Here is a 47,136-nt window from a genome sequence, read left to right on the forward strand (position 1 = left end):
GCCTATGGCTGGGCCGACCTGGTGGTCTGCCGCTCTGGTGCGCTGACTGTCAGTGAATTGGCTGCCGCCGGTCTGCCGTCGTTGCTGGTGCCTTTGCCCCACGCCATCGATGATCACCAGACCCGCAACGCCGAATATTTGGCCGGGGAGGGCGCTGCCTTCCTGCTGCCGCAAAGAACGACTGGCGCCGCCGATTTGGCCGCACGCCTGACCGAGGTTTTGATGCAACCGGAACGACTCAACAGCATGGCGAGCACCGCAAGCCGCCTGGCCAAACCTGACGCAACCCGCACCGTGGTCGATATCTGCCTGGAGGTGGCCCATGGTTGAGAATCAGAAAGCCATGCCACAACCGGAAATGCGCCGTATCCGTCGCATCCACTTCGTCGGTATCGGCGGCGTGGGCATGTGCGGTATCGCCGAGGTGTTGCTGAACCTGGGTTACCAGGTATCCGGTTCGGACTTGAAAGAGTCGCCGGTCACCGACCGCCTGAAGTCCTTCGGTGCGCAGATCTTTATTGGCCACCGTGCCGAAAACGCTGCCGAGGCTGACGTATTGGTGGTTTCCAGTGCCGTGAACACCTCCAACCCGGAAGTGGCCACTGCCCTTGAACGCCGTATTCCAGTGGTGCCACGCGCCGAGATGCTGGCCGAGCTGATGCGCTATCGCCACGGCATCGCCGTTGCCGGTACTCATGGCAAGACCACCACCACCAGCCTGATCGCCTCGGTGTTCGCCGCTGGTGGCCTGGACCCGACTTTCGTGATTGGTGGCCGACTGAATGCAGCCGGCACCAATGCACAGCTCGGCACCAGCCGTTACCTGATCGCCGAAGCCGACGAAAGTGATGCCAGCTTCCTGCACCTGCAGCCACTGGTCGCTGTAGTGACCAACATCGATGCGGATCACATGGCGACCTACGATGGCGACTTCAACAAATTGAAGAAGACCTTCGTTGAGTTCCTGCACAACCTGCCGTTCTACGGCTTGGCCGTGGTGTGCCTCGACGATCCGGTGGTGCGTGAAATCCTGCCGCTGGTCAAGCGTCCGACCGTGACCTACGGCTTCAGCGAAGACGCTGACGTACGTGCCATCAATGTACGCCAGGAAGGCATGCAAACCTTCTTCACCGTACTGCGTCCCGACCGTGAGCCGTTGGATGTGTCGGTGAACATGCCGGGCAACCACAACGTGTTGAACTCCCTGGCGACCATCTGCATCGCCACTGACGAGGGCGTCAGCGATGAGGCCATCGTTGAAGGCTTGTCGCGTTTTGCCGGTGTGGGCCGTCGCTTCCAGGTCTACGGCCAACTGCCGGTAGACGGTGGTGACGTGATGCTGGTGGACGACTACGGTCACCACCCGACCGAGGTCGCTGCCGTGATCAAGGCCGTACGTGGTGGCTGGCCTACGCGCCGCCTGGTGATGGTCTACCAGCCACACCGCTACAGCCGCACCCGCGACCTGTACGACGATTTCGTCAATGTATTGGCCGATGCCAACGTGTTGCTGTTGATGGAGGTCTACCCGGCCGGTGAAGAACCGATCCCGGGCGCTGACAGCCGCAAGCTGTGCAACAGCATCCGCCAACGTGGCCAGTTGGACCCGATCTACATCGAGCGCGGTGTGGACCTGGCGCCGATCGTCAAGCCGCTGCTGCGTGCGGGTGACATTTTGCTGTGCCAGGGCGCCGGTGACATTGGTGGCCTTGCCCCTAAATTGTTGGCGAGCCCGCTGTTTGCTGCCGCGAAGGGGAAGTCGAAATGATCAACGACTACGGTTCCCTGTTCTCGACAATCACACCGGCCGACTTCGGTCGCGTAGCTGTACTGTTCGGCGGTAAAAGCGCTGAGCGCGAAGTGTCGCTCAAGTCCGGCAACGCTGTGCTTGAAGCGCTGCAAAGCGCAGGTGTGAATGCCTTCGGCATCGATGTGGGCGATGATTTCCTCGCCCGCCTGCAGGCCGAGAAAATCGACCGCGCCTTCATCATCCTCCACGGCCGTGGCGGTGAAGACGGCAGCATGCAGGGCTTGCTGGAGTGCGTCGGCATTCCTTACACCGGCAGTGGCATCCTCGCGTCGGCATTGGCCATGGACAAGTTGCGCACCAAGCAGGTGTGGCACAGCCTGGGTATTCCAACCCCGCGTCACAGTGTTCTGTGCAGCGAAGACGATTGTATTTCCGCAGCCAAGGAACTGGGCCTGCCTTTGATCGTCAAACCTGCCCATGAAGGCTCCAGTATCGGCATGGCCAAAGTGAACTCGGCCGCCGAATTGATCGACGCATGGAAAGCGGCAAGTACCTACGATTCGCAAGTGTTGGTGGAACAGTGGATCCAGGGTCCCGAGTACACCATCGCCACCCTGCGTGGCCAGGTATTGCCGCCTATCGCATTGGGCACGCCCCACACCTTTTATGACTACGACGCCAAGTACCTGGCATCCGATACTCAGTACCGGATCCCATGTGGCCTCGACGCAGCCAAGGAACAGGAATTGATGGACCTCACGGCGAAAGCCTGTGAGGCACTGGGTATCGCGGGTTGGGCGCGGGCAGACGTGATGCAGGATGACCAAGGGAACTTCTGGTTCCTGGAAGTCAACACCGCTCCCGGCATGACCGATCACAGCCTGGTACCTATGGCAGCCCGTGCTGCCGGTCTGGATTTCCAGCAGTTGGTGCTGGCGATTCTGGCCGCAAGCATTGAGCCAAGAGGCTAAGAACATGAAAGGCGCATCGCTTCGTCATCAGCCCCCACCAGTACCGAGCCGCAAGCCGGTGCCACGGGGTGCCAGCCGAATGGTGGCTAAAGAGCCGATGTCGGTGCGTTTGCCGAAAGCCAATTTTGGTTTCCTCAAGGCGCTGTTCTGGCCGGTACTGCTGGTGGTATTGGGCTTCGGTACCTACGAGGGCGCCCAGCGCCTGTTGCCGTATGCCGACCGACCGATCACCAAGATCAGTGTGCAGGGCGACTTGAGCTACATCAGCCAGCAAGCGGTACAGCAGCGCATCGGCCCGTACCTGGCGGCGAGCTTCTTTACCATCGACCTGGCCGGTATGCGCTCGGAGCTGGAACAGATGCCGTGGATCGCCCACGCCGAAGTCCGCCGTGTATGGCCGGACCAGGTGACGATCCGCCTGGAAGAACAACTGCCCGTGGCCCGCTGGGGCGATGGCGCCCTGTTGAACAACCAGGGCCAGGCGTTCGCGCCGCGTGAAGTGGCCAACTATGAGCACCTGCCGCAGTTGTTCGGACCGCAGCGGGCACAGCAGCAAGTGATGCAGCAGTACCAGGCATTGAGCCAGATGCTGCGGCCACTGGGCTTCTCCATCGCACGCCTGGAATTGCGTGAGCGGGGCAGCTGGTTTTTGACGACCGGGGCAGGCAGTTCCGGCCCGGGCATCGAGTTGTTGCTGGGACGCGACCGCTTGGTGGAAAAGATGCGCCGCTTTATTGCCATCTATGACAAAACCTTGAAAGAACAGATTACGAACATTGCGAGCGTCGACCTGCGTTACGCCAACGGCCTGGCCGTCGGCTGGCGTGAACCAGCTGCGCCGACGACAGCCAAACCCGCTGTCGCGAAGAATTAAGAAGAGGCAGGACCCATGGCAAACGTGCAAAGCGGCAAAATGATCGTCGGTCTCGATATCGGCACCTCCAAAGTGGTGGCGCTGGTGGGCGAGGTCGGGGAAGACGGCGTTATCGAGATCGTCGGTATTGGCACGCATCCGTCCCGGGGCCTGAAGAAGGGCGTGGTGGTGAACATCGAGTCCACCGTGCAATCGATCCAGCGCGCCATCGAAGAAGCGCAGTTGATGGCCGGTTGCCGGATCCACTCGGCGTTCGTCGGCGTGGCCGGCAACCATATTCGCAGCCTGAACTCCCACGGCATCGTGGCGATCCGCGATCGCGAAGTCAGCTCGGCCGACCTTGAGCGCGTCCTCGACGCCGCCCAGGCCGTGGCGATCCCGGCTGACCAGCGCGTGCTGCACACCCTGCCGCAGGACTATGTGATCGACAACCAGGAAGGCGTTCGCGAGCCCCTGGGTATGTCGGGCGTACGTCTGGAAGCCAAGGTCCATGTGGTGACCTGCGCCGTCAACGCCGCACAGAACATTGAAAAGTGCGTGCGCCGCTGCGGCCTGGAAATCGACGACATCATTCTTGAGCAACTGGCTTCGGCCTACTCGGTACTGACCGACGACGAAAAAGAACTGGGCGTGTGCCTGGTGGACATCGGCGGCGGTACCACTGATATCGCGATCTTCACCGAGGGTGCGATCCGTCACACCGCCGTGATCCCGATTGCCGGCGACCAGGTGACCAACGACATCGCCATGGCGTTGCGCACACCCACCCAGTACGCCGAAGAAATCAAGATCCGCTACGCCTGCGCCTTGGCCAAGCTGGCCGGTGCCGGTGAAACCATCAAGGTGCCGAGCGTGGGCGACCGTCCACCGCGCGAACTGTCGCGCCAGGCCCTGGCTGAAGTGGTCGAGCCACGCTACGACGAGCTGTTCACGTTGATCCAGGCTGAACTGCGTCGCAGCGGTTATGAAGATTTGATCCCGGCCGGCATCGTGCTGACCGGTGGCACCTCGAAGATGGAAGGCGCGGTCGAACTGGCCGAGGAAATCTTCCACATGCCGGTGCGCCTGGGCGTGCCCCATGGCGTCAAGGGCCTGGGCGACGTCGTGCGCAACCCGATTTATTCCACTGGCGTGGGCTTGCTGTTGTACGGGCTGCAGAAGCAGACCGACGGCATTTCCCTGTCGGGCCCGAGCATTCGTGACAGCTACCGCAGCGATGATGATGAGAAAGCGCCGTTGCTGGATCGGATCAAAAGCTGGGTACAGGGCAATTTCTAACGATTTACCGCAACACCGACACACCGCAACACCGTTGTAAGCAGTAGGCGAAAAAACTAGAGAAATGAAAGGAGAGGGAACATGTTCGAACTCGTAGACAACATCCCCGCAAGCCCGGTCATCAAAGTGATCGGTGTCGGCGGTGGCGGCGGCAACGCTGTCAACCATATGGTCAAGAGCAACATTGAAGGCGTTGAATTCATCTGCGCCAACACTGATGCCCAGGCGCTGAAAAGCATTGGCGCGCGGACCATCCTGCAACTGGGCACAGCCGTGACCAAGGGCCTCGGCGCTGGCGCCAACCCGGAGGTCGGCCGTCAAGCCGCCCTGGAAGACCGCGAGCGTATCGCTGAAGTGCTGCAAGGCACCAACATGGTCTTCATCACGACCGGCATGGGCGGTGGTACCGGTACCGGTGCTGCGCCGATCATCGCCGAAGTGGCCAAGGAAATGGGCATTCTGACGGTCGCTGTCGTGACCCGTCCGTTCCCGTTCGAAGGTCGCAAGCGCATGCAGATCGCCGACGAAGGCATCCGTCTGCTGTCTGAAAGCGTCGACTCGTTGATCACCATTCCCAACGAGAAGCTGCTGACCATCCTGGGCAAGGACGCAAGCCTGCTGTCCGCTTTTGCCAAGGCTGACGATGTACTGGCCGGTGCCGTTCGCGGTATCTCCGACATCATCAAGCGTCCAGGCATGATCAACGTCGACTTTGCCGACGTGCGTACCGTGATGAGCGAAATGGGCATGGCGATGATGGGCACTGGCTGCGCCAGCGGTCCGAACCGTGCACGTGAAGCCACTGAAGCGGCGATCCGCAACCCGTTGCTGGAAGACGTGAACCTGCAAGGCGCACGCGGCATCCTGGTGAACATCACCGCCGGTCCTGACCTGTCCCTGGGTGAGTACTCCGACGTGGGTAGCATCATCGAAGCCTTCGCCTCCGAGCACGCCATGGTCAAAGTCGGTACCGTGATCGATCCGGACATGCGTGATGAACTGCACGTGACCGTGGTTGCTACCGGCCTGGGTGCGAAAATCGAGAAGCCTGTGAAGGTGATCGACAACACCCTGCACAACAGCCAGGCCAGCCAGGCGGCCGCCGCTCCAGCACCTGCTCGCCAGGAACTGCCGTCGGTGAACTACCGTGATCTGGACCGTCCGACCGTGATGCGCAACCAGGCCCAGGCCGGTGCTGCGGCGTCCCGTAGCCTGAATCCGCAAGATGATCTGGACTACCTGGACATCCCGGCATTCTTGCGTCGTCAGGCCGATTAATGGAATGTATCAGGGCTATGAAGGTGATTGGTGTTCAGCAAAGGTCTGGTCTGCTATTATCGCCAGCCTTTGTTGATACCAGTTCGCAATTTGCGCTGAAGCGGTCCAAGCCATGATTAAACAACGCACCCTGAAGAATATTATTCGTGCCACAGGTGTAGGTCTGCACTCCGGGGAGAAGGTATACCTGACCCTCAAGCCTGCACCTGTCGACACCGGCATCGTGTTTGTGCGTGCCGACCTGGACCCTGTGGTGCAGATTCCTGCTCGCGCGGAAAACGTTGGCGAAACCACCATGTCGACCACATTGGTCAACGGTGACGTCAAAGTGGACACGGTGGAGCACTTGCTCTCGGCCATGGCTGGCCTGGGCATCGATAACGCCTACGTCGAGCTCTCCGCGTCCGAAGTCCCTATCATGGATGGCAGCGCTGGACCCTTCGTATTCTTGATTCAATCTGCCGGCCTGGAAGAACAGGACGCAGCCAAGAAGTTCATTCGCATTCTGCGGGAAGTGACAGTAGAAGACGGCGACAAGCGCGCCACCTTCGTCCCGTTCGAAGGCTTTAAAGTGAGCTTTGAGATCGATTTCGATCACCCGGTATTCCGTGACCGCACCCAAAGTGCAAGCGTGGATTTTTCCAGCACTTCGTTCGTAAAAGAAGTCAGCCGCGCCCGTACCTTTGGTTTCATGAGTGACATCGAGTACCTGCGCAAGCACAACCTCGCACTCGGCGGTAGCGTGGAAAACGCCATTGTGGTCGACGCGGATGGTGTACTGAACGAAGACGGCCTTCGCTATGAAGACGAATTCGTGAAGCACAAGATCCTCGATGCAATCGGTGACCTCTACCTGCTGGGCAATAGCCTGATAGGTGAGTTCAAAGGCTTCAAGTCGGGCCACGCCCTTAACAACCAGCTGCTGCGCAAGTTGATTGAGCAGACAGACGCTTGGGAAGTCGTGACCTTCGAAGATGCCAGCACCGCACCGATCTCTTACATGCGTCCCGTTGCGGCGGTGTAAGTAACAACTCTCTTTCTTTAGTTTTGAAAGGCCACCTTCGGGTGGCCTTTTTTTATGCCGGCTCTCATTTTAAATGCAGTCCCACATTCAAAGAGTCGTGGCATCCACAATTCGATTGCGCCCCGTATGCTTGGCCTCATACAACGCCTGATCCGCACTGAGCAACAACCCCTCCAGCGACAAACGACTGCGTTTTTCCCAAGTGCTCATGCCGATGCTAACGGTGATCGGCTGCTCGGCACCCGCCACCCGTGGCAAATGCTCGACACTGCTGCGGATATGCTCGGCAATCACCCAGGCGCCCTTGGCATCGGTATGCGGTAATACCACCGCAAACTCCTCTCCGCCATAGCGGGCCGCCAGGTCGGCAGGTCGGCGGATGTTGTCTTCAATCACCTGAGCGACCGTGCGCAGTGCCTCGTCACCACCGTGGTGGCCATGGCGGTCGTTGAAGGCTTTGAAGTGGTCGACATCAATCATCAGCAACGTCAGCGGTTCGGTGGTGCGTTGCGCGCGGTCCCACTCCAGGCGCAGGCGTTCGTCCAGGGTGCGACGGTTGGCCACGCCGGTCAGGGCGTCGGTAGCTGCCAGTTCTGACAGCACCCGTTCGGCGTGATGGCGGCGGCGCAGTTCCTTGCTGAGCATCCAGGTCAGCCACAGCAGACCGATGCACAGCAACCCCGTGGCGAGGCTGATCAGCACGGCCGCACGTTTCCATTGGGCGAAGACTTCGTCGGTAGACAAAGCCACCGCCACGATCAGCGGCAAGTTGCCGACCGTGGAGAAGGTATAGAGCCGCTCCTGATGGTCGACACTGGAGATGCCACGAAAGCTGCCGTCCCGCTCCTTGAGCATGCGCGCCACGTTCGGGCGTTGGCTCAGGTCTTTGTCGACTATGTCCATCTCCAGCATCGGTTGCTGCGCGAGCAAGATGCCTTGGTGGTTGATCAGGTTGATGGTGCTGTTACTGCCGATATTCAGGCTGCTGAACAATTGATGGAAATACGACAGGCGCATGGAGGCGACCGCGACGCCCTGGAAGCTGCCGTCCGGCGCGGAAAGGCGGCGGCTGAACGCGATGCGCCATTGGTCGTCGCACACGCAGCGCGCGGAAAACGGGCGGCTGATATACAAGCCAAGATCGGGGTTGGCGCGATGCACCTGGAAATAGTCGCGGTCGGCGAAGTTGCCGGTCTTGGGGATGAGCAACGAGGAGTCGGCAATGACCCCTCCATCAGCGTCCAGCAGCAGAATGTCGCCCTTGTACGGCGCCGCGGCCGAGCGGTCGAACAGCACCAGGTGGCGGATGCTCGCTGAAACGCCCTGCAAGTCATTGCGTTGGGCGGCGGCGATCAGGCCGTTGAGTGCCGTGTCGTAAAGCTCGACGTTACGCAGTACATCAGCCTCGATCAGTTGAGTGATGTTGTTCGCCGTGCGTGTTGCAGCCTGCTGGGTGTTGCCGTGCTCTCGAATCAGCAAGGCGGCGACGATCGCCACGATCAACATGACCGTGAAGACGCTGCCCAGGATCAGCAAACGTTCCGGGCGACGTGTAGGGCGTGAGAGGCTCGGGCTCATCGGGCTTACTTCTGATTCCTGGATGCCAATAGCGTAGTACTTGTAGGGCTTGGCAGGGTACAGGTTGCTGATGGGTGATCAAGGTCAGAGTACGGCGGCGTCCACAATCCGATTGCGCCCGGTGTTCTTGGCTTCGTAAAGCGCCTGATCCGCACCCAGCAACAATGCTTCCAGCGAGAGACGGTGGCCTTTATCCCAGGTGCTCATGCCGATACTCACGGTAATCGGCTGCTCGGCGCCTGCCACCCGTGGCAGGTGCTCGACACTGCTGCGGATATGTTCAGCAATGACCCAGGCGCCTTTGACGTCGGTATGCGGCAGCACCACCGCAAACTCTTCTCCACCGTAGCGTGCCGCCAGGTCGGCCGGGCGCCGGATGTTGCCGCCGATCACCTGGGCAACCGTGCGCAGCGCCTCGTCACCACCGTGATGGCCATGGCGGTCGTTGAAGTCCTTGAAGTGGTCGACGTCGATCATCAGCAGGGTGAGCGGCTCGGTGGAGCGCTGCGCACGGTCCCATTCCAGGCGCAGGCGCTGGTCCAGGGTGCGACGGTTGGCCAGGCCGGTCAGGGCATCGGTGGCGGCCAGTTCCGACAGCACCTGTTCGGCGCGATAGCGACGGCGCAGTTCCCGGCGCAGCATCCAGGTCAGCCATAACAAACCGATGCACAGTACACCGGTGGCGCCACTGGTCAGCAGTGCGGCACGTTTCCAAGGGGCAAACACATCCTCGCTGGACAGGGCCACCACCACGATCAGCGGCAAATCACCCACAGCGGTAAACGTGTACAAGCGCTCCGTGCCGGTGACGGCGGAAATGGCCTGGAAGCTGCCTTCGCCTTGGCCCAGTATGCGCTTGAAATTCGGGCGGTCGCTCAGGTCCTTGTTGATCATGTCGCTTTCCAGCAGCGGCTGCTGGGCCAGGAGAATGCCCCGGGTGTTCATCAGGTTGACGCTGCTGCTATTGCCGATGGTGAGGCGATTGAATAGCTGATCGAAATACGCCAGGCGCATGGTCGCCACCGCCACGCCGGCAAACTCGCCATTGGGTCCCGGGACACGTCGGCTGAATGCAATGCGCCACACTTGATCGCAGTCGCAGCGGATCTTGAAGGGGCAGCTGATAAACAGCCCCGCTTGAGGGTTCTGTTTCTGTGCCAGGAAGTAATCGCGATCGGCAAAGTTACGCGGCGTCGGCCGCAGTGTCGAGGAGTCGGCAAATACCGTGCCTTCGGCATCCAGCAACAGCACTTCGCCCTTGAAGGGGGCCGCGTTGGATTGATCAAACTGCACAAGGTGCTGAATATCAGCAGGCATCTGCGTCAGTTCCTTGCGCGAGGTAGCCGCGATCAAACCCTGCAATGCCAGATCGTAAAGCTCGACGTTGCGCAGCGCATCGGCATTAATCAATTGGGTGATATTGGTGGTCATGCGCTTGGCCGCCTGCAACGTGCTGGCGTGTTCGCGGCTTAGCAACGCCGCGACGATGACCACGATCAGGATGACGGTGAGACCACTGCCCATCATCAGCAGCAGCTCTGGACGTGCGGGCAGGGTACGAATGCGGGGTTGGCTCATCGCGCAGCCTTCAACAAGGAGAATGCTGGCAGTTTAGTTCTACGCGATGAAAATTAAATGATTGGTTAACAAGAAAGATCAGCGAGTTAGAACACGTTGATCGGGTAATCCACGATCACGCGGTATTCATCCACATCCCGATCGACCGCCGAGTAGCCGTTGCCACCGCGGTTGGTTGCCCATTGCAGACGCACGGCCAGGTTCTTGGCCTTGCCGCCCTGCACCACGTATTTGAGGTCGATGTCCCGTTCCCAGTGCTTGGCGTCTTTACCGTCGGCGCTGTACCAGGCGCTGTAGCCACGGCTGTTGGGATCGACCTTGGTCAGGTCGGTCTTGCCGCTGATATACGACACGGCCGAAGTCAGGCCGGGCAGGCCCCAGCCCGCGAAATCATAGGCGTACTTGAGTTTCCACGAACGCTCGTTGGGCCCGTTGAAGTCCGAGTACTGCTGGGAGTTGTCCAGGTAAATGCTGTCGCCCTGGGTGATGTAGTCGAACGGCGTGTTGCCGTTGACCCGCTGGTAGGCGGCGGTGACGCTGTGGTGGCCGATGCCCACGGTGAAATGCAGGCTGTAGGTGTTGTTGTCGATGTTGCCCAGCAACGCCTGTCCGGTGTCCTGGGTGTGGTAGTAGTGCAGGCCCGGGTTGAGGCTGACCAGGTCGTTCAGCGCGTAGGTGTAGTCCAGGTCGTAGTAGTACTGGTGCCAAACGTCTTTGAGTTCGGAGGCGTACAGGTTGCTGGTCAGGCCCTGAATACCGCTGAACGACACACCGGCCCAGTTCAGGTGCTGGCTGTCGGCGTGACTCGGCAGGGTACCGTAGCTGGTGCCGATACGGCGGTGTCCGCTCTGGTTATAGAGCTTGGTGAAACTGGCCTGGCCGCCTTCAAGCATCCAGCCGTCGACGCTGTGGTTGGTCAGGCTCACGCCACGGAAGGTCTGCGGCAACATGCGGGTCATGCCGCCGGCGATCACCGGGTTATTGAGGAACAAATCGCCGGCTTTCAGCTCGGTGTCGAACGCCCGCATTTTCAAGGTGCCGCCCGCAGTGGAGAACGAGCCCGGCGCTTTGCCGTTGCCGCTGCCGTAAGGCAGGATGCTGGAGCCGTCGGTGCCGCCGCCCCCGTCGAGTTTGAGGCCGAGCATGGCATTGAGGTCCAGGCCAAAACCGACCGTGCCCTGGGTGTAGCCGGACTCGAACGTGCCGATAAAACCCTGGCCCCATTCCTTGCTGTCATCGGTGTGAATGTCGCGACGGTCGCGGTTCATGTAGTAGTTGCGGGTGTTGATGTTGAGGTGTGAGCCCTCAACGAAACCGTCGGTGGGGGTGGTGTCTGCTGCTTGGGCGAGAGGGACGATCGTTGCTGCGATGGCGAGGAATAACGGGGTGAACGTCAGCGAGGTTTTCACCGGTGGAGCTCCTTTGGTCAATCATTAACGGCCAATGTCGTGGGTGTGTGCCTGGCCTTTTTTACGGCAAAAAAAAGCCGCTGAAGTCAGCGGCTTTAAGACAGATTCCCAGTGTAGAGCCCTGGAAAAAAGTCGAGGGAAATTCGGGTGAGCGGGAAGCTGTCTTTGCCGTCGCGCTCATCGGTGCGTCAAAGTAACGCAGGTGAGCGGTGCGATATAGAGTGTAACAAGATAATGACTGTTGCCCAAATCGCAACAGTATGAGGTTTGGCTGCTGCACATTTGCTGGCGGTGTTCTTAAGATTCAGACGGGCAGGGTGATGCCAAAGGTATTGCCGCCGCCCTCGCTGCGCACGAACACATCGCCACCGTGCATCAGCGCAATCGCCTTGACGATGGCCAGCCCCAACCCATGATTGGCCCCGCTGTTACTGCGTGACGCGTCCACTCGATAAAAGCGTTCGAACAAGCGTGGCAAGTGCTCGCTGGCAATTTCATCGCCAGGGTTGGTTACCCCAATCGTTACCTGATGCGCCTGCTGTTCAATATTCACCTCGATGACCTGCCCCGGCGCGGTGTGTTGTACCGCATTGCCCAGCAGGTTGATCAGCGCACGGCGCAGGTGGGCCTTTTCGATATGCACCAGGGCATCGCCACGGACCTGCACCTTGACCTGGGCGTCTTCGAGGATGAAGTCCAGGTAATCGAGGGTGGTCGCGACCTCATCGGCCAATGAGCTTTCAATCAGCTTGGTCGCCTTGCTGCCTTGGTCGGCGCTGGCCAGGAACAGCATGTCGTTAATGATCGAGCGCAGGCGTTCGAGCTCTTCAAGGTTGGACTGCAGCACCTCGAAGTAATGCTCCGCCGAACGCCCCCGCGTGAGCGCGACTTGGGTTTGGCCGATCAGGTTGGTCAACGGCGAGCGCAGTTCGTGGGCCACGTCGGCGTTAAACGACTCCAGGCGCGAGTAGGCTTGCTCCACACGGTCGAGGGTGGAGTTGAACGAGTTGACGAACTGGCTCAGTTCCGGCGGCAGCGGTGACAATTGCAGGCGCCCGGACAATTTTGGCGGCGCGAGCTTCTGCGCTTCATCCGACAGTTTGCCCAAGGGCTTGAGCCCGATGCGCGATACCCAGAATCCCAGCAACGCCGCCAAAGCCACGCCGACAAAGGCCAGGCCGATCAGGGCAATCAACAACTGATGTTGGGTGGCGCGGAAGTTTTCGGTGTCGATGGCAATCATGAAGCGCAAAGGCGGACGTTGCTCTTTAGCCGGGAACTGGCTCACCAGTACTTTGAACGGGTATTCATGCCCCGGCAGCCGCAGGTCACGCTTGCCGGTGGGGCCGGCGGCGAAGGCGCGAATCTGTGCATCCGGTTGACCGTATTCATAATTGGGATCGCTGCTGACCACCCAAAAACGAATGCGTTTGTCTTCTTCACCCAACAGCTTGAGTTTGGCGGTGATCTTCGCCCAATGGTCCGGCGTGCCGAAGCGTGTCACCGAGGATTCCAGCACACTGTAGCGCGCGTCCAGCTCGGCGCCGGGCAGCAAGCCCAGGCCACGGTCGACTTGCTGGTACAGCGCGCCGCCGATCAGCATGAAGATCAGCAGCGCCACCAGGGTGAACATGCCGCTCAGGCGCAAGGCGATGGAATTAGCCGCCACTTTGGCTCTCCAGGGCGCGACTCTCCAGCACATACCCCATGCCGCGAATGGTATGTAGCAGCTTCTGTTCGAATGGCCCGTCGAGCTTGGCCCGCAGGCGTTTGATCGCCACTTCCACCACGTTGGCGTCGCTGTCGAAATTGATGTCCCAGACCATTTCCGCAATCGCGGTCTTGGACAGGATTTCCCCCTGGCGCCGCGCCAATACACTGAGCAATGAAAACTCTTTGGCCGTCAGGTCCAGGCGCAGGCCGTTGCGACTGGCCTTGCGGCTGATCAGGTCGATCCACAGGTCGGCGACGGTGACCTGTACCGGCTCATGCCCGCCACTCCGGCGGGTCAACGCTTGCAGGCGCGCCACTAGTTCCAGGAACGAAAACGGCTTGCCCAAATAATCATCGGCACCTTCGCGCAGGCCACGGATGCGGTCTTCCACGCGCTCGCGGGCGGTGAGCATGATCACCGGCGTCTGCTTGCGCGCGCGCAAGGCACGCAATACGCCGAAGCCATCAAGGCCGGGCAACATCACGTCGAGGATGATCACGGCGTAGTCGTTCTCCAGCGCGAGGTGCAAACCCTCGACGCCTTCGCGTGCCACATCGACGGTGTAGCCTTGCTCCGTCAGGCCACGGTGCAGGTAGTCTGCGGTTTTTTCTTCATCTTCAATAATCAGAACGCGCATGAGCCTTTTGCTCCAGGGCGGGGCCTCAGCCTCAATGTGTGGTCGCCAGCTCAAGCGCTGGTTTGGGCCGGTGGAAAAACTTTTCAAGGTACAAGTATATGACTGGCGTGGTGAACAGCGTCAGCGCCTGGCTCACCAGCAAGCCGCCGACCACTGCTATGCCCAGCGGCTGACGCAGTTCCGCACCCGGGCCGGAGCCCAGCATCAACGGCACTGCACCGAGCAACGCGGCGAGGGTGGTCATGATGATCGGCCGGAACCGCGTGACGCACGCTTCATAGATCGCCTCTTGCGGTGGCAGCCCGCGCACGCGTTGTGCTTCCAGGGCGAAATCGATCATCAGGATGCCGTTCTTCTTGACGATACCGATCAGCAACACCAGGCCGATCAACGCCATGATCGAAAAGTCCTGGCCCAACAGCCACAGCATGATCAACGCGCCCAGGCCCGCCGAAGGCAAGGTGGAGATGATCGTCAGCGGGTGTACGAAACTCTCATACAGCACACCCAGGATAATGTAGACCGCCACCAGCGCCGCGAGGATCAGCCACGGTTGGCTGGCCAGCGAGCTCTGGAAGGCCTGGGCCGCGCCCTGGAAGGTGCCGATCAGCGTGGAGGGCATGCCGATTTCATTCTTGGCCTGATTGAGCATGATCACCGCATCACCCAAGGCCACGCCGGGCGCCAGGTTGAACGACAGGTTGGCGGCCGGGAACATGCCGTCATGGCTGATGGACAACGGCCCGACGCTGGGCGCGTCGACTTTGGCCAGCGCCGACAGCGGCACCATCTCGTTGGTCAGCGGCGAGCGCAGATAGAAGTAGTTCAGGCTCTCGGCCTTGCCGCGTTGTTGGGTGTCCAGTTCCAGCACCACTTGGTACTGGTTGATCTCGGTCTGGAACTCGTTGATCTGGCGCTGGCCGAAGGCGTCGTACAGCGCCTGGTCGACATCGGTGGCGGTCAGGCCAAAGCGGGCGGCGGCCTGGCGGTCGATACTGATGTGGGTGATGCTGCCGCCCAGTTGCAGGTCGTTGGACAGGTCGCGGAAGGCCGGGTTGGCGCGCAGTTTTTCGGTGAGGCGCTGGGTCCAGGTGTTCAGCGTCGGGCCGTCGTTGCTTTTGAGCACATATTGGTACTGGGCGCGGCTGGGGCCGGAACTGAGGTTGATGTCTTGGCCGGCGCGCAGGTACAGCACGATACCCGGCACTTTCGCCAGTTTCGGGCGGATGCGGTCGATGAACTGGCTGGCGGACACATCGCGATCACCCCGGTCTTTCAAGGCAATCCAGAAGCGGCCGTTGGCGATGGTCTGGTTGCTGCCGGTCACACCCACCGAATGAGAAAACGCTTCCACCGCTGGGTCGGCCTTGACGATCTCGGCCAGGGCCTTGTGCTTGGCGACCATGTCCGGGTACGACACATCGGCCGCCGCCTCACTGGTACCGAGCACAAAGCCGGTGTCCTGGACCGGGAAGAAACCCTTGGGGATAAATACATAGCCGACTACGGCCAGGGCCAAGGTCACCACGAAGATCGTCGCCATGCTGCGCTGATGAGCCAGGGCGCGGCGCAGGTTGCGCGCATAGCCGGCCAGCAATCGTTCGCTGAAGCCCGGCTTGTCGTGGGCGTGGTGGGTCGGTGCGCGCATGAACAGTGCGGCCAGGGTCGGCGCCAAGGTCAGTGACACCACCACCGAAATCAGGATGGTGGAGGTGGCTGTCAGCGCAAACTCCTTGAACAGCCGCCCGACCACTCCGCCCATGAACAACAGCGGAATAAACGCCGCCACCAGCGAGAAGCTGATGGACACGACGGTAAAGCCTATCTCGCCGGAACCCTTGATTGCGGCTTCGCGCTTGTCGAGACCTGCTTCAAGGTGACGGTGGATGTTCTCCACCACCACGATGGCATCGTCCACCACAAAGCCCACGGCAATCACGATCGCCACCAGGGTGAGGTTGTTCAGGCTGAACCCCAGTACATACATCAACGCGAAACTGGCGATCAGCGACACGCCGAGCACGCTGGACACAATCAGCGTCGCCGACAACTGCCGCAGGAACAGCGCCATGACCGCCACCACCAAGAGGATGGCGATCAGCAGGGTCACTTCCACTTCATGCAGTGACGCACGGATGGTCTTGGTACGGTCGGTCAAGACGCTGACCTTGACCGAAGCCGGCAGCATGCCTTCCAGGCGCGGCAGTTCGGCCTGGATACGGTCCACGGTCTCGACGATGTTAGCGCCGGGCTGGCGCGAAATCACCAGGTTGACCCCTGGCGTATCGCCCGACCAGGCTTGCACGTAGGCGTTTTCCGAGCCGTTGATGACTTTGGCGATGTCACGCAGTTGAACCGGTGCGCCGTTCTTGTAGGAAACGATCAGTTGGCCGTATTCGTCCGGGTGAAACAGCTGGTCGTTGGTCGACAGGGTCGACACGCTGTTCTCGCCGTAGATTGCGCCCTTGGCCAGGTTCAGGCTCGACTGCTGGATGGCCAGGCGTACGTCGGCGAGGGTCAGGCCGATGGCGGCGAGTTTGTCTGGCGAGGCTTGAACGCGAATCGCCGGGCGCTGCTGGCCGGTGATGTTGATCTGGCCGACGCCATCGATCTGGCTGATCTGGCGGGCCAGCAAGGTTTCCACATAGTCGCTCAGCTCGGTGCTGGGCATGCTGTCGGAACTGACGCTGAGGATCAGCACCGGGCTGTCCGCCGGGTTGACCTTTCTCCAGGTCGGCAGGCTTGGCATATCGCTGGGCAGTTTGCCGGATGCGGTGTTGATCGCCGCCTGTACCTCTTGCGCGGCGGTATCGATACTTTTATTCAGGGTGAATTGCAGGGTCAGGAGGCTTGAGCCCAAGGCGCTGCTGGAAGTCATTTGTGTCATGCCGGGGATGGCGCTGAATTGCACCTCCAAGGGCGTTGCGACCGACGACGCCATGGTGTCCGGGCTGGCGCCGGGCAGGGTGGCGGTGACTTGGATCGTCGGAAACTCCGCTTCCGGCAGTGGGGCAACGGCCAGGCGTGGGAAGGCAATCAGCCCCAGCAGTACCAGGGCGAACGTCAGCAGCAGGGTGGCGACCGGGTGGTCAACACACCACGCCGAAGGTGAACGGCTGCCGCTCATGGCTGCACCTTGACGTCAGTGGGCTGGATCACCTGCGGTGGCTCCTTGAGCACCTCCACCAGGGCCCCCGCCTTGAGTCGTGACTGACCGTCGCTGACCAAAACATCCCCGACCTGCACGCCCTTGATGATGTTGATGTCGCTGTTCTGATAGGCCACTTGCACGGGCACCATGTCCACCTTGTCACCGGCGACCCGGTACACGAAGTGCGAATCCAGGCCGCGTTGCACCACGGTTGGCGGCACCACTAAAGCGTTCTTGTCCACGGCGGTCTGGATCTTGATGGTCACCAGTTGCCCCGGCCACAGCTTCTGAGAGGCGTTGTTGAATTCGGCCTTGGCACGCAGGGTGCCGGTGGTGGAGCTGATCTGGTTATCGATCAGGCTCAAGTGGCCTTCGCCGAGCAGGTCGCCAGTCTGGCCGTCGGTGTCGGCGCCCATGTAGGCATCGACACTGGCCTGGGTTGGCGCGGCGATCAGGCGTTGCAGGGTCGGCAGCATTTGTTGGGGGAGGGAAAATTCAACGGCAATCGGGTCGATCTGGGTGACGGAGAACAGACCTTGAGTGTCGCTCATGCGCAGGAAGTTGCCTTCATCCACGGTGCGAATACCGACGCGGCCACTGACCGGTGAGCGAATCTGCGTGTAGGAGAGTTGTACTTGAGCCGAGTCAATCGCGGCTTGGTTGCCTTGCGCGGTGGCCTTGAGCTGGTTGACCAGGGCTTGTTGCTCGTCATAGGTCTGCTTGGATACACCGTCGTCGACACTCAGTTCCTTGTAGCGCTTGAGGTTGACCAATGCCACTTGCAGCTGGGCCTGGCTTTCCCCCAGTTGGGCCTTGGCCTGGTCCAGGCTGGCGCGGATAGAGCGGTCATCGATGGTTGCCAAGAGGTCTCCGGCCTTGACCAACTGGCCTTCCTTGACCAGCAGTTTGGTAAGGATGCCGTCGATTTGCGGGCGAATCACCACACTGTGCAGCGACAACACCGAGCCGATGCCACTGACAAAGCGCGGTACATCCTGTTGCGCAACGCTCACCACACGCACCGGAATGGCGACCGGCGCGGCCAGTTTGGTCTTGGCTGGCCGGGTCAATGCCCAGGCTGCAACCGCCAGCACCAAAAGGACGCCCACCATCAGGGCTGTGTTTCGTTTTATTTGCATAGGTGAGGCGCCAGGGCAAAGGGTCGGAAGAATGAGAGCTCCTTTATAGCCCGCTGACCGGGTCAGCAAGGTGACCGCTGTCTGACAGGGCTGTCAGTTAAGGTCCGACCATTCGTACGACAGTAGTTAAAGAAAGAGGGGCCGCAGGTATACTGCGCGCCTGTGTGGCCCGCAAGTCGGCCTCCCTCCATTTTTTGCCCGCTCCGGAGCTTCCATGACTTCCCCGACCCAACCCCCAGTTGAAGCGGCCGACCTCGTCGATTCGGCCACCGCCGACGGCGCTGAAAAGGCCGAGATCCCGGCGTTCAAGTTCCCTTTCAAACCGGGTGAACTGGCCGGGGCCAAGCATGCCAGCCAGCCTTGGTACAAGGGCGGCGTCAAGAACGGCCATACCAAGACGCCAGGCATGGCACCGCCAGGGACTCGCCGTTCGATGGGTAAACGTTAAGAGTAAAAATTCGCGAGTAATACCGATCATTGCCTACGGCAATAGATGAAGTTTCGTATTGTAGGCCCGCGGACCTTTCTTGAAAGCTTGCACAGTATCCACGCCACCCCAGCTGTTTTGCTGGGGCGGAGGTGGGATGAGGCAGGCTTTTCTGGAAAGGATATCCCCGGATGCTGAAACAGCTCTGTGCTGCATTTGCCGTGTTACCGCTGTTCGTCATGTTCAGTACTGCAACTGCCAGTGATCAACCCCGACGCGAAATCCGCTTCGCTGTCGCCGCCCATTTTCCTCCTTTTCAAAGCCGCAATCAGCAAGGCCAGTTGGTGGGGCTGAATATTGAACTGGGCAACGCCCTATGCGTGCAGCTCAATGTGCATTGCACCTGGGTTGACCAAGTGGTCATGGAAAACTTCCCCGCTCTCGAGGCCCGACAATTCGACGCAATCATGGGTATGGCACCGACACTGGCCCGGCGCCAGTGGGTGAGCTTCACCGATGACCTCTACCCGATCACTACCCGCCTGGTGGCTCGTAAATCATCGGGCTTGACCCCTGACCGACGGTCGCTCAAGGGTAAGCGTGTCGGCGTATTGGTAAAGAGTAATCGTGAAGCCTTTGCCCTGTCGCAGTGGGCGCCGGCGGGGGTGATCATCGAGAGCTTCTGGCTCAATGACCAACTGGTTCGCAGCCTGGTCGAGGGCGATATTGATGCGACCCTGCAAGGCTCGGCGGAAATTCGCGCAGCACTGCTCGACACGCCTTATGGCCTGGATTTCGATTTTGTCGGCCCCGTTGTCTCAGCGGATCTGTTGGGCAACAGCGTAGCGATTGCGATGCGCAAAACCGATACGGCGTTGCTCAGTGAACTCAATCATGCGCTTGAGCAACTGATGCAGAACGGTGAATACCAACGCATCCTTGCGCCTTACCGTCTTAACGCGCTGCATTCCTGCCCATGATGGCTAATTAATTGCGCGGAACATGAGCTGGATCAATCTTTACCCCATTGGTGCGCTTAGAGTCGACGCCCTGCCGACTCCTCCAATAATTACGAGCGCGCTTATCCATGAAGATCAATCTGCCGGTCACCGGTCGAAATGTGGACTTTGCCCCCGACGCCAACATTCTTTCGACCACCGACCTGACCAGCGCGATTACCTACGCCAACCAAGACTTCATTGACGTCAGCGGCTATAGCCGTGATGAGCTGCTCGGTTCGCCGCACAACCTGCTGCGCCACCCGGATATGCCACCCGCGGCGTTTGCGCATATGTGGCAGACCTTGAAGCGCGGCCGTTCATGGATGGGCATGGTCAAGAACCGCTGCAAGAACGGCGATCACTATTGGGTGAGCGCCTATGTCACCCCGGTCACTCGGGATGGGATCGCCGTGGAGTATCAGTCGGTGCGCACCAAGCCAGATGCGCGCAGTGTGGCGGTGGCGGAGCGTGCCTACACGCAGTTGCGAGCGGGTAAGCGTCAGGCCTTGCCTGCCCTCGGTATGGGCGTAAAACTGTCGGCATGGGTGGCGGGCACTGGCGCGGTGACTGGGGCTTTGTGCCTGGGCCTGGCGACCTACTCGCTGGCATGGCAGTTAATGGGGCTGGTGGGCGGGTGTGCAATCGGCATTGTCGGGGTCAGGACGATCGCTCGTCCGCTGGCGCAGTTGAGTCAGCGCGCCCGCTTGATCGCCGACAACCCTTTGAGCCAGGCGATCTACACCGGTCGCCACGACGAGTGCGGGCAGATCGAGTTTGCCCTGCAAATGCTCGAAGCCCAGGTGGGTGCGGTGGTCGGGCGGATCGGTGATGCGTCACAGCGCCTGTCGGGGCATGCCGCCAGCCTGGTCGAGCAGTTGGACAGCAGCCACGCCAGTACCCTTGGCCAGCAAGCCCAGACCGACCAGGTGGCGGCGGCGATCCACCAGATGGCCGCGAGTGTGGCCGAGGTCGCCAGCCATGCGTTGGAGGCCTTCAGGGCGGCGGACCAGGCCGGCAGCGAAACCCGCGAGGGACATCAACGTGTGGGTGAAAGCCGCGATGCGGTGCTGCGCTTGTCCCAGGAGCTGGCACGCGCCACCGAGGTGATTCATCAGGTGGAAGGCCACAGCGGGGACATCAGCGGTGTGCTGGATGTGATTCGTACGATTGCCGAGCAGACCAACTTGTTGGCCCTTAACGCGGCGATTGAAGCTGCGCGAGCGGGTGAGCAGGGACGTGGTTTTGCCGTGGTCGCCGATGAAGTGCGTGGCCTGGCGCAACGTACCCAGCAATCGACCAATGAAATCCAGCGCATGATCAGCACACTGCAGGGCGGCGCCCGCGATGCGGTGCAGGCCATGAGCCATAGCAGCGAGCATGTCGACGCCAGTGTCGAACACGTGCAGCGGGCAGCGGCAGCGTTGGACGGTATCAGCCAACGGGTCAACCAGATTACGGCCATGAGCCAGCAGATCGCGACGGCTGTGGAGGAACAAAGCGCCGTCAGTGAGGACATCAACCGCAATATCGTCAACATCCGCAACGCTGGTGAAGCCACGGTCAGCGCCGGGCAGCAGAGCCAACTCAGCTCAGGCGATGTGGCGGCGCTGGCGGAAGACCTGCGTCAGTTGGCGCAGGAGTTCTGGGGCCGCCGCAGTCAGGTGGCGCGCAAGGAGATGAAGGCGTAGTTGGCCGGCACTTCGGTTGCGATTTGCGCACCGGCATCCAATACCTGTTCGGCGATATCCATCCCGGACACATGAAACACCCACTCATTGGCCACGGACGGCCGATCAACCGCCAGCTCAAGCGCCTGGGCAAAGGCATTCATGTCCGGCAAGTAGGCGGTAAATCCATCCCCCTTCAGCGCTGTGGTGCGAATGCCGAGCAAGGCACACACCGCCTCTTTGGTCTGCACGTCATCGCGGTCGGCCTGGCGCGAGCGGCGGATCAATTCGACCAACTCCGGGTCCATCAGCTCACCCCCGACGATCAGGGCCGGCCCTTGTTCCCAGGATTGCGGCGGACAATCCTTGGCGGCCGGGTTCAACGGAATATGCGGGTTGATCTCCATCGGGTAGATACGACACACCAGCGGCCGGCGCTCGTAGATGCGGCAACGGTTGTCTTCGTCAAGATTCCGGCAGCGCCCGGCGTTGTAGGCGGCGAAGGTGATTGCCACAAAGGCCTCGACATTGCCGCTGGGCACCACCACCGAACGGCGCTCGGCGTGTTCGCGTTGCTGCAGTGGCAAACCCAGGCCGCTGGCCAGGAAACCTTCGACGAGAACGATGACATGACCGCCGTCCGCCGCCCATTGTCGGGCTTCGTCGAGGGTCAAGGGGACGTGATGGTCGCTGCAGCATTTGCCGCAACCTACGCAGGAAAAGTGAGTGTTCATGGCGGATCTGTCACCAGGCAAGGTCAGAGGGCACACGGGAACGGTGACGGGTTTTTACCTCTATCCAGCGTTCGGGCTCTCTTGAAGCAAGTTGCACGCCAGTGCCTGTCAGTCCTCGGGTACTGCATCGCGAAGGACAAATTTCATCCCGGCGCTTTCATACAACTGCCGGGCGCGCAGGTTGCTCTCCAGCACCTTGAGATCCACACAGGGTTCGCCGCGCTGCTTGAACACTTGGAAGGCATGCAGCAACAGGGCTCGGCCCAGCCCCTGGCCTTGGGCGCAGGGATGAATAGAGAGATTCTTGATAAAGGCGCTGGTCCAACATTGCGCCACACCAAGCACGCCCTCTCTGTTACTGACCACCAGGCACAGTGTCGGGTCGAATTCGGCATCGGTGATGAACTGCTGTTGCCATTTTTCCAGGCTGGCTACGCGGCCACCGCCCTGATCCTGGGTCAGGCACAACACCGAATGGATGGCTGGGGCCAGTTCGTCGCGATAATGGTCCAGCAGGATTCCCGCCGGCCACTGCGGCGCGGGCAAGCTGCCCGTGAGGTCACGGCGCAACAATTGGAAGAACGCACTCATGGCTCAGAGACCTTTTTGCGCCACGGTCTGGGCGGCGACCACCAGGCATTTGGTCAGCTCGGGCGAGGAAAACTTGGTCAGCACCGCGTCGGCACCGGCCAGGCGTGCTTTCTCACTGTTCATTGCGCTGTCCAGGGAGGTATGCAACAGCACATAAAGCGCCTGGAAGTCAGGGGTTTCACGCAAGGTGCGGGTGAGGGCGTAACCGTCCATTTCGGACATTTCGATGTCCGAGACCACCACGTTGATTTGCTCGACGGTGCCTTGCAGCTCCAGCAAACGGTCAATGGCTTCCTTGGCGCTGCGTGCGGTGTGGCAGGTCAAGCCGAGGTTGCGCAGGGTGTGTACCGACTGCTGCAACGCGACTTGGCTGTCATCCACCACCAGGATGCGCGCATTGCCCAGTACTTCGGCTTCTTCCATGGTCAGGTCGGTCGGTGCTGCCTCAATCGGCGCCGGTGCGATGCCGTGGATGACCTTCTCGATATCCAAAACCTGCACCAGCCCGCCCTCGACCTGGGTGACCCCGGTGATAAACGCACGGTTGCCGCCGGAGCCATAGGGCGGAGGGCGGATATCGGTGGTCAGGCAGTGCACGATCTTGCTCACCGCCTGCACATGCAGGCCCTGTTTGGACCGGCTGACATCGGTGACGATCAGGCAGCCGCCGTCCGGGTCCTGCAACGGCATTTCACCCAAGGCTCGGCTTAGGTCGATCACTGACAGCGAAGCGCCGCGCAGGGTGGCGATGCCTTTGACGTGGGGGTGGGACTCTGGCAGTCGGGTCAGCGGCGGGCAGGGAATGATTTCACTGACTTTCAGCAGGTTGATCGCCATCAGCTTGCCGCTGCGCAAGGTAAAGAGCAGAAGCGAGAGTGAGTCTGCGCGGGCTTTGGTGGTGGACATAAAAACCTTCTGTGGATCAGGGATGACGATCTATACAGAGTTATCGACTTGGGAGAGCCAGGCTTTAACCGGATCTTGTGTTGAACTCGGTCAATGTGGGAGGGGATTTATGTCAGCCCTTCCAGACTTGCGGATTCACCAGATCCTGCGGGCGCTCACCCAGCAATGCGCTACGCAGGTTGTCCAGGGCGCGGTTGGCCATGGCTTCGCGGGTTTCATGGGTCGCCGAGCCGATATGCGGCAGCGTCACGGCATTGCTCAGTTGGAACAGCGGCGATTCAGACAATGGCTCCTGCTCATACACATCGAGGCCTGCACCGCGGATTTGCTGGTTTTGCAGGGCCTCGATCAGTGCCGGTTCATCGACCACGGGACCACGGGAAATATTGATCAGGATCGCGCTGGACTTCATCAGCCCCAACTCCCGCGTGCTGATCAGGTGACGGGTTTTCTCGCTCAACGGCACTACCAGGCACACAAAATCCGCCTCGGCCAGCAGTTCATCCAGGCTGCGGAACTGCGCGCCCAGCTCTTGTTCGAGTGCAGTCTTGCGGCTATTGCCGCTGTACAGGATCGGCATGTTGAAGCCTAGCCGCCCACGTCGGGCCACGGCCGCGCCGATATTGCCCATGCCGACGATACCCAGGGTCTTGCCGTGTACGTCGCAACCAAACAACGGTGCGCCGACACTGGCTTTCCACTGACCGGCCTTGGTCCAGGCGTCCAGCTCGGCCACACGGCGCGCGCTGCTCATCAGCAGGGCGAAAGCCAGGTCGGCGGTGCTTTCGGTGAGCACATCGGGGGTGTTGGTGAGCATGATCCCGCGTTCGTTGAAGTACGGCACGTCGTAGTTGTCGTAGCCCACCGAGACACTGGACACCACTTCCAACTTGCTCGCGCCTTCGAGCTGCGCACGGCCCAGCTTGCGGCCCACACCGATCAGACCGTGGGCGTGGGGCAGGGCTTCATTGAATTGAGCGTTGATGTCCCCACGCTTGGGGTCGGGCACGATCACCTCGAACTCTTGCTGCAGGCGTTCGATCATGGGCGCAGTGATACGGCTGAAGGCGAGGACAGTCTTTTTCATTGCAGGCGGGCTCATCGACTACGGGAGAATGCCAAGCACGCTAACATTCCTGGGTACGATTGTCAGGACACCACAGAATCAATGTGTACACAGTTCAAAAGGTGGGAGGGGGCTTGCTCCCGATGGCGGTGTATCAGTCACCAGATATATTGACTGACCCACTGCTATCGGGGGCAAGCCCCCTCCCACATTTGAAAGATCAATTCACCAGACGAGCCGTGCCCAGGCCACCTGTCAGCTCATACGCCGCGAGCTCTGCCTGATGCGCCGCCAGAATCTCCGGCAGCGAGCCGCGCAGGTATTCCACCCAGGTCTTGATCTTCGCATCCAGGTATTGGCGCGAAGGGTAGATGGCGTACAGGTTCAGCTCTTGCGAGCGGTAGGTCGGCATCACCCGCACCAACGTGCCGTTGCGCAGGCCTTCGATGGCGGCGTACACCGGCAGCAGGCCGACGCCCATGCCGCTGGTGATTGCGGTTTTCATCGCATCGGCCGAGTTCACCAGGAACGGCGAGGTGTTGATCGCCACGCTCTCCTGGCCTTCGGGGCCGTTGAAAGTCCATTTATCCAGTTGAACCACCGGGCTGACCAGGCGCAGGCACGCATGGTTGAGCAAATCCTGTGGACGCTGCGCGCAACCCTTGGCCTTGACGTAATCCGGCGAGGCGCACGCGATGCTGTAGGTGATGCCCAGGCGTTGGGACACGAAACCCGAATCCGGCAGCTCGCTGGCCAGCACGATCGACACGTCATAACCCTCATCGAGCAAGTCCGGCACACGGTTGGCCAGAGTCAGGTCGAAGGTTACGTCGGGGTGGGTACGGCGGTAGCGGGCAATCGCATCAATCACGAAATGCTGGCCGATGCCGGTCATGGTGTGCACTTTCAGCTGCCCGGCGGGACGCGCGTGGGCGTCACTGGCTTCGGCCTCGGCTTCCTCGACATACGCGAGGATTTGCTCGCAGCGCAGCAAATAGCGCTTGCCGGCCTCGGTCAGTGCGATGCGGCGGGTGGTGCGGTTCAACAAGCGGGTTTGCAGATGGGCCTCAAGGTTGGAGACCGCGCGCGAGACGTTGGCAGTGGTCGTGTCCAGTTGCACGGCGGCGGCGGTGAAGCTGCCGGCTTCGGCCACACAACTGAAGGCGCGCATGTTTTGCAAAGTGTCCATGGAGTGTTCTCAAGGGAGATAACAAATTGTGACAGAAAGTTACGCCGTCCAGTGATCCCTACCAACGGATTATCGCCTGAACGGTAACAAAGATTCACAGGAATGCCAGCTTATCGTTGCCCATGCCGCCGCCTAGAATTGCGCCACTTTCCCCGCTCCACCCTCTCAGGAATTCGCTTGCCGTGCCGCTTTGCATCAGCAGAGAGCTGAAGACTCTCATTAACAGAGGGCTGAAGGCTCTCAGTGTTTGTGCCTTATCGTTAGCAATCAGCGGCTGCATCGGAACCGGAGGAATCGCCCCACAAGGCCAGGCCCTCGACGCCAATACCCTAGCCACCGACGAAGCCATCCAGAGCGCCGCCCAGGACGCCCACTGGCCCACAGCCCATTGGTGGCAGGCCTACGGCGATCCGCAACTGAATCGCTGGGTCGAACTCGCCACGCAAAACAGCCCAAGCATGGCCATGGCCGCCGCACGGGTGCGTGAAGCGCGGGCCATGGCGGGGGTTGCCGAGTCGGCCGAGTCGTTGCAGATCAACAGCGACACCACCCTCAAACGTCACAACTGGCCCAAGGATCAGTTCTACGGCCCGGGAGAATTGAGCGGCGCGAACACCTGGGACAACAATTCCACCCTGGGCCTGAGCTATGCCCTCGACCTGTGGGGCCGCGAAAGCAACGCCACCGAACGGGCCGTCGACCTGGCCCACATGAGCGTCGCCGAAGCGCGCCAAGCCCAGCTCGAATTGCAGAACAACGTGGTGCGCGCCTATATCCAGCTGTCGCTGCACTACGCCAGCCGCGATATCGTCGCCGCCACCCTGGCCCAGCAACAGCAGATCCTCGACCTGGCCAACAAACGCCTGGACGCCGGGATCGGCACGCATTTCGACGTCAGCCAGGCCGAGACCCCATTGCCGGAAACCCACCGCCAATTGGACGCCCTCGACGAAGAAATCGCCCTGAGCCGCAACCAGTTGGCGGCATTGGCGGGCAAAGGCCCGGGGGAAGGCGCGACGTTGCAGCGCCCGACGCTGTCCCTCGCCGCTGCGCTGAAGCTGCCTTCCAGCCTGCCTGCGCAATTGCTCGGCCAGCGCCCCGACGTGGTCGCCAGCCGTTGGCAGGTGGCGGCCCAGGCCCGTGGTATCGATGTGGCCCATGCCGGCTTCTACCCCAATGTCGACCTGGTCGGCAGCCTCGGCTATATGGCTACCGGCGGCACTATGCTCGGTTTTCTCAGCGGCCAGAAATTCAACTACAACGTCGGCCCGGCGATCAACTTGCCGATCTTCGACGGTGGCCGGCTGCGGGGGCAATTGGGCGAGGCGAGTGCCGGGTATGACATCGCCGTGGCCAAGTACAACCAGACCCTGGTCAACGCGCTCAAGGGCATCAGCGACCAACTGATCCGCCGCGAGTCCATGGACAAGCAGTCGGCCTTCGCCGCGCAGTCGGTGGCTTCGGCACAGAAAACCTATGACATCGCGATGATCGCCTATCAACGCGGCCTCACCGATTACCTCAACGTGCTGAACGCCCAGACCCTGCTGTTCCGCCAGGAACAGGTCGAGCAGCAGGTGCAGGCCGCACGCTTGAGCGCCCACGCCGAGCTGGTGACGGCCCTGGGTGGCGGCATCCAGGCCGGCGACGATGTGCCACAAGCGGCCAAGACCCTCCCGAGCAAGACCCCGGCGGCACTCGCCGTGTTTGATCACTGAGTAGGATTTGATGACTCCCTTGCCTGCACCGCTGCGCTGGCTGCATTCCCTTGAGTGGCGCCGTGGCTTTTTCGACTGGTCACGCAGTGACGGCGTGACCTGGGTCTACATCTTCAAGGTGCTGATCGCCGCGTTCCTCACGTTATGGCTGGCCATGCGCCTGGAATTGCCACAACCGCGTACGGCGATGATCACGGTGTTCATCGTGATGCAACCGCAAAGCGGCCAGGTGTTTGCCAAGAGCTTCTACCGTTTCCTCGGCACCCTGGCGGGCTCGGCGGTGATGGTGTTCCTGATCGCCCTGTTTGCGCAGAACACCGAGCTGTTCCTCGGTGCCCTGGCGATCTGGGTCGGTATTTGCACCGCTGGCGCGACCCGTAACCGCAACTTCCGCGCCTATGGTTTTGTGCTGGCCGGCTACACGGCGGCGATGGTCGGTTTGCCCGCGCTGGCCCATCCGGACGGTGCCTTCATGGCGGCGGTGTGGCGCGTGCTGGAAATCTCCCTGGGGATTCTGTGCTCCACGCTGGTCAGCGCGGCGATCCTGCCGCAGACCTCCAGTGCAGCCATGCGCAACGCGCTGTACCAACGCTTTGGCGTGTTCGCGCTGTTCGTCACCGATGGCCTGCGTGGGCGCAGCCAGCGCGAAGGTTTCGAGGCCAGCAACGTGCGTTTCATCGCCGAAGCCGTGGGCCTGGAAGGCTTGCGCAGCGTCACCGTGTTCGAAGACCCGCATATGCGGCGGCGCAATGGCCGGCTCAGTCGCCTCAACAGCGAGTTCATGAGCATCACCACGCGCTTCAATGCCTTGCATCAATTGCTGGAGCGACTGCGCACGGATGAAGCGGATCACGTCGTCGCGGCGATCAAACCCGGGCTGCAGGATCTTGCCGAAGTGCTCGACGGTTTCTCCGGTCGTGCCCTCACCAGTCCTGATGCGGCGCGGCTGGTGAGTCAACTCAGCGCCTACAAAGACAGCTTGCCCGCCAAGGTGCGCGCCTTGCGAGCAGTCTTTCAGGAGGAAGACCCAAGCGACGCCGAGCAGTTGGATTTCCACACCGCCTACGAGTTGCTGTATCGCTTCGTCGACGACTTGCACAACTACGCGCTGACCCACGCTTCCCTGGCAGACCATAGTCACGCACGGGAAGACTGGGACGAGCCCTACACGCCGAAAACCAACTGGCTGGCCTGCGCCGCCTCGGGGATTCGCGCGTCGTTCATCCTGATCGTGCTGGGCAGTTACTGGGTGGCCACTGCCTGGCCCAGCGGTGCGACGATGACCCTGATCGCCGCTGCCACCGTTGGCCTGTCTGCCGCCACGCCCAACCCGAAACGCATGGCCTTTCAAATGGCTTGCGGCACCTTGATCGGCGCGTTGGTGGGCTTCGTCGAGATGTTTTTCGTGTTCCCATGGATCGACGGGTTCCCGCTGTTATGCGTGATGCTCGCGCCGGTGATCATCTTCGGTGCGTTCCTCGCTTCACGCCCGCAGTACGCTGGTGTCGGCGTGGGTTTGCTGATCTTCTTCAGCACCGGTTCGGTGCCGGACAACCTGACGATCTACAACCCCTACACCTTTATCAACGACTACATCGCCATGGTCATCGGCATGCTGGTCTGCGCGGCGGCGGGGGCGATTATCCTGCCGCCCAACAGCCGCTGGCTGTGGCGCCGCCTGGAGCAGGACCTGCGCGAGCAGGTGGTGTATGCCATCAGTGGCAAGCTCAAGGGCTTGGCGTCGAGCTTTGAAAGCCGCACCCGTGATTTACTGCACCAAGCCTACGGCCTGGCCGCAGGCCAGCCGCAAGTACAGCGCGACCTGCTGCGCTGGATGTTCGTGGTACTGGAAGTCGGCCACGCGATCATCGAACTGCGCAAGGAACAGGCGATCTTGCCGGTGCACCCGGCGTACGCCGAATCCCAACCGTGGCGCCAAGCGATCCGCGTGATGGGGCGCTCGCTGGTGCGGTTGTTCCTGCAACCCAGCGCGAGCAACCTGGAGCGCGGCCTGATCGCCGTCGACCATGCCATCAGCCGCGTGCAGGCCACCGACGAACCCTTCGCCCCGCACTTCGACACCTCGGCCCTGCGCCGGGTGAAAAGCTACCTGCACTTTATCCGCACTTCGTTGCTGGACCCGCAATCGCCACTCGCTGCCTTCAAAGGAGCTGCGCATGCCCCGTGAAATCGCGTTCCACGGCATCTACATGCCGACCATGACCCTGATGTTTCTGATCGCGGCGGGGCTGGCCTGGGGCGTGGACCGCTTCCTGGCCGGGTTCGACCTGTACCGTTTTTTCTGGCACCCGGCGTTGCTGCGCCTGAGCCTGTTCGTTTGCCTGTTCGGCGCCCTGGCGCTGACCGTCTACCGTTGAGAATGCCCCGATGAAAAAGTTTTTCAGCCTGCTCGCCACCTTGTTGGTACTGGCCTTGGCGATCTGGATTGGCCGCACGTTGTGGGTGCATTACATGGAAACCCCGTGGACCCGCGACGGGCGCGTGCGCGCCGATATCATCAACGTCGCCGCCGACGTGACCGGGGAAGTGGTCGACGTGCCGGTGCGTGACAACCAGTTGGTTAAAAAGGGCGACCTGCTGATGCAGATCGACCCCGAGCACTACCGCATTGCGGTCAAGCAGGCGCAATCGCTGGTGGCTTCACGCAAAGCCACCTGGGAGATGCGCAAGGTCAACGCCCATCGCCGGGCTGACCTGGATGCGCTGGTGATCTCCAAGGAAAACCGTGACGACGCCAGCAACATCGCCGACTCGGCGTTGGCGGATTACCAACACGCGCTGGCGCAATTGGAAGCGGCTGAACTGAATCTGAAACGCACGCAAGTGGTCGCGGCGGTCGACGGTTATGTCACCAACCTCAATGTGCATCGCGGCGACTACGCACGCATCGGCGAAGCCAAGATGGCCGTGGTGGATATGAACTCGTTCTGGGTATATGGCTTCTTCGAAGAAACCAAGCTGCCCCACGTCAAAGTCGGTGACAAAGCCGATATGCAGTTGATGAGTGGCGAGACGCTCAAGGGCCACGTGGAAAGCATCTCGCGGGGCATCTATGACCGTGACAACCCCGAAAGTCGCGAGTTGATTGCCGATGTGAATCCGACCTTCAACTGGGTGCGTTTGGCCCAGCGGGTGCCGGTGCGGATTCATATCGATGAAGTGCCGGAGGGGGTGTTGCTGGCAGCGGGGATTACTTGCACGGTAATCGTCAGTGCAGCGCAAAAATGAAGAGGTGGGTCTAAGTAAATAGTGCTTTAAACCTGATTTTACGTCGGCGCTTTAGCCTAAGCATGCTGGTATAGCGGCGGTGGTTCTTTGAGTTGAGGACCAGGATGTAAAGCAGGGATGTGAACAAAGGGAATAAGTTGAACAGCGTCGCCGGGTGACTGGCCAGGTAGCCAATCGCGAGCAAGGTATTAACGATGGCGACGGGTATGAGTATTCGAAAGGCGTGACGGAAGCCTTCAAATAACATTATCTGACCTGCGTAAAAAATCAGACAAAGTGCCATACCGGTTCCGAAAGAAAACTCAGTCGGTAAATGATTGGCCTTTGTGTAATACGACAAGCTAAGTGTCATGTTGATAGCAATGTTGTTCAGGCTCAGCAGCAGAGCACTGCCCCATGACGGTAAGAATCGATAGGCGTAACGGCGCCAAATTCGATATTCACGGAAGGGGTCGACGCTATAAATCATATTCGGAAAACTCCTCATACAGACCAATGACTATGTGATTGATATTTCCGGAATAGGTGCTGCCTCCAACGGCCAAGGTCGCTCCAACCTGGTCTTTTATTTGAGTGAGAATACCCAAACGCAATTGGGGGTTGCTGTAGCGTTTGGGTAGCTGCCCCGTCAGTTGCTTCAGGCGAATCATTTCGCGGGGATGACGAGGGTTCTGCAGTCGCAGTACTTCGGTCGTTAACTTTGCACGCTCCTGGCGACTCATGTGCCTCAAGATATCTGTCGAGTTACGCCCAGTCGCATGCTTGATGGCCATTACTGTTTTGACAGTAGCGAAGGTGGTGGTACCCGCCCCGACCAATGAAATGCCATCCAGGGCGACGGTCATTGCCTGATACCAGCTTAGGTTGTCGTAATAGTTGTTTTTGGCGGGATTGGTCAAATCGTTGGCGACTCTCCATGAACCATTGACACACTGGAGGGCACTGGCAGTCGCAGCGCTATAGGCAACGTAGCTCAGTGCAAGACTGGCACCAGCGCTGAAAGGTACTGCTGCGACTCCTGATTTCGCAATGATGTAGCCTATTACTGCCCCTCCACAGGAGGCAGCCATTCCCGACGCGTCCCGCCACAGCTGGGATTCACGAGGCGAGCTTGCCGCCAGCTCCGCGTACTGATCGGCAGTCACCACCGGCCCCGTCAACTCCCGTAAAATCACGCGCTTGGGCTCGATGCTGCATAGCGGTACAAACTCACGCAGAACCGTCACCCTGTAATCACTGCCGACATGCACCACGCCCGCGCCGACGATGGCGGGGTCGGCGTCAATGGTTCGATAGAGTTTGGGCAGGTCCAGCAGACTGGTCAGTCGCTGGCGAGTCGTGGTGTGCGCATCTGGCACACCGCTTCGCAGGAAATCGCTCGGCATCCTTTCACCTGTGAGTAAACAGAAGTGAAAGAGCCTGAGGATTAGTTTCTTGTGTTGATGTCAGGTAATTCGCTATTTTTTGTAGGAGTCGGCCTGTCGGTTATTTCATTGTGCGAGAAAAGTCTCGTGCAGATGGCGCCACAGCTATGCGCACATCGGCGAAGCGAAAGTGGTCGTGGTGGATATGAGCCTATGGCTTCTTCAAGGAAACCAAACACGCCTGCGCGTGCAAGTCACGCTGCCCGCTTATGAAAAATACCTACGGCCCGAACCGCACCAGCATGCGTTGACCCACCCGCAGTGACTCCGGCGGTGGTTGATCGAAAGCCAATATGCATTCAACTGTGCGCATGTTGGCCCTGACCAATGCATCCTCTTCAAGGGTGCTGTTGCCCAATACCGAGCTGATGCGCACAACGTGGCCCGACAGAGGGGCTGAACCATTGCCGCTGTCATCCGTAATTTCGGCCTTCATTCCAGGGAGTACCGCGCCGGTGAACGACTCATTCAGCTCGGCCCGCACGATACGTGCCTGGTTCGGCAGCAAGACAAAGGCCGGCCCGGACTGTGAAGAGACCATGGCGCCAGGTTGGATCAGGCGACGGACCACCTCGGCGTCTATCGGCGCACGCAGGCTGCGCTTCGCCAGTTCGTAGCGTGCAGCCGTCAGTTTTCTCGCTGCAACGTCGGCCTCTCCTTTATTTCTTTCAATATCGTCGCGTAACCGTTCGGCGATTTCATGAGCCTCATCGGCACTTTGCCTGTCGCCTGCGCCCGCGGTGGCTGCCGTTGTCAGGCGACTGGCCTTCTGCTCGGCAAACTTAAGCTGTCTTGCGAGTTGTTTGGCTTGAACCAGAACCTGTTGTTGCTCGGTCTGTGCGGCGCTGACGGCCAGCTGCGCCAGTTCGCTGTCCAGGGTGGCGAGCAGTTGGCCCTTTTTGACATGCTCGCCTTCACTGACTTTGATCTCGGCAACGACGCCGTCGCGAGTGACGCCGAGCTTGAGCAAGCCGCCTTCCACATCAATACGGCCGCGAGCCACCGCCAGGTAAGTCGGGGTCGATGCCGCCGGCTTCGAAGGTGGATCTTCACGGGAGCAGCCGGTCAGCAGCAAAAGTGCGGTACTTAGAACCAGCCATGGGCGAAGCGAACGCGCGTTCATACGGAGTGTTCCTGGGCTCCGGCCGCAGTGGCCGGTTGGAAGGGGATGGGGTGATCGCTCAAGATGCGGCCGTCTTCTATGGTCAATACCCGGTCGGAGTTGCTGATCAGGCGGGGGTCGTGACTGACACACAGCACCGTGGTCCCACGCGTGCGTGCGATCCTGTGCAAAATGTCGATCACGATTTGGCCGTTAGCGGCATCGAGGGCACTGGTGGGTTCGTCAGCGAATAACAACTGGGGGGCCTTGGCCACGGCGCGGGCAATGGCGACGCGCTGTTTTTCGCCGCCGGATAACTCGGCCGGGCGCAGTTTCATGCGTGGGCCCAGCCCGACGTCTTCCAGGGCTTCGATGGCGCGTTGTCGTATTTGCCTTGCCGGTAGCCCGAGGTAGCTCAACGGCAACTCGACCTGTTGCAGCGCAGTCAAGGCTGGAAACAGGTTGAAGCCTTGGAATACGAAGCCGGTGTGCTGCAGGCGAAAGTGTTCCAGCGCCCGAGTATCCAGGCTTGCCAGGTCTTGCCCAAGCGCTGTCGCGCTTCCCTGGTCCGGCCGCTGCAAGCCGCTGAGAATGGCCAACAGTGTACTTTTACCGCAGCCGGACGGACCTGAGATCAGGGTGAGTTCGCCGGGATGTATCGTCAGGCTAATATCATGCAGCACGGGGGTTACGACTCGACCTGAGGTAAACGATTTGCTGATACCGCTGGCTTGAAGCGTGACGGGTGTGGCTGAAGTCAGGAGGCTCATGGGCGGTCTATCTCAAAAGGCTTGCCGGGTCGGCGTGGCGTAAGGTACGGATGGCCGCCAGGCCCGACACAAGTGCCAGGATCATGCTCAGGAACAGGCAAGCCAGGGCCGCGACGGGCGAGAGTTCCACCGGCACGTTGTAGTGCCCCGCCAGTACGAAGAAGAGGCCGGCCAGGACCGAACTGCCAAGCAGCCCCAGTGCCCCGACCCAGAACGCCTGCTCCATCACCACTTTGCGCAAGGCATTCACGCCGACGCCAAGGGCGTTCAAGGTTGCGTATTCGCGGATTGAACCCACGATGGCGGCGACCAGCGTCTGACTGGTAATCACGGCGCCCACCAGGAAGACAATCGCCGCCAGAAATAGCACGCCGGCGCCTGCACCCGTGTCGAACATCCAATACATCTGCGAGCGCTGGGCGAACTCTTTTGCTGTCCATACGGCGTAGCTGCCGAACGCGGAACTGGTGCCCAGGCGCGTGGCAACCGCATCCGCCTGGGCGGGATCGCGCAGCTTCGCCACCAGGTAGGTAATGCCGTCAGTCGTGGCCGTGGTGTCGAGTTGCCGAGCGGTGGACAGTGACGCCAGCACATTCACCCCGCCCAGCGCACGCAAGCCGCTGGTGACGCCGACCACGCGGACACGATGACCGTTGATGGTCGCGGTATCCCCCAGGTTGACGCCCAGGCTGTCCAGGTCGGCCCGATCAACGATCACCGCACCGGGTTCGTCCAGGCGGGCACGCAGCTCCGGCGCCAGTACGCGACCAAACATCATGCCGTGTGGCCCGGCATCGATACCGGAGACAAAGACCGACACACCACCGGTGTCTCGTGTACCGCGCCAGTCGGCGTCTACCCAGCGGTACGATTCCACCTTGAGTATGTCGGCATCCATGCGCAAGCGCATTTCTACCCCGGGGTCGATCGGCCTCCCGAGGTTGACACTTTGGGTGCCGGGATAGCCGACCCAAAGGTCAGCCGTAGAACCGGTGATATAGAGGCTGGCACTGCCGAAGATCCCCAGTACCAGGGCGGCCTGCAGCAACTGCAGCAAACCTGCGAAACCCACCGCAATCATCGCGGGTAGGAAGCGGCGCCACTCATGGATCAGTGTCAGGCGGGCAAGCGCTACCATCAGTCAGCATCCTTCAACGTCGTCGCCGGCAATGGCGCTCCGCCGAGCGCCTTGTAGAGCGCTATATAGGCGATACCTCGTTCAGTACTCGCGCTGTCGGCCTGTTGCATGGCATGCAGCGCTTCCACCCGGGCAGTCGCCAGATCCAGTGTGCTCATCAGCCCCAGGGTAGCCCGCTGTTGCAACGCATCCAGACGGGTTTGCGTCTCGGCATAGACCTGGCGGGACGCTTGCTCGCGTAGACGCATTTGCTCGAGATCACCCATGGCGATTTCGGCTTCTGCGACGCCTTGCAAGACGGCCTGCCGATAAGCCAGGACCGCCGCTTGCATCTGGTGGTCCTTGGCTTGCGCAGTCGCGGCACGTTGGCCCCAGTCGAGCAATGGGATATTAATCCCAGGTCCAGCCGAGAAAATGCTGTTGCCGCTCGGTGTGTGCTTGCGATTGCTGGCAATGTTCAGCGACCACTGCAACGAGGCGCCCAAGCTGAGGTGCGGGTACATATCGGCCCGGCTCATCCCCAGTTCCCCGGCGGCCATCAAGACCTCGGCTTCAGCGCTGGCAATTTCCGGACGCGTGCGCAAAAGGTCCGCCGGTACACCGTTGAGTTGCCATTGGCCAAGCGTGGGTGGCGGGCCGGGCTGCAGCCAGAGAGCGTCGGGCTCAGGTTTGCCGGACAGTAGCGCCAACTGTTGTGCGTTGCGGTTAATCAGTTGTCGCGGCCCGGTCAGCATCATCTCGGCACGCGCCAGATCAGCCTGCGCGCCAACCACGTCAGAGTGTGGCGCCAGTGCGAGCTGTTCGCGCACCTGCAACAGCTGCAGTTTTTCACGCTGAGTGTCACGGATGGCCGTCAGCGCACGTTCTGCCTGCTGCGCCGAACGCAGTTCAATCCAATGCCGTGTGACCTCCGCGACCAATGAGACCTGGATGCTGCGCAAGTCGGCTTGTACCAATGCTTCGTTGCCCTGGGCCAGGCGATCGGCGCTTTGCTTGGCCCCAAACAATGGAAGCTCCCACTGCGAGTCGAAGCCGATCAGGAAGTACGAAGTGCTGGTGTCAGGGCTTATGGCATCGTGGGTCTTTATCGCCAGCGAGGGTAAATAGGGGGACTGTGAATGTTGGGTCAGTACACGCGTGGCACGCAGGCGCTCGATTGCTGCTGCGACATTCAGATTGTTTTGCAAGGCCCGATCCACCAGGGCATCGAGTTCGGGGTCATTGAATGCACGCCACCACTGAGTCAGGTCAGGTTTGAGCGGCGACAGAGGAGACGACGCGTTACGCCATGCCTCTGGCGTGGGTGGCTTTAACGCCGGCAAAGGAGCTACTGAACAGCCAGTCACTGCTACCAACACCAGTGATAGTGTGCAAAGCGTGCGGCAAGAGCGCGATCTGTTAAAAGGCTTGATAGGGTTCACCCAAGAGAGACCAGGACTGCTTTAGTCGAGCTGTGCAGACTGTAATCAATGATAAACGGGATAGGGGCGAGGTGATTGTTTGTAACTTCGAGTGTGCAATCAGGGCGCCACTTTACGCGTGGCCCCCGTTCAGTTCTGTAGCGAAATTGTATTGAAGCGTAATGAATGCCTTGTAGAGGCTTAGGATATTTGTCTGATTCAAGCCTTGATAAAGGTTTCATGCAGGTGACGCCATAGCAGTACACCGCTGGCCTGTTTTTCGAACACCACCGTGGCCCGCCGATCTGTCTGGGTGCCGCTGTCATCCACCTGATGCTCGCGGTAGGTCACGGTTGCCCCGCGAGCATGCCGGTCAATACCGGCCATCTCGCTCAAGGTGATCTTCAGCCCAGGACGCATACCGCCCAGACGGGTGAATAGGGCATTGACCCCGGCTGCATTCACCCGTGTGCCGGTTGAAGGCGCGACCATGCTGAACTCCGGGGAGAAGCGCGCGAGCAGGCTTTGCAAGGTGCCTTCAGGCGCGACTCCGGCAAACCATTGCTCGATTTCGACGTGGGTCTGGATCACTTCTTCAAAAAAGTCGCTGTAATCAATCATCGGTGAGGCTCGCTGGCAGGGTGAAGCAGTGTGCGTACTCTGGATGTATCCAGGCGCAGCACTGCAAAAAGAGGCAGCAGGGTCATGGCTGCCGCCATCGTGAAGGTAATGGCGAAGGAATCCAAGGTCGACAACAGCGCACTCATCGCCGCGGCGCCCAGACAGAAGCTTAACTGTCGATTGATGTTCCACAAGGCGCTGGCGTGGCCCATACGTTCGGCGGGGATATCCAGAAAGGCCAGGGTCTGTGCGGTGCTGCTGCACAAGCTACCGCCCAAGCCCATCAAAAGGTAGGCAGGAATGATCAGGGCTGGCCCATTGAGCAACAGGATGCCGATGCATTGCAGTGCCATGCCCGCCAGCAATAACGGCTTCGGGCCGCAGCGGTTGAACAGCTTTTTGCTGAGGTAAATGGCCAGTGCCGAGGCCAGCGCCCACGGCAACATCAGCGCGCCGGTTCGCGTTGCGTCATAGCCCAGGCCGCGCAGATAAAGGATGGCGATCAGGCTGGTGCCAATAAATATGCCGGGGATGCACAGGTACACCAGCATTGCCACGCGCAACATGGGGCTACGGGCCTGCTTGAAAATGCTGAGCAGGTCCAGAGGCGGGCGGACGCTCGCAGGTGCGTCCGGTTTTATCCACTGCAGCGCCAGCAGTAGGGTGATCAACGCCAGCGGCAGGTTGGCGTAGAAAATCCAGCGCCACGACACACTGTCGACGATCAGCCCGCCCAATGCCGGGGACAGCGCCGGCACCAGTAGGGCTACCGACATGACCCGAGCGGTGAGCTGACTACGTTCTGCGGGTGGAAAGTGTCGGTAAGCCAACGCCTGCCCCACCGGGATCAGCAGGCCGCCGCCCAAGCCCTGCAGCAAGCGCCAAGCGATCAGCGCTTCAATGGAACCTGCCTGGCCCACCATCACCGAGGCCCCGGCGAACAGCAGCAGGCTGGCAGCAATCAAGTTACGTTCTCCCAACAGGGCTGCCAGCCAGACACTGAATGGAATGATCACGGTCAGGCCGAGCATGTAGGCGTTACTGATCCACGCCAGTTGCGTCACCGAGGCCTGCAATTGTTGGGCGATATCCGGGTAGGCGACCGTGGCGACAAACATGTTCACCAGGTCCAGGGCAAAGCCCAGCAAAAAGATCCAGGCGACTTTCGAGCGGTAGGTCATGGACGCGATCCTGCGAGTGAAGCGGGCAGGGTAAGGGTGATGTCATGTTTGGGATACGCCGGTTTGCCTGTTAGTTTGTCAAAAATATTTTGACAAAGGAGTACCTGGCCCATGGTCAGCCTGGATCGATTCGACACTTTCAAAGCCGTGGTCGAGGCCGGCTCACTCACTGGCGCAGCCGATCTGCTGGGCCAGACCCGCGCCGTGGTCAGCTTTAACCTCAAGCGCCTGGAGGCCGAGCTGGGCGTCACGCTGCTGACCCGCAATACCCGCCAACTGGCGCTGACCGATGCTGGGGAGCGCTTCTACCTGCGTTGCACGAGGATGTTGGACGAAGCGCGATTGGCGGTGGAAGAAGCCCGTTCGGAGCATGCCCAGCTCAAGGGCACGTTGCGCATCACCACCACCGTGGAATATGCGCTGGCGGTGGTTGCCCCGGCAGTGGAAGCCTTCCGCCGCTTGCACCCGGACCTGAATATCCATTTATCCACATCCTCCACCCACGCTGATCTGATTTCAGAGCGCTTTGACGTGGCGATTCGATTGGGGCGCCTGCTGGATTCCAGCCACCGCGCGGTACAGTTGTCGACATTCGAGGTGTTCGCGGTGGCCGCCCCGGTGTTTGTCGGCGCTCATACGCTGGATGAGTTGGAGCAGTTGCCCAAGCTGGGCCATGGCCGACTGACCGAGTTGAGCCTGACTGATCCGTCAGGTGGCGAGCATCAATATCGGCCAGGGAATTCTTCACTGATGGCTGACAGTGCCGCCGTCCTTCAAGCATTTGCCGTACGCGGCCATGGTGTAGCGGTACTGCCGCAATGGCTGGTGCAGGATGATCTGGACGCCGGAAGGCTGGTGCGGCTGGTGCCGGACCATCGCTTCGCCCCACAAGGGGTTTATGCGATGTATCCGGATACGCGGCATTTGCCGATGAAGGTGCGGGCGTTTATTGATTTTATGAAAAGTTAGAGCGATTTCGTCAGCCCGAAGCGTTTCATCAAGACTTTCTCCAGCAGCCTTTTGGGCAGGAGTGCGGCCATCAACGGCAACGCCCGGCTACCATTGCCTGAACGCAACAGGCGCGGCGGCTCATTTTTTTGCACGGCGTTGAGTACCTCTGCCGCAAACACGTTGGCCGGGGTCGGTTTGTCCTGGGAAGCCTGGCTGCGCGCCCGGATGCCATCCCGCAGCGGCCACCACGGCGATTGTTCGTTGATCAACAGTTCAGCCTGGGCGCCGGCGTTTTTGGCAAAGCTCGTGTCGATCGCCCCCGGTTGGACTTCCATCACCCGCACCCCAAACGGCGCCAGTTCCATGCGCAGTGCATCGCTCAAGGCATGGACGGCGGCTTTCGAGGCGCAGTACGCGCCGGCAAACGGCGTGACCAGCACACCCGACACGCTGCCGATATTCACCACCAGGCCTTTGCTGCGGCGCAGGGCGGGGAACAGTGCCTGGGTCACGCCGACAATGGAGAACACGTTGGTTTCGAACTGGCGCTGCATCGCTTCGGTGCCGCCGTCGAGCAGCGGGCCCATGGCGCCGTAGCCGGCATTGTTGATCAGCACGTCCAGTTCATCCACATGGGTGGCCAAAGTTTGTAGGGCGGCGCTGTCGTTCACGTCCAGTAGTACGGCATGGAAACCGGCGTCGTTGAGGGCGATCACGTCTTCTTCGCGACGGGCGCTGGTCAGCACGTGATAACCGGCCGTTTTGAAGGCCTCGGCCAGGGCGCGACCGATGCCGCTGGAGCAACCGGTGATGAGTACGTTAGGCATGGGTCAATCCTTTGTCAGTCCGAGAAACTGCCTTGCAGGTGCTCGGCGCGAAATTCCAGGGTTTGTGGGCGGTAGCCGGGGCGCAGTGGTGGTGTGGGCAGGCAATCTTCCCAGGTTTCACCGGCCTGCAGTTCACCGGGGCCGCGATAGCGTGGCGCGGCGTAGACGTTGTCGGCCAGGTTGACCGTGTCGCCCGGTGCATAGGCCGCCACGCGCCAGCGCAGTTCGGTCAAGGGCACGTCATTGGTGTTCTTCAAGGTCAGCTTCAGCGGCCGGTCGGCCTGGCAGTCTTGTGGCGCATAGGTGATGCGCAGTTCCAGGCGTGCCAGCTGCGAGGCTTCACGGTTATCCAGCCACACCACCCAGATCGCCACGAAACCCAGGCCGACCGCAGCGGCCAACGACACGGGCAAGGCCTTGGCCGGGTAGCGCAGCAGCAGGACCAGCCAGGTGATGATGAGCAGGACGCCGAAGAACATGATGACAACCTCATACGCAGATAAAACATCCTACTCGCGGGTTGGGCGTGATGCCTATCGCGGGGATCAGTTTTCGTTTACGAGGGAACCTGATAACTCATTTTTTCCACAGAGTCAGCATAGGGAAATGCGGATTATCCAGGAGGGTACTTACCTCGGTTACTTGAGTGAGACGAACTATGATTGCTTCAGCCCTTATTACACCGGTTGCCATCTCCGCAATTGGGTCAGTGGCCACCTCTCTCCTTACGCCTCAACCTGCGCCAGCGCGTAGCACTGCTGGAGCATCCAATCCAGCGACAGACCGCGACACCCATGTATCGCCTCGTATGCAAAATCAAAGGCTTACCAACCTGGGACAGACACTGCTGCAAGGGACTTCTGCGCTTTTTCCCACCGCACTCTATAACCAGGGTACGGACACTGAGAAAGCGAAGGGAGCTGGTTATATGGTGGGCGGTGCCGCCGCAGAGGGTATTGGGAAAAGACTTGGCTCGAGTGGCGGTATGTTCAGTAAAGTCCTGGGCGCCGCCATGGTCTATGGGGGCAGGACTGCCCAGGAATATGGCAAGGATAGATTCGACAGCGCGGGTAGCACCACTAACAGTACCGGCAATTACAACGCCTACTCCCCCTCGAACTGGAGAGGCCAGAGCACGTCATAACAGGATGCGGTTCAAATAAAAAAGCCCCCGCCCAACCGGCTGCGGATAGGGGACGCAGTCGGCTGGACGGGGGCTTCTTGTACGACAGCGTTACTGTGCGATGGTCTTCACCGACACACCACGCTCAACCGGCGTCGAGCGCCCGTAGATATCTTCAAAGCGCTCGATATCGTCCTCGCCCAAGTAGCTGCCCGACTGCACTTCAATGATCTCCAGCGGAATCTTGCCCGGGTTGCGCAAACGGTGCACCGAGGCAATCGGGATGTAGGTGGACTGGTTCTCGCACAGCAGGAACACATTCTCGTCACAGGTGACTTCGGCGGTGCCGCTGACCACGATCCAGTGTTCGGCACGGTGGTGGTGCATCTGCAGTGACAGACACGCGCCCGGCTTGACCGAGATGTGCTTGACCTGGAAGCGGCCACCCATGTCCACCGAGTCGTAGGAGCCCCATGGGCGATAGACTTCGCAGTGGTTCTGGGTTTCGCTGCGGCCCTGATCGTTGAGGGTGTTGACCATCTGCTTGACGCCCTGGACCTTGTCCTTGTGGGCAATCATCATCGCGTCCTTGGTTTCCACCACCACGATATTGTCCAGGCCGATCACCGACACCAGCTTGCCGTTGCCGTGGATCATGCAGTTGCGGCTGTCCTGGATCACCACGTCGCCTTTGCTGACGTTACCGTGGATGTCTTTGTCGTTGACCGCCCACAGCGAGGCCCAACAGCCCACGTCGCTCCAACCGGCACTGAGCGGCACCACGCAGGCACGCTGGGTCTTTTCCATCACGGCGTAGTCGATGGAATTGTCCGGGCAGCAGGCGAAGGTGGCTTCGTCGAACGTCACGGTGTCGGCATCCTGCGCGCTGCGTTCGAGGGTCAGCACGCAGGTATCGTAGATGTCCGGGTCGTGCTTTTTCAGCTCTTCGAGGAAGCGGCTGGCGCGGAACAGGAACATGCCGCTGTTCCAGAAGTAACCGCCGCTTTTGACGAATTCCACCGCACGTTTTTCATCGGGTTTTTCCACGAACTGTTGCACGCGGCTCACGCCTTCGGGCAGCAGCGAATCGTTGGCGGACTTGATATAACCGTAGCCGGTTTCCGGGCGGGTCGCCGGCACGCCAAACAGCACCATCTCGCCGCGCTCGGCGGCCACGGTGGCCAGCGCGAGGGCGCGCTGCAGGGCTTTCTGGTCGTCGATCACGTGGTCGGCGGGCAGCACCAGCATCAGTTCGTCGCGGCCTTCATTGACCAGCATCATCGCCGTCAGGGCCACGGCTGGTGCGGTGTTGCGGCCGAAGGGTTCCATGAGGATGCGCTGACAGTCGAGGTTACGCGTGTTCAGCTGCTCGTTGACGATAAAACGGTGGTCTTTGTTACAGACCACGATGGGTGAGTCCATGCCTTCGAACACCAGGCGTTCCAGGGTTTGCTGGAACAACGTGTGCTCGCCGGTCAGGGCCAGGAATTGCTTGGGGAACTGTTTGCGCGAAAGCGGCCAAAGACGTGAGCCGCTACCACCGGAAAGGATTACTGGGATCATGGGTGTTTCTCCTTGAATCGATTTGGGTCAGAGCCTGTGGGAGGGGGCTTGCTCCCGAAAGCGGTGTGTCAGTCGGTACATCTGTTGATGAACCTGCGCATTCGCGAGCAAGCCCGCTCCCACAGGGGGAGCGTCAATTTCAGAATCTAATCAGCGGGTCGACACTGGGCGCTTGACCCAGACTGGCGAGATGCTCGAGCCGGAGCCCGTCACATACAGCACCGCCGCTTCACCACGTTCCAACGCAACCGGCTTCACATCGCCGACTTTCTTGTCGCCGTCATACAACGCCAGGCTCACCTTCACTGGGTTGATTTCACGTTCGCCACGGCCCTTGGCCGCCACCGACTGGACCACATCGGTCTTGCCGTCGGCGGTCTTCAGCGTCAGGGCCTTGTCACTGAGGTTCTGCACGCGCACCAAGGATTTTTGCTTGTTCTTGAACGGCGGTTCTTCGATCAGTTGCGGTTGGCCGCTGCCGTTGTTGACCAGGGTGTAGTAGTGGTCGGCGACAAGTTTGACCGGCACGGTCTGGCTGCCGACCTTGGCGCTGTAGTCGCCGCCCGGCATGAAACTGAAGTCACTGCTGGCCAGTGGAGCGACGTCGCTCAGGTTGGTGGCGCCGACGGTGGCGCTGACTTCCTGGTTGCTGGCGTTGTAGACACGCACGAAGCTGGAGCCTTTTGGCGCGGTGGGGCCATAGAGGGCGGCATCACCGCCGGCAAAGGCGGACAGGGATACGACGCTCAGGCCGGCAGCGATAGCCAGGGTCTTGGCGAGACGACGCGGAGTAGTAGTGAAAGTCATGTGAGTTACCTCTCTTTCAGTTTTGCGCCCGGTCGGGCGTCTCGGATTTTTGGTTATTGACTGGGGTGTTCAGTGCCATGTGCTGTTGGCGCGTACCGGCTTGTTTAAGTTGCGCGACCCACTGTGGGTCGGCATCGCCGATTTCGTTGTTCACGGGCAGATAACGTTCGGGAAATTCCCAGATCAGCACCTGGGGCGGGCTGTTCTTGAAGTCGTCGCTTTTCAAGTAGCTGAGCATCGGTTGGATCGGGCCGTGGCCGTCTTCGGAATAGTTGATGACGTCGCTGTGCAAGGCCTGCTTGAGCGCGCCGACGAAGTTCCAGTTGGGGTTGGCGCTGTAGCTGGTGCCGACCAGGGCGACTGGGGTTTCGCTGTCGCTGAACAGGGCATCGTCGCCTTTGTTTTCTGCCAGGTGGGTGATGCGTTTTTCCAGCGGCTCCTTGGGCGGCATCAGATTTTCGAACAGCGGGTCCAGGGGCAGGAACAGGCGCAGGTCGCCTGTATGGGGCTCGGTCTTTTCAGCTTCGGTGACAAAGCGTTGTGGCTCGCCGCTCAGCGGAGTCTTGTCGGCAATCACCTTGGCCAGTTGCTTGGCGGCAATTTCCGCACCGTCCGGGGTCCAGTGCGTGTCGGTACGCAGGAACACTTGTTTGCCACCCAGCTTGCCCTGTTGCAACGGGCCAAGCAGATCTGGCGCGATGATCTTGTCGGCCGCCACGCGGGCGTGGAAGTCCTGGTACAGATTGGCGTGGATGCTCGCCGGTTTCACGTCGCCCAAGTGCTCCGGGTACAGGCGCACCTTGGCCGGGACGATCGCCATCACCAATTGAACGCCCTGGGCCTTGAGCTTCTGGCGTACGCCTTCGACCAGCGCGTAGTTGCCTTGCAGGTTCTGGTCTTCGTTGACGATGGGGTTGAACTCCTCGTCGCTGTACAACCAGTGATTGCGACCAAGCACCACGCCCTTGCGGCCTTCATTGAACAGCTTGTAGTCCAGCGCGGCCCAAAGGTTGGTGCCCAGGCGCTTGATCGGGAACTCGTCGTCGTAGTGGGTCTCGACGGCCTTGGTCCAGCGGCCGTTGAGCACGGTGGCATCGGCGTTGGTGCTGAAACCGAAGAAGCTGCGCATCGACCACAGGCCCAGCACCAGCAGCATGGCCAGGAACAGGGCGATATAGAGCACGCGGAATGAACGGGTCATGTCGGCTCCCTCAGAATTGGAAGTAAAGGAACGGCGAGAAGCTCTGCGCCGAGAGTTTCAGGATCGACGCCGCGAACAGCAGCAGCACACAAGCACGCATGGCATAGCCTGGTGCGCTGCGAGCCGGGTTCGGCGTTGCCGGATGGTCGCGGTAGAAATCGCGCAGGCCGAAGAACGCCAGCGTCGCGTACGCCACCACCAGGGTTGCCACTTGCAGGCCGGTGAGGCTGGCGCGGTTGAGTTCCGACAGCGACCATTCGTTGAAGCTGAACATCGCGCCGTACATACGGCCCGCGACGTGCAGGTTTTCGGCCCGGAAGATCACCCAACCCACCACCACCAGCAAGAAGGTGAAGGCCCAGCGCACCACGTTGAAGCTGCGTGGCGAGGTGTTCAGGCCAATGGCTTTTTCAATCGCCAGCCACATACCGTGCCATGCGCCCCATACGATGTAGGTGATGTTCGCACCGTGCCACAGGCCACCGAGCAGCATGGTCAGGAACAGGTTGCGGTAAGTGGTCAGCGTGCCTTTGCGATTGCCGCCCAAGGTGATGTACAGGTAGTCGCGCAGCCAGGTAGAGAGGCTGATGTGCCAGCGCCTCCAGAACTCGGTGATCGATTGGCTGATGTACGGCTGCTTGAAGTTTTCCATGAAGCGGAAACCCATCATCAAGCCCAGGCCGATGGCCATGTCGCTGTAGCCGGAGAAATCGAAGTACAACTGCGCGGTGTAGGCCAGCGCGCCGAGCCAGGCATCCCCGGTAGTCGGGTCTTGCAGGGCGAAGCAATGGTCGGCCACCACCGCCAGGGTGTCGGCGATGAAGACCTTCTTGATGAAACCCTGCATGAACCGCGTACAGCCTTCGGAGAACTCGTCGAGGGTGTGGGTACGGTTGTTGAACTGGTCGGCCAGGTCGCGAAAACGCAACACGGGGCCGGCAATCAAGTGCGGGAAGATCGCCACGAATGCAGCAAAATCGATCAGGTTGCGCGTGGCCGGCGTGTCGCCACGGTACACGTCGATGATGTAGCTGATGGACTCGAAGATGTAGAACGAGATACCGATCGGCAGCAGCACGTGGGTGAGGATGAACGGCTCCAGGCCCGCCGACTTCATCATCACATTGATGCTGTCGACACCGAAGTTGGCGTACTTGAAGTAGCCGAGGATACACAGGTCGACGGCCACACCGAGCAACAGCCAGCGCTGGGCCGGCTTGGTGCGCACGCCGGCTGCACCGACCTTGAGGCCGATCCAGTAGTTCCATAGCGTCACGGCGGCGAACAGCGCCAGGAAGTCCACTCGCCACCAGGCGTAGAACACATAACTGGCAATCAGCAGCAGCAGGTTGCGATAGCGTTGCCCGCTCAAATAGTACAAGCCGAGAAAGATCGGCAAGAACAGAAACAGGAACACATTGGACGAGAAAACCATCCCGATCTCTCCATGTTTAGCCAACACTCAAGGGCCAAGGCCCCCCCAAACCCCCCCACGAAAATTCTAGGAGGGCTGTACAACATTCCTACTGTCAAAACTGGCTCTAAATGTGGGAGGGGGCTTGCCCCCGATTGCGGTGCAACAGTCGCCATCTGTGTTGAATGACACACTGCTATCGGGGGCAAGCCCCCTCCCACATTGAGATCCCACCAACCTACAGGATCGGTGGTATCAGCCTTCTTCCAGCCACAAACGAATCGGTTTGCCCTCGGCCGGCCAGAAGCGGGTCTGTTCGATCGGCGAGATATCCCAACGCTCAACGCCTTGCAGGGCCTGGAAGAAGCGGTGCTCTTGCTCCATCAAGGCTTCGGCGCAGAGTTTGCGGGTGCTGCCGATCTTGCCGAAGCTCAGCTTTTCGCCCTCGACGGTGTACGGCGCAAACCAGTGGTTGCAGCCGCCATTGCCATAGGCGCGACCATCGGCGCCCAGGGTTACGGTCAGGTGTGCGTAGTCCATCAATGGCCGCTCACCAATCCACTCCACCACGTAGCTGTGGTCCTGCTCAAGCTTAACCGCGTCGCCGGCACAGCCGCTCAGGCCGGCGCCGAGGGCGGCGAGCAGCAGCGGGCCTTTCATTGTGCGGCCTGCTGGCATTTCGGGC

Annotated in this window: 42 protein-coding genes; 15 read left to right on the plus strand and 27 right to left on the minus strand. The window is 60.6% G+C overall.

The genetic code is table 11. The features are described from left to right. The 7 genes from ACRESD_RS14255 to lpxC form a co-directional block, all read left to right on the plus strand. On the plus strand, window positions 1–330 hold a 330-nt coding region (locus tag ACRESD_RS14255), incomplete at its 5' end, for a glycosyltransferase (RefSeq protein WP_431751495.1). Further along, window positions 323–1,768: a UDP-N-acetylmuramate--L-alanine ligase gene (gene murC / locus ACRESD_RS14260; RefSeq protein WP_431751496.1), complete on the plus strand. Its 1,446-nt coding sequence runs from the start codon at window positions 323–325 to the stop codon at window positions 1,766–1,768. The genes ACRESD_RS14255 and murC, both read left to right, overlap by 8 nt. Further along, a complete protein-coding gene (locus tag ACRESD_RS14265; RefSeq protein WP_431751497.1) occupies window positions 1,765–2,721 on the plus strand; it encodes a D-alanine--D-alanine ligase in 957 nt (318 codons plus the stop codon). Before murC ends, ACRESD_RS14265 begins: the two co-directional genes overlap by 4 nt. A 4-nt stretch (window positions 2,722–2,725) precedes the next feature. Then, entirely contained in the window at window positions 2,726–3,595 is an 870-nt protein-coding gene (locus tag ACRESD_RS14270) for a cell division protein FtsQ/DivIB (protein WP_431751498.1), read from the plus strand. 15 nt (window positions 3,596–3,610) lie between these two features. Next, the gene (gene ftsA / locus ACRESD_RS14275; protein ID WP_431751499.1) at window positions 3,611–4,873 is read left to right on the plus strand and encodes a cell division protein FtsA; all 1,263 of its coding nucleotides are present in this window, start codon (window positions 3,611–3,613) and stop codon (window positions 4,871–4,873) included. A gap of 81 nt (window positions 4,874–4,954) precedes the next feature. Continuing rightward, the gene (ftsZ, locus tag ACRESD_RS14280; RefSeq protein ID WP_248748837.1) at window positions 4,955–6,151 is read left to right on the plus strand and encodes a cell division protein FtsZ; all 1,197 of its coding nucleotides are present in this window, start codon (window positions 4,955–4,957) and stop codon (window positions 6,149–6,151) included. Between the two features lie 112 nt (window positions 6,152–6,263). After that, window positions 6,264–7,175 carry a UDP-3-O-acyl-N-acetylglucosamine deacetylase gene (lpxC, locus tag ACRESD_RS14285; protein WP_003171886.1) on the plus strand — a complete coding sequence of 304 codons (912 nt, stop codon included), beginning with the start codon at window positions 6,264–6,266 and terminating at the stop codon, window positions 7,173–7,175. An 87-nt stretch (window positions 7,176–7,262) separates the two neighbouring features. Here the strand turns inward: lpxC and ACRESD_RS14290 are convergent, their stop codons facing one another. From ACRESD_RS14290 to ACRESD_RS14320, 7 genes are all read right to left on the minus strand, one after another. Further along, window positions 7,263–8,753, minus strand: coding sequence for a diguanylate cyclase (locus tag ACRESD_RS14290; RefSeq protein ID WP_431751500.1), 1,491 nt, complete (start codon window positions 8,751–8,753; stop codon window positions 7,263–7,265). A gap of 84 nt (window positions 8,754–8,837) precedes the next feature. Continuing rightward, a complete protein-coding gene (locus ACRESD_RS14295; RefSeq protein ID WP_431751501.1) occupies window positions 8,838–10,331 on the minus strand; it encodes a sensor domain-containing diguanylate cyclase in 1,494 nt (497 codons plus the stop codon). 86 nt (window positions 10,332–10,417) lie between these two features. After that, window positions 10,418–11,740 carry an OprD family porin gene (locus ACRESD_RS14300; RefSeq protein WP_431751502.1) on the minus strand — a complete coding sequence of 441 codons (1,323 nt, stop codon included), beginning with the start codon at window positions 11,738–11,740 and terminating at the stop codon, window positions 10,418–10,420. 304 nt (window positions 11,741–12,044) lie between these two features. Next, window positions 12,045–13,409, minus strand: coding sequence for a heavy metal sensor histidine kinase (locus ACRESD_RS14305; RefSeq protein WP_431751503.1), 1,365 nt, complete (start codon window positions 13,407–13,409; stop codon window positions 12,045–12,047). Next, window positions 13,399–14,091, minus strand: a complete 693-nt coding sequence (locus tag ACRESD_RS14310) for a heavy metal response regulator transcription factor (RefSeq protein WP_431751504.1) — start codon at window positions 14,089–14,091, stop codon at window positions 13,399–13,401. Before ACRESD_RS14310 ends, ACRESD_RS14305 begins: the two co-directional genes overlap by 11 nt. Window positions 14,092–14,122: 31 nt before the next feature. Then, window positions 14,123–17,218, minus strand: coding sequence for a multidrug efflux RND transporter permease subunit (locus ACRESD_RS14315; RefSeq protein ID WP_431751505.1), 3,096 nt, complete (start codon window positions 17,216–17,218; stop codon window positions 14,123–14,125). Continuing rightward, complete coding sequence (locus ACRESD_RS14320; RefSeq protein WP_431751506.1) at window positions 17,215–18,381, minus strand: efflux RND transporter periplasmic adaptor subunit; 1,167 nt, start codon at window positions 18,379–18,381, stop codon at window positions 17,215–17,217. Before ACRESD_RS14320 ends, ACRESD_RS14315 begins: the two co-directional genes overlap by 4 nt. Before the next feature lie 214 nt (window positions 18,382–18,595). Here ACRESD_RS14320 and ACRESD_RS14325 point away from each other — a divergent pair, with 214 nt between their 5' ends. The 3 genes from ACRESD_RS14325 to ACRESD_RS14335 all read left to right on the plus strand — a co-directional run bounded on the left by ACRESD_RS14325 (window position 18,596) and on the right by ACRESD_RS14335 (window position 21,497). Then, on the plus strand, window positions 18,596–18,829 hold the full coding sequence (locus ACRESD_RS14325) for a hypothetical protein (protein ID WP_431751507.1): 234 nt from the start codon (window positions 18,596–18,598) through the stop codon (window positions 18,827–18,829). Between the two features lie 170 nt (window positions 18,830–18,999). Then, the gene (locus ACRESD_RS14330; RefSeq protein ID WP_431751508.1) at window positions 19,000–19,788 is read left to right on the plus strand and encodes a transporter substrate-binding domain-containing protein; all 789 of its coding nucleotides are present in this window, start codon (window positions 19,000–19,002) and stop codon (window positions 19,786–19,788) included. Between the two features lie 107 nt (window positions 19,789–19,895). Next, window positions 19,896–21,497, plus strand: a complete 1,602-nt coding sequence (locus ACRESD_RS14335; RefSeq protein ID WP_431751509.1) for a methyl-accepting chemotaxis protein — start codon at window positions 19,896–19,898, stop codon at window positions 21,495–21,497. Here the strand turns inward: ACRESD_RS14335 and ACRESD_RS14340 are convergent. From ACRESD_RS14340 to ACRESD_RS14360, 5 genes are all read right to left on the minus strand, one after another. Beyond that, a complete protein-coding gene (locus ACRESD_RS14340) occupies window positions 21,467–22,210 on the minus strand; it encodes a YkgJ family cysteine cluster protein (protein WP_431751510.1) in 744 nt (247 codons plus the stop codon). The two genes, ACRESD_RS14335 and ACRESD_RS14340, sit on opposite strands and share 31 nt — an antisense overlap. Window positions 22,211–22,318: 108 nt before the next feature. Further along, window positions 22,319–22,801, minus strand: coding sequence for a GNAT family N-acetyltransferase (locus ACRESD_RS14345; protein ID WP_431751511.1), 483 nt, complete (start codon window positions 22,799–22,801; stop codon window positions 22,319–22,321). 3 nt (window positions 22,802–22,804) lie between these two features. After that, window positions 22,805–23,707, minus strand: a complete 903-nt coding sequence (locus ACRESD_RS14350) for a chemotaxis protein CheV (protein ID WP_431751512.1) — start codon at window positions 23,705–23,707, stop codon at window positions 22,805–22,807. Window positions 23,708–23,819: 112 nt separating this feature from the next. After that, on the minus strand, window positions 23,820–24,794 hold the full coding sequence (locus tag ACRESD_RS14355) for a 2-hydroxyacid dehydrogenase (protein WP_431751513.1): 975 nt from the start codon (window positions 24,792–24,794) through the stop codon (window positions 23,820–23,822). A 199-nt stretch (window positions 24,795–24,993) separates the two neighbouring features. After that, window positions 24,994–25,962, minus strand: coding sequence for a LysR family transcriptional regulator (locus ACRESD_RS14360; RefSeq protein WP_431751514.1), 969 nt, complete (start codon window positions 25,960–25,962; stop codon window positions 24,994–24,996). A gap of 122 nt (window positions 25,963–26,084) precedes the next feature. Between ACRESD_RS14360 and ACRESD_RS14365 the strand changes: the two genes are divergently transcribed. From ACRESD_RS14365 to ACRESD_RS14380, 4 genes are read left to right on the plus strand one after another with little or no spacing between them, the layout of a single operon-like run. Further along, window positions 26,085–27,680 (plus strand): efflux transporter outer membrane subunit, encoded by a 1,596-nt coding sequence (locus ACRESD_RS14365; protein WP_431751515.1) that lies wholly within the window; start codon window positions 26,085–26,087, stop codon window positions 27,678–27,680. A 10-nt stretch (window positions 27,681–27,690) separates the two neighbouring features. Beyond that, a complete protein-coding gene (locus tag ACRESD_RS14370) occupies window positions 27,691–29,868 on the plus strand; it encodes an FUSC family protein (RefSeq protein ID WP_431751516.1) in 2,178 nt (725 codons plus the stop codon). Next, entirely contained in the window at window positions 29,858–30,058 is a 201-nt protein-coding gene (locus ACRESD_RS14375) for a DUF1656 domain-containing protein (protein WP_058422933.1), read from the plus strand. The genes ACRESD_RS14370 and ACRESD_RS14375 overlap by 11 nt, the downstream gene beginning before the upstream one ends. Window positions 30,059–30,068: 10 nt before the next feature. Further along, a complete protein-coding gene (locus ACRESD_RS14380) occupies window positions 30,069–30,929 on the plus strand; it encodes an efflux RND transporter periplasmic adaptor subunit (protein WP_431751517.1) in 861 nt (286 codons plus the stop codon). Between the two features lie 10 nt (window positions 30,930–30,939). Here the strand turns inward: ACRESD_RS14380 and ACRESD_RS14385 are convergent, their stop codons facing one another. The 8 genes from ACRESD_RS14385 to ACRESD_RS14420 all read right to left on the minus strand — a co-directional run bounded on the left by ACRESD_RS14385 (window position 30,940) and on the right by ACRESD_RS14420 (window position 38,565). Continuing rightward, window positions 30,940–31,398, minus strand: coding sequence for a hypothetical protein (locus tag ACRESD_RS14385; protein WP_431751518.1), 459 nt, complete (start codon window positions 31,396–31,398; stop codon window positions 30,940–30,942). Beyond that, on the minus strand, window positions 31,388–32,314 hold the full coding sequence (locus tag ACRESD_RS14390) for an NAD synthetase (RefSeq protein WP_431751519.1): 927 nt from the start codon (window positions 32,312–32,314) through the stop codon (window positions 31,388–31,390). Before ACRESD_RS14390 ends, ACRESD_RS14385 begins: the two co-directional genes overlap by 11 nt. A 259-nt stretch (window positions 32,315–32,573) precedes the next feature. Further along, on the minus strand, window positions 32,574–33,476 hold the full coding sequence (locus tag ACRESD_RS14395) for an HlyD family secretion protein (RefSeq protein WP_431751520.1): 903 nt from the start codon (window positions 33,474–33,476) through the stop codon (window positions 32,574–32,576). Further along, window positions 33,473–34,138, minus strand: a complete 666-nt coding sequence (locus ACRESD_RS14400; protein WP_431751521.1) for an ABC transporter ATP-binding protein — start codon at window positions 34,136–34,138, stop codon at window positions 33,473–33,475. The genes ACRESD_RS14395 and ACRESD_RS14400 overlap by 4 nt, the downstream gene beginning before the upstream one ends. Window positions 34,139–34,232: 94 nt before the next feature. Beyond that, window positions 34,233–35,363: an ABC transporter permease gene (locus tag ACRESD_RS14405; protein ID WP_431751522.1), complete on the minus strand. Its 1,131-nt coding sequence runs from the start codon at window positions 35,361–35,363 to the stop codon at window positions 34,233–34,235. Next, window positions 35,363–36,784, minus strand: coding sequence for a TolC family protein (locus ACRESD_RS14410; RefSeq protein ID WP_431751523.1), 1,422 nt, complete (start codon window positions 36,782–36,784; stop codon window positions 35,363–35,365). Before ACRESD_RS14410 ends, ACRESD_RS14405 begins: the two co-directional genes overlap by 1 nt. A 198-nt stretch (window positions 36,785–36,982) precedes the next feature. Beyond that, a complete protein-coding gene (locus ACRESD_RS14415; protein ID WP_431751524.1) occupies window positions 36,983–37,384 on the minus strand; it encodes a DUF4440 domain-containing protein in 402 nt (133 codons plus the stop codon). Then, window positions 37,381–38,565 (minus strand): MFS transporter, encoded by a 1,185-nt coding sequence (locus tag ACRESD_RS14420; protein WP_431751525.1) that lies wholly within the window; start codon window positions 38,563–38,565, stop codon window positions 37,381–37,383. The genes ACRESD_RS14415 and ACRESD_RS14420 overlap by 4 nt, the downstream gene beginning before the upstream one ends. Before the next feature lie 111 nt (window positions 38,566–38,676). On the opposite strand from ACRESD_RS14420, the gene ACRESD_RS14425 reads away from it, so the two are divergent. Beyond that, window positions 38,677–39,534 (plus strand): LysR family transcriptional regulator, encoded by an 858-nt coding sequence (locus ACRESD_RS14425; protein ID WP_431751526.1) that lies wholly within the window; start codon window positions 38,677–38,679, stop codon window positions 39,532–39,534. Here ACRESD_RS14425 and ACRESD_RS14430 read toward each other — a convergent pair. The 7 genes from ACRESD_RS14430 to ACRESD_RS14460 all read right to left on the minus strand — a co-directional run bounded on the left by ACRESD_RS14430 (window position 39,531) and on the right by ACRESD_RS14460 (window position 47,111). Beyond that, on the minus strand, window positions 39,531–40,343 hold the full coding sequence (locus ACRESD_RS14430) for an SDR family oxidoreductase (RefSeq protein ID WP_431751527.1): 813 nt from the start codon (window positions 40,341–40,343) through the stop codon (window positions 39,531–39,533). The genes ACRESD_RS14425 and ACRESD_RS14430 overlap by 4 nt on opposite strands. Window positions 40,344–40,357: 14 nt before the next feature. Beyond that, window positions 40,358–40,822 (minus strand): multidrug transporter, encoded by a 465-nt coding sequence (locus ACRESD_RS14435; RefSeq protein ID WP_431751528.1) that lies wholly within the window; start codon window positions 40,820–40,822, stop codon window positions 40,358–40,360. Window positions 40,823–41,577: 755 nt separating this feature from the next. Then, window positions 41,578–43,029 (minus strand): mannose-1-phosphate guanylyltransferase/mannose-6-phosphate isomerase, encoded by a 1,452-nt coding sequence (locus ACRESD_RS14440; RefSeq protein ID WP_431751529.1) that lies wholly within the window; start codon window positions 43,027–43,029, stop codon window positions 41,578–41,580. A 150-nt stretch (window positions 43,030–43,179) separates the two neighbouring features. Next, the gene (locus ACRESD_RS14445; protein WP_431751530.1) at window positions 43,180–43,836 is read right to left on the minus strand and encodes an alginate O-acetyltransferase AlgF; all 657 of its coding nucleotides are present in this window, start codon (window positions 43,834–43,836) and stop codon (window positions 43,180–43,182) included. Window positions 43,837–43,852: 16 nt separating this feature from the next. Next, on the minus strand, window positions 43,853–45,037 hold the full coding sequence (locus ACRESD_RS14450; RefSeq protein WP_431751531.1) for an alginate O-acetyltransferase: 1,185 nt from the start codon (window positions 45,035–45,037) through the stop codon (window positions 43,853–43,855). Window positions 45,038–45,047: 10 nt separating this feature from the next. Next, entirely contained in the window at window positions 45,048–46,472 is a 1,425-nt protein-coding gene (locus ACRESD_RS14455; protein ID WP_431751532.1) for an MBOAT family O-acyltransferase, read from the minus strand. Window positions 46,473–46,706: 234 nt separating this feature from the next. Next, a complete protein-coding gene (locus ACRESD_RS14460) occupies window positions 46,707–47,111 on the minus strand; it encodes an META domain-containing protein (protein WP_431751533.1) in 405 nt (134 codons plus the stop codon). Between the last annotated feature and the right edge of the window lie 25 nt (window positions 47,112–47,136).

The sequence above is a fragment of the Pseudomonas sp. genome (assembly GCF_050739995.1).
GTDB lineage: Bacteria > Pseudomonadota > Gammaproteobacteria > Pseudomonadales > Pseudomonadaceae > Aquipseudomonas.

Bases quoted from the DNA above. Each gene is read 5' to 3' on its own strand.
- ACRESD_RS14350 (WP_431751512.1), bottom strand. From the start codon at position 23,707: ATGTCCACCACCAAAGCCCGCGCAGACTCACTCTCGCTTCTGCTCTTT.
- ACRESD_RS14435 (WP_431751528.1), bottom strand. From the start codon at position 40,822: ATGTTCTTCGGCGTCCTGCTCATCATCACCTGGCTGGTCCTGCTGCTG.
- ACRESD_RS14325 (WP_431751507.1), top strand. From the start codon at position 18,596: ATGACTTCCCCGACCCAACCCCCAGTTGAAGCGGCCGACCTCGTCGAT.
- ACRESD_RS14265 (WP_431751497.1), top strand. From the start codon at position 1,765: ATGATCAACGACTACGGTTCCCTGTTCTCGACAATCACACCGGCCGAC.
- ACRESD_RS14405 (WP_431751522.1), bottom strand. From the start codon at position 35,363: ATGGTAGCGCTTGCCCGCCTGACACTGATCCATGAGTGGCGCCGCTTC.
- ACRESD_RS14385 (WP_431751518.1), bottom strand. From the start codon at position 31,398: ATGATTTATAGCGTCGACCCCTTCCGTGAATATCGAATTTGGCGCCGT.
- ftsA (WP_431751499.1), top strand. From the start codon at position 3,611: ATGGCAAACGTGCAAAGCGGCAAAATGATCGTCGGTCTCGATATCGGC.
- ACRESD_RS14315 (WP_431751505.1), bottom strand. From the start codon at position 17,218: ATGAGCGGCAGCCGTTCACCTTCGGCGTGGTGTGTTGACCACCCGGTC.
- ACRESD_RS14355 (WP_431751513.1), bottom strand. From the start codon at position 24,794: ATGAAAAAGACTGTCCTCGCCTTCAGCCGTATCACTGCGCCCATGATC.
- ACRESD_RS14395 (WP_431751520.1), bottom strand. From the start codon at position 33,476: ATGAACGCGCGTTCGCTTCGCCCATGGCTGGTTCTAAGTACCGCACTT.
- ACRESD_RS14390 (WP_431751519.1), bottom strand. From the start codon at position 32,314: ATGCCGAGCGATTTCCTGCGAAGCGGTGTGCCAGATGCGCACACCACG.
- murC (WP_431751496.1), top strand. From the start codon at position 323: ATGGTTGAGAATCAGAAAGCCATGCCACAACCGGAAATGCGCCGTATC.
- ACRESD_RS14310 (WP_431751504.1), bottom strand. From the start codon at position 14,091: ATGCGCGTTCTGATTATTGAAGATGAAGAAAAAACCGCAGACTACCTG.
- ACRESD_RS14440 (WP_431751529.1), bottom strand. From the start codon at position 43,029: ATGATCCCAGTAATCCTTTCCGGTGGTAGCGGCTCACGTCTTTGGCCG.
- ACRESD_RS14460 (WP_431751533.1), bottom strand. From the start codon at position 47,111: ATGAAAGGCCCGCTGCTGCTCGCCGCCCTCGGCGCCGGCCTGAGCGGC.
- lpxC (WP_003171886.1), top strand. From the start codon at position 6,264: ATGATTAAACAACGCACCCTGAAGAATATTATTCGTGCCACAGGTGTA.
- ACRESD_RS14295 (WP_431751501.1), bottom strand. From the start codon at position 10,331: ATGAGCCAACCCCGCATTCGTACCCTGCCCGCACGTCCAGAGCTGCTG.
- ACRESD_RS14450 (WP_431751531.1), bottom strand. From the start codon at position 45,037: ATGACCCGTTCATTCCGCGTGCTCTATATCGCCCTGTTCCTGGCCATG.
- ACRESD_RS14335 (WP_431751509.1), top strand. From the start codon at position 19,896: ATGAAGATCAATCTGCCGGTCACCGGTCGAAATGTGGACTTTGCCCCC.
- ftsZ (WP_248748837.1), top strand. From the start codon at position 4,955: ATGTTCGAACTCGTAGACAACATCCCCGCAAGCCCGGTCATCAAAGTG.
- ACRESD_RS14430 (WP_431751527.1), bottom strand. From the start codon at position 40,343: ATGCCTAACGTACTCATCACCGGTTGCTCCAGCGGCATCGGTCGCGCC.
- ACRESD_RS14270 (WP_431751498.1), top strand. From the start codon at position 2,726: ATGAAAGGCGCATCGCTTCGTCATCAGCCCCCACCAGTACCGAGCCGC.
- ACRESD_RS14445 (WP_431751530.1), bottom strand. From the start codon at position 43,836: ATGACTTTCACTACTACTCCGCGTCGTCTCGCCAAGACCCTGGCTATC.
- ACRESD_RS14415 (WP_431751524.1), bottom strand. From the start codon at position 37,384: ATGATTGATTACAGCGACTTTTTTGAAGAAGTGATCCAGACCCACGTC.
- ACRESD_RS14320 (WP_431751506.1), bottom strand. From the start codon at position 18,381: ATGCAAATAAAACGAAACACAGCCCTGATGGTGGGCGTCCTTTTGGTG.
- ACRESD_RS14370 (WP_431751516.1), top strand. From the start codon at position 27,691: ATGACTCCCTTGCCTGCACCGCTGCGCTGGCTGCATTCCCTTGAGTGG.
- ACRESD_RS14375 (WP_058422933.1), top strand. From the start codon at position 29,858: ATGCCCCGTGAAATCGCGTTCCACGGCATCTACATGCCGACCATGACC.
- ACRESD_RS14360 (WP_431751514.1), bottom strand. From the start codon at position 25,962: ATGGACACTTTGCAAAACATGCGCGCCTTCAGTTGTGTGGCCGAAGCC.
- ACRESD_RS14425 (WP_431751526.1), top strand. From the start codon at position 38,677: ATGGTCAGCCTGGATCGATTCGACACTTTCAAAGCCGTGGTCGAGGCC.
- ACRESD_RS14455 (WP_431751532.1), bottom strand. From the start codon at position 46,472: ATGGTTTTCTCGTCCAATGTGTTCCTGTTTCTGTTCTTGCCGATCTTT.
- ACRESD_RS14290 (WP_431751500.1), bottom strand. From the start codon at position 8,753: ATGAGCCCGAGCCTCTCACGCCCTACACGTCGCCCGGAACGTTTGCTG.
- ACRESD_RS14340 (WP_431751510.1), bottom strand. From the start codon at position 22,210: ATGAACACTCACTTTTCCTGCGTAGGTTGCGGCAAATGCTGCAGCGAC.
- ACRESD_RS14365 (WP_431751515.1), top strand. From the start codon at position 26,085: ATGCCGCCGCCTAGAATTGCGCCACTTTCCCCGCTCCACCCTCTCAGG.
- ACRESD_RS14380 (WP_431751517.1), top strand. From the start codon at position 30,069: ATGAAAAAGTTTTTCAGCCTGCTCGCCACCTTGTTGGTACTGGCCTTG.
- ACRESD_RS14345 (WP_431751511.1), bottom strand. From the start codon at position 22,801: ATGAGTGCGTTCTTCCAATTGTTGCGCCGTGACCTCACGGGCAGCTTG.
- ACRESD_RS14420 (WP_431751525.1), bottom strand. From the start codon at position 38,565: ATGACCTACCGCTCGAAAGTCGCCTGGATCTTTTTGCTGGGCTTTGCC.
- ACRESD_RS14330 (WP_431751508.1), top strand. From the start codon at position 19,000: ATGCTGAAACAGCTCTGTGCTGCATTTGCCGTGTTACCGCTGTTCGTC.